57 protein-coding genes (2 of these 57 running past the window's edge) are annotated in these 56,451 nt (G+C 63.2%); 29 read left to right on the plus strand and 28 right to left on the minus strand.

The window, feature by feature from the left end; genetic code table 11:
- On the plus strand, nt 1-169 hold the 3' end of the coding sequence (locus OEZ49_RS14165; RefSeq protein WP_263388920.1) for a DUF5928 domain-containing protein. 1,409 nt of this gene lie to the left of the window's left edge; the window shows 169 of its 1,578 coding nt (coding positions 1,410-1,578); the start codon falls outside the window, past its left edge; it ends in the stop codon at nt 167-169.
- Between the two features lie 8 nt (nt 170-177).
- Here the strand turns inward: OEZ49_RS14165 and OEZ49_RS14170 are convergent, their stop codons facing one another.
- From OEZ49_RS14170 to OEZ49_RS14205, 8 genes are all read right to left on the minus strand, one after another.
- On the minus strand, nt 178-606 hold the full coding sequence (locus OEZ49_RS14170) for a c-type cytochrome (protein WP_397545668.1): 429 nt from the start codon (nt 604-606) through the stop codon (nt 178-180).
- A gap of 70 nt (nt 607-676) precedes the next feature.
- Nucleotides 677-1,321 (minus strand): DUF1523 family protein, encoded by a 645-nt coding sequence (locus OEZ49_RS14175; protein WP_263388921.1) that lies wholly within the window; start codon nt 1,319-1,321, stop codon nt 677-679.
- Between the two features lie 10 nt (nt 1,322-1,331).
- On the minus strand, nt 1,332-1,598 hold the full coding sequence (locus OEZ49_RS14180; protein ID WP_263388922.1) for a hypothetical protein: 267 nt from the start codon (nt 1,596-1,598) through the stop codon (nt 1,332-1,334).
- A gap of 1 nt (nt 1,599) precedes the next feature.
- A complete protein-coding gene (locus OEZ49_RS14185; RefSeq protein WP_263388923.1) occupies nt 1,600-2,949 on the minus strand; it encodes a DUF6638 family protein in 1,350 nt (449 codons plus the stop codon).
- Nucleotides 2,946-3,656 (minus strand): DUF2971 domain-containing protein, encoded by a 711-nt coding sequence (locus OEZ49_RS14190; RefSeq protein WP_263388924.1) that lies wholly within the window; start codon nt 3,654-3,656, stop codon nt 2,946-2,948. Before OEZ49_RS14190 ends, OEZ49_RS14185 begins: the two co-directional genes overlap by 4 nt.
- Nucleotides 3,653-5,590 (minus strand): AAA family ATPase, encoded by a 1,938-nt coding sequence (locus OEZ49_RS14195; protein WP_263388925.1) that lies wholly within the window; start codon nt 5,588-5,590, stop codon nt 3,653-3,655. The genes OEZ49_RS14190 and OEZ49_RS14195 overlap by 4 nt, the downstream gene beginning before the upstream one ends.
- Nucleotides 5,591-5,657: 67 nt before the next feature.
- Nucleotides 5,658-6,776: a hypothetical protein gene (locus OEZ49_RS14200; RefSeq protein WP_263388926.1), complete on the minus strand. Its 1,119-nt coding sequence runs from the start codon at nt 6,774-6,776 to the stop codon at nt 5,658-5,660.
- Between the two features lie 3 nt (nt 6,777-6,779).
- Nucleotides 6,780-7,859 carry a coiled-coil domain-containing protein gene (locus tag OEZ49_RS14205; RefSeq protein ID WP_263388927.1) on the minus strand — a complete coding sequence of 360 codons (1,080 nt, stop codon included), beginning with the start codon at nt 7,857-7,859 and terminating at the stop codon, nt 6,780-6,782.
- Between the two features lie 191 nt (nt 7,860-8,050).
- Between OEZ49_RS14205 and OEZ49_RS14210 the strand changes: the two genes are divergently transcribed.
- Entirely contained in the window at nt 8,051-8,392 is a 342-nt protein-coding gene (locus OEZ49_RS14210; protein WP_263388928.1) for a cupin domain-containing protein, read from the plus strand.
- A 57-nt stretch (nt 8,393-8,449) separates the two neighbouring features.
- Here OEZ49_RS14210 and OEZ49_RS14215 read toward each other — a convergent pair whose 3' ends face one another.
- Nucleotides 8,450-9,667, minus strand: a complete 1,218-nt coding sequence (locus OEZ49_RS14215) for an aminopeptidase P family protein (RefSeq protein ID WP_263388929.1) — start codon at nt 9,665-9,667, stop codon at nt 8,450-8,452.
- 257 nt (nt 9,668-9,924) lie between these two features.
- Here OEZ49_RS14215 and OEZ49_RS14220 point away from each other — a divergent pair, with 257 nt between their 5' ends.
- Nucleotides 9,925-11,400 (plus strand): NAD-dependent succinate-semialdehyde dehydrogenase, encoded by a 1,476-nt coding sequence (locus OEZ49_RS14220; RefSeq protein WP_263388930.1) that lies wholly within the window; start codon nt 9,925-9,927, stop codon nt 11,398-11,400.
- A 6-nt stretch (nt 11,401-11,406) separates the two neighbouring features.
- Here OEZ49_RS14220 and OEZ49_RS14225 read toward each other — a convergent pair whose 3' ends face one another.
- The 4 genes from OEZ49_RS14225 to dapE form a co-directional block, all read right to left on the minus strand.
- Nucleotides 11,407-11,808, minus strand: coding sequence for a globin domain-containing protein (locus OEZ49_RS14225; RefSeq protein WP_263388931.1), 402 nt, complete (start codon nt 11,806-11,808; stop codon nt 11,407-11,409).
- Between the two features lie 127 nt (nt 11,809-11,935).
- Nucleotides 11,936-14,194 carry a ribonuclease R gene (rnr, locus tag OEZ49_RS14230; protein WP_263388932.1) on the minus strand — a complete coding sequence of 753 codons (2,259 nt, stop codon included), beginning with the start codon at nt 14,192-14,194 and terminating at the stop codon, nt 11,936-11,938.
- Nucleotides 14,195-14,225: 31 nt separating this feature from the next.
- Complete coding sequence (locus OEZ49_RS14235) at nt 14,226-14,825, minus strand: TIGR04282 family arsenosugar biosynthesis glycosyltransferase (RefSeq protein WP_263388933.1); 600 nt, start codon at nt 14,823-14,825, stop codon at nt 14,226-14,228.
- A 9-nt stretch (nt 14,826-14,834) separates the two neighbouring features.
- Nucleotides 14,835-15,977 (minus strand): succinyl-diaminopimelate desuccinylase, encoded by a 1,143-nt coding sequence (dapE, locus tag OEZ49_RS14240; RefSeq protein WP_263388934.1) that lies wholly within the window; start codon nt 15,975-15,977, stop codon nt 14,835-14,837.
- Between the two features lie 283 nt (nt 15,978-16,260).
- Between dapE and OEZ49_RS14245 the strand changes: the two genes are divergently transcribed.
- On the plus strand, nt 16,261-17,835 hold the full coding sequence (locus tag OEZ49_RS14245; RefSeq protein WP_263388935.1) for a Hint domain-containing protein: 1,575 nt from the start codon (nt 16,261-16,263) through the stop codon (nt 17,833-17,835).
- 1 nt (nt 17,836) lies between these two features.
- The gene (locus OEZ49_RS14250) at nt 17,837-18,931 is read left to right on the plus strand and encodes a Hint domain-containing protein (protein WP_263388936.1); all 1,095 of its coding nucleotides are present in this window, start codon (nt 17,837-17,839) and stop codon (nt 18,929-18,931) included.
- Between the two features lie 15 nt (nt 18,932-18,946).
- On the opposite strand, the gene OEZ49_RS14255 is transcribed toward OEZ49_RS14250, so the two are convergent.
- Nucleotides 18,947-20,605, minus strand: a complete 1,659-nt coding sequence (locus OEZ49_RS14255; protein WP_263388937.1) for an amidohydrolase — start codon at nt 20,603-20,605, stop codon at nt 18,947-18,949.
- A 139-nt stretch (nt 20,606-20,744) separates the two neighbouring features.
- On the opposite strand from OEZ49_RS14255, the gene OEZ49_RS14260 reads away from it, so the two are divergent.
- Nucleotides 20,745-21,800: a transporter substrate-binding domain-containing protein gene (locus OEZ49_RS14260; RefSeq protein ID WP_263388938.1), complete on the plus strand. Its 1,056-nt coding sequence runs from the start codon at nt 20,745-20,747 to the stop codon at nt 21,798-21,800.
- 6 nt (nt 21,801-21,806) lie between these two features.
- Here the strand turns inward: OEZ49_RS14260 and OEZ49_RS14265 are convergent, their stop codons facing one another.
- Nucleotides 21,807-22,148 carry a hypothetical protein gene (locus tag OEZ49_RS14265; RefSeq protein ID WP_263388939.1) on the minus strand — a complete coding sequence of 114 codons (342 nt, stop codon included), beginning with the start codon at nt 22,146-22,148 and terminating at the stop codon, nt 21,807-21,809.
- A gap of 156 nt (nt 22,149-22,304) precedes the next feature.
- On the opposite strand from OEZ49_RS14265, the gene OEZ49_RS23000 reads away from it, so the two are divergent.
- Together OEZ49_RS23000 and OEZ49_RS23005 are read left to right on the plus strand one after the other, a co-directional pair.
- Nucleotides 22,305-22,937: a choice-of-anchor L domain-containing protein gene (locus tag OEZ49_RS23000; protein ID WP_317853173.1), complete on the plus strand. Its 633-nt coding sequence runs from the start codon at nt 22,305-22,307 to the stop codon at nt 22,935-22,937.
- 47 nt (nt 22,938-22,984) lie between these two features.
- Complete coding sequence (locus tag OEZ49_RS23005) at nt 22,985-23,875, plus strand: Hint domain-containing protein (RefSeq protein WP_317853174.1); 891 nt, start codon at nt 22,985-22,987, stop codon at nt 23,873-23,875.
- A gap of 61 nt (nt 23,876-23,936) precedes the next feature.
- Here the strand turns inward: OEZ49_RS23005 and dapD are convergent, their stop codons facing one another.
- Both dapD and OEZ49_RS14280 read right to left on the minus strand, forming a co-directional pair.
- Entirely contained in the window at nt 23,937-24,764 is an 828-nt protein-coding gene (gene dapD / locus OEZ49_RS14275; protein ID WP_263388940.1) for a 2,3,4,5-tetrahydropyridine-2,6-dicarboxylate N-succinyltransferase, read from the minus strand.
- A 120-nt stretch (nt 24,765-24,884) separates the two neighbouring features.
- Entirely contained in the window at nt 24,885-25,805 is a 921-nt protein-coding gene (locus tag OEZ49_RS14280; RefSeq protein WP_263388941.1) for a threonine/serine dehydratase, read from the minus strand.
- Nucleotides 25,806-25,894: 89 nt separating this feature from the next.
- Between OEZ49_RS14280 and OEZ49_RS14285 the strand changes: the two genes are divergently transcribed.
- Nucleotides 25,895-26,737 carry an LOG family protein gene (locus OEZ49_RS14285; protein WP_263388942.1) on the plus strand — a complete coding sequence of 281 codons (843 nt, stop codon included), beginning with the start codon at nt 25,895-25,897 and terminating at the stop codon, nt 26,735-26,737.
- Nucleotides 26,738-26,785: 48 nt separating this feature from the next.
- Nucleotides 26,786-27,073, plus strand: a complete 288-nt coding sequence (locus OEZ49_RS14290) for a hypothetical protein (RefSeq protein WP_263388943.1) — start codon at nt 26,786-26,788, stop codon at nt 27,071-27,073.
- A 16-nt stretch (nt 27,074-27,089) separates the two neighbouring features.
- Here OEZ49_RS14290 and OEZ49_RS14295 read toward each other — a convergent pair whose 3' ends face one another.
- Complete coding sequence (locus OEZ49_RS14295) at nt 27,090-27,299, minus strand: hypothetical protein (protein ID WP_164131001.1); 210 nt, start codon at nt 27,297-27,299, stop codon at nt 27,090-27,092.
- A 235-nt stretch (nt 27,300-27,534) separates the two neighbouring features.
- Here OEZ49_RS14295 and OEZ49_RS14300 point away from each other — a divergent pair, with 235 nt between their 5' ends.
- On the plus strand, nt 27,535-28,653 hold the full coding sequence (locus OEZ49_RS14300) for a cystathionine gamma-lyase (RefSeq protein WP_263388944.1): 1,119 nt from the start codon (nt 27,535-27,537) through the stop codon (nt 28,651-28,653).
- 3 nt (nt 28,654-28,656) lie between these two features.
- Here the strand turns inward: OEZ49_RS14300 and OEZ49_RS14305 are convergent, their stop codons facing one another.
- A complete protein-coding gene (locus OEZ49_RS14305) occupies nt 28,657-29,043 on the minus strand; it encodes a hypothetical protein (protein WP_263388945.1) in 387 nt (128 codons plus the stop codon).
- A 168-nt stretch (nt 29,044-29,211) separates the two neighbouring features.
- Between OEZ49_RS14305 and OEZ49_RS14310 the strand changes: the two genes are divergently transcribed.
- Both OEZ49_RS14310 and OEZ49_RS14315 read left to right on the plus strand, forming a co-directional pair.
- Nucleotides 29,212-30,132, plus strand: coding sequence for a DnaJ C-terminal domain-containing protein (locus tag OEZ49_RS14310; RefSeq protein WP_263388946.1), 921 nt, complete (start codon nt 29,212-29,214; stop codon nt 30,130-30,132).
- Complete coding sequence (locus OEZ49_RS14315) at nt 30,129-30,470, plus strand: hypothetical protein (protein WP_263388947.1); 342 nt, start codon at nt 30,129-30,131, stop codon at nt 30,468-30,470. Before OEZ49_RS14310 ends, OEZ49_RS14315 begins: the two co-directional genes overlap by 4 nt.
- A gap of 3 nt (nt 30,471-30,473) precedes the next feature.
- Here the strand turns inward: OEZ49_RS14315 and rlmN are convergent, their stop codons facing one another.
- Both rlmN and pdxR read right to left on the minus strand, forming a co-directional pair.
- Nucleotides 30,474-31,661: a 23S rRNA (adenine(2503)-C(2))-methyltransferase RlmN gene (gene rlmN, locus OEZ49_RS14320; RefSeq protein ID WP_263388948.1), complete on the minus strand. Its 1,188-nt coding sequence runs from the start codon at nt 31,659-31,661 to the stop codon at nt 30,474-30,476.
- Between the two features lie 90 nt (nt 31,662-31,751).
- Nucleotides 31,752-33,236 (minus strand): MocR-like pyridoxine biosynthesis transcription factor PdxR, encoded by a 1,485-nt coding sequence (gene pdxR / locus OEZ49_RS14325; RefSeq protein ID WP_263388949.1) that lies wholly within the window; start codon nt 33,234-33,236, stop codon nt 31,752-31,754.
- A 161-nt stretch (nt 33,237-33,397) separates the two neighbouring features.
- Between pdxR and OEZ49_RS14330 the strand changes: the two genes are divergently transcribed.
- The 10 genes from OEZ49_RS14330 (at nt 33,398) to polA (ending at nt 45,058) form a co-directional block, all read left to right on the plus strand.
- Nucleotides 33,398-34,414, plus strand: a complete 1,017-nt coding sequence (locus OEZ49_RS14330) for a TRAP transporter substrate-binding protein (protein ID WP_263388950.1) — start codon at nt 33,398-33,400, stop codon at nt 34,412-34,414.
- A 58-nt stretch (nt 34,415-34,472) separates the two neighbouring features.
- Entirely contained in the window at nt 34,473-35,012 is a 540-nt protein-coding gene (locus OEZ49_RS14335) for a TRAP transporter small permease (protein ID WP_164130989.1), read from the plus strand.
- Nucleotides 35,013-35,024: 12 nt separating this feature from the next.
- A complete protein-coding gene (locus tag OEZ49_RS14340) occupies nt 35,025-36,365 on the plus strand; it encodes a TRAP transporter large permease (RefSeq protein ID WP_263388951.1) in 1,341 nt (446 codons plus the stop codon).
- 25 nt (nt 36,366-36,390) lie between these two features.
- Nucleotides 36,391-36,900 carry a universal stress protein gene (locus tag OEZ49_RS14345; RefSeq protein ID WP_263388953.1) on the plus strand — a complete coding sequence of 170 codons (510 nt, stop codon included), beginning with the start codon at nt 36,391-36,393 and terminating at the stop codon, nt 36,898-36,900.
- 24 nt (nt 36,901-36,924) lie between these two features.
- Nucleotides 36,925-37,311 (plus strand): nuclear transport factor 2 family protein, encoded by a 387-nt coding sequence (locus tag OEZ49_RS14350; protein WP_164130983.1) that lies wholly within the window; start codon nt 36,925-36,927, stop codon nt 37,309-37,311.
- 33 nt (nt 37,312-37,344) lie between these two features.
- Nucleotides 37,345-38,745: an NAD(P)/FAD-dependent oxidoreductase gene (locus OEZ49_RS14355; protein ID WP_263388955.1), complete on the plus strand. Its 1,401-nt coding sequence runs from the start codon at nt 37,345-37,347 to the stop codon at nt 38,743-38,745.
- A gap of 33 nt (nt 38,746-38,778) precedes the next feature.
- The gene (xsc, locus tag OEZ49_RS14360) at nt 38,779-40,560 is read left to right on the plus strand and encodes a sulfoacetaldehyde acetyltransferase (protein WP_263388956.1); all 1,782 of its coding nucleotides are present in this window, start codon (nt 38,779-38,781) and stop codon (nt 40,558-40,560) included.
- A gap of 123 nt (nt 40,561-40,683) precedes the next feature.
- Complete coding sequence (locus OEZ49_RS14365; RefSeq protein WP_263388957.1) at nt 40,684-41,724, plus strand: YeiH family protein; 1,041 nt, start codon at nt 40,684-40,686, stop codon at nt 41,722-41,724.
- A gap of 12 nt (nt 41,725-41,736) precedes the next feature.
- Nucleotides 41,737-42,105 carry a cupin domain-containing protein gene (locus tag OEZ49_RS14370; protein WP_263388958.1) on the plus strand — a complete coding sequence of 123 codons (369 nt, stop codon included), beginning with the start codon at nt 41,737-41,739 and terminating at the stop codon, nt 42,103-42,105.
- Between the two features lie 151 nt (nt 42,106-42,256).
- Entirely contained in the window at nt 42,257-45,058 is a 2,802-nt protein-coding gene (polA, locus tag OEZ49_RS14375) for a DNA polymerase I (protein WP_263388959.1), read from the plus strand.
- Nucleotides 45,059-45,065: 7 nt separating this feature from the next.
- Here polA and OEZ49_RS14380 read toward each other — a convergent pair whose 3' ends face one another.
- Complete coding sequence (locus tag OEZ49_RS14380; RefSeq protein ID WP_263388960.1) at nt 45,066-45,296, minus strand: DUF2798 domain-containing protein; 231 nt, start codon at nt 45,294-45,296, stop codon at nt 45,066-45,068.
- A gap of 155 nt (nt 45,297-45,451) precedes the next feature.
- Between OEZ49_RS14380 and OEZ49_RS14385 the strand changes: the two genes are divergently transcribed.
- Together OEZ49_RS14385 and OEZ49_RS14390 are read left to right on the plus strand one after the other, a co-directional pair.
- Nucleotides 45,452-45,961 carry an RrF2 family transcriptional regulator gene (locus tag OEZ49_RS14385; protein WP_263388961.1) on the plus strand — a complete coding sequence of 170 codons (510 nt, stop codon included), beginning with the start codon at nt 45,452-45,454 and terminating at the stop codon, nt 45,959-45,961.
- 99 nt (nt 45,962-46,060) lie between these two features.
- Nucleotides 46,061-46,609 carry a hypothetical protein gene (locus OEZ49_RS14390; RefSeq protein ID WP_263388962.1) on the plus strand — a complete coding sequence of 183 codons (549 nt, stop codon included), beginning with the start codon at nt 46,061-46,063 and terminating at the stop codon, nt 46,607-46,609.
- A 51-nt stretch (nt 46,610-46,660) separates the two neighbouring features.
- Here OEZ49_RS14390 and OEZ49_RS14395 read toward each other — a convergent pair whose 3' ends face one another.
- From OEZ49_RS14395 to OEZ49_RS14415, 5 genes are all read right to left on the minus strand, one after another.
- Nucleotides 46,661-47,845, minus strand: a complete 1,185-nt coding sequence (locus OEZ49_RS14395; RefSeq protein WP_263388963.1) for an amino acid aminotransferase — start codon at nt 47,843-47,845, stop codon at nt 46,661-46,663.
- The gene (gene sseA / locus OEZ49_RS14400) at nt 47,845-48,699 is read right to left on the minus strand and encodes a 3-mercaptopyruvate sulfurtransferase (protein WP_263388964.1); all 855 of its coding nucleotides are present in this window, start codon (nt 48,697-48,699) and stop codon (nt 47,845-47,847) included. The genes OEZ49_RS14395 and sseA overlap by 1 nt, the downstream gene beginning before the upstream one ends.
- Nucleotides 48,700-48,752: 53 nt before the next feature.
- On the minus strand, nt 48,753-49,502 hold the full coding sequence (locus tag OEZ49_RS14405) for a C40 family peptidase (RefSeq protein ID WP_263388965.1): 750 nt from the start codon (nt 49,500-49,502) through the stop codon (nt 48,753-48,755).
- Nucleotides 49,499-50,878: a leucyl aminopeptidase family protein gene (locus OEZ49_RS14410; RefSeq protein WP_263388966.1), complete on the minus strand. Its 1,380-nt coding sequence runs from the start codon at nt 50,876-50,878 to the stop codon at nt 49,499-49,501. The genes OEZ49_RS14405 and OEZ49_RS14410 overlap by 4 nt, the downstream gene beginning before the upstream one ends.
- Nucleotides 50,879-50,960: 82 nt before the next feature.
- Entirely contained in the window at nt 50,961-51,332 is a 372-nt protein-coding gene (locus tag OEZ49_RS14415) for a hypothetical protein (protein ID WP_370462798.1), read from the minus strand.
- 168 nt (nt 51,333-51,500) lie between these two features.
- Here OEZ49_RS14415 and OEZ49_RS14420 point away from each other — a divergent pair, with 168 nt between their 5' ends.
- Nucleotides 51,501-52,151, plus strand: coding sequence for a carbonic anhydrase (locus OEZ49_RS14420; RefSeq protein ID WP_263388968.1), 651 nt, complete (start codon nt 51,501-51,503; stop codon nt 52,149-52,151).
- Nucleotides 52,152-52,449: 298 nt separating this feature from the next.
- Here OEZ49_RS14420 and OEZ49_RS14425 read toward each other — a convergent pair whose 3' ends face one another.
- Complete coding sequence (locus OEZ49_RS14425; protein ID WP_263388969.1) at nt 52,450-53,235, minus strand: DeoR/GlpR family DNA-binding transcription regulator; 786 nt, start codon at nt 53,233-53,235, stop codon at nt 52,450-52,452.
- Nucleotides 53,236-53,452: 217 nt separating this feature from the next.
- Here OEZ49_RS14425 and OEZ49_RS14430 point away from each other — a divergent pair, with 217 nt between their 5' ends.
- From OEZ49_RS14430 to OEZ49_RS14440, 3 genes are all read left to right on the plus strand, one after another.
- On the plus strand, nt 53,453-54,400 hold the full coding sequence (locus OEZ49_RS14430) for an ABC transporter substrate-binding protein (protein ID WP_263388970.1): 948 nt from the start codon (nt 53,453-53,455) through the stop codon (nt 54,398-54,400).
- 106 nt (nt 54,401-54,506) lie between these two features.
- Nucleotides 54,507-55,529 (plus strand): quaternary amine ABC transporter ATP-binding protein, encoded by a 1,023-nt coding sequence (locus tag OEZ49_RS14435; protein ID WP_263388971.1) that lies wholly within the window; start codon nt 54,507-54,509, stop codon nt 55,527-55,529.
- Nucleotides 55,526-56,451, plus strand: partial view of an ABC transporter permease gene (locus OEZ49_RS14440; protein ID WP_263388972.1) — the 5' portion only. Its footprint extends 1,069 nt past the window's final position; 926 of the gene's 1,995 nt are visible here — the first part of the coding sequence; its start codon is at nt 55,526-55,528; the stop codon falls past the right edge of the window. Before OEZ49_RS14435 ends, OEZ49_RS14440 begins: the two co-directional genes overlap by 4 nt.

Genomic DNA, 56,451 nt, shown 5'->3' on the forward strand with positions numbered 1-56,451 from the left:
GATGACTTACGAGGCTGACCGGATCCGCGACGCGGGGTTTGCCCGCTATGGCCGCATCCATCAGACCTCGACCCCCGAGGAAAACGCCGACAAGCTGTCCGAGTTTCTGTCGATCCCCTGGGATCAGGCGCTGCGCATCATGCAGAACGACCACATGTTCGCCGATTGACCCGGCCTTCAACGGATGTTGTTAGCCGTCTGAAGTTCCCGGATATAGGCCACGATCATCGTCACATCGCCCCGGCTCAGCCCCTCGACGGGCGGCATGTCGCCAAATGGCCAGTGATGCCCGCGCACGCCCAGTGTGACCGCACGATGAAACGACTCGTCGCCATGGTGAGACGGTTCATAGATCTTGTGGATCAGTGGCGGCGCAACGCCCTGCTGGCCGACCGCATTCTCGCCATGGCAGGTAAGACATTTGGCCTGGAACAGGCGCTCTCCGATCCGGCCGTTCTCGGACAGGCTGTCCGGCAGGTTTATGGCCGCCAATGCAGCGCCCGCCGCCGGAGCGGCGGCATCATTCTGCCCCTGCAGGCGGAACCAGAACACATAGGCGCCGGCCAGAACGGCCAGCGCCACAAAGAAAAGAGCTGCGCGTTTCAACTGTCGCTCCTGTGCTGACATCGTACCCGGTTCTGGAGGTTCCAGCAGGTGTAAGGTCAAGGGCGAAAATCTATTTCGACTTCCAGCTGTCGAGCCAGCGCCGGACCCGGCCGCGCCGTTCCTCGATTGCCTCGCCGGCGGCATAGAGGCTGTCTTCGACATCCTCGATCACCGGGTCGATGCGCGCCTCGCGGAACCGGCGCCAGCGCACCCAAATGGCCCAGAACAGCGCCGCCAGCAGGGTCAGAACAATGATGTTGAACCAGGGGATCAAGCGCACGTCCGGCCCCGCCACCGGCTTGATCGCCACCGCGTTGGGAAAGATCGACAGGAACTCGTTGCGCCAGCCATAATGGGTCACCGCCACCCATTCGGGTTTGTCCTTGGACGAGATCGCGTCATTCGCCTCGGTATAGAGATTGGCGGTGTCGAACTTGAAGTAGGGCGGCCAGCTCCAGCTGGTATCCTCATTGCGATAGACACGCGGGCGGCCTTCGGGCGTCACGCCCTGAATGAATTGCACATCGCGGTTGATGATGTTCACCGACTGATCGTCGGGCCGCGACCAGAAGATGCGGGTCCAGTCGTTCAGCTCCTGCCGTTCCTCATAGGTATTGACGATGCGCACGATGTCGCGCTGCGGCAGGGTATAGTGCAGGAAGGCGACGACGCTGAGCCAGAACAGCCCGATGATCACCCATTTGACATAGCGCATGGCCAGGTCCTCACTTGAAATTCACGATATAGATCAGCGCCGCGATCAGCACCCAGGGTACAAAGTACACCCCCAGGATCAGCTTGCGCCGGAACGATCCGTCATAGGCCCGCAGACCGCGTTCCACAAACGCCTCCTTGTCGCCTGTCTTGCCCTTTTCCTCCCACCAGCGCTCCAGCTTGCCGCGCCGCACCGCGCGGGAGTAGAACGACAGCCCGAAATAGGCCACCGTCTGCACCACCAGCAGGACAACGACAAGCCTGAGAAGTCCGATCACCCTATCGCCTCCTTATTGCGCCCCAGGGGCCGACCCGTTCGATCAGGCGTTCATCCGCCTGCGCGGGGCTTTGCGCTCCGCTCATGTCCGGCTCGTGCCCGAACAATGCCGCCCGCGCGCCCGCCTTGTCCACCTGATACTCGCGTGCGAGGAAATCGGCAACAAAGGCTCGTTTGGCCTCGGGCCAGGTCGCATAGAGGCGATAGAACAGCTCCTTATGACAAATGAAGAGTTGGCGGGCATCCAGCGGCGCCAGTTCCGCCAGCAACATGTTGACCAGGTCGCGGTCGGGCGTATCGGCGGCCCGCAAACCATAGAAATAGGCAGGATGATCCGCCGAGATGCGGGGCCAGTCGCCGCCGTTCTCGGCCCAGCGCGCCAGTTGCGCCAGCCCGTGATATTCCTCGGGCAGCCGGTCGGCATGCATCCGCGCCAGCCGCCGGATGTCGCCCCGGTCCAGCCCCGCCGGGTTCAGCCCGGTACCGGCGGCAGTGTCGATCACGATGAAATCCATCTTTTGCCGCAGCACCGCCGCCGCATCCATGCCGCGCGCCCGCACGATCGGTTCGGCCAGCTTGTTGTAATCGAGGAACTTGGCGATCCGGTTGCGTTCGGACAGGTCCAGCACGTATTTCACCGGCATCTCTTCGCGGGGCTTCTCGCCCACGCAGATCATCGCCGGGTGTTCCACATCGGGGAACAGGTAGAGCCCACCGAAATGCCCCGTCCAGAAATTGCGCTGCTCGTGCGCCTTGTGGCTCAGATGCACGGGATTGCGGCTGATATCGCCGGTCTGTTTCGAGATGCCGATCATCTCGGCAATCAGCACGTCGTCGAACCAGGCATCGTTTTCGGTCTTGAACCGTTCGATCATCGCGGCCAGCTTGTCGGCGTTCTTCAGCGTGCCGCCGACAGTGTCGGCCTCGATCTCGATTTTGCGCAGGGTGAAAAGGTCGGCGGGCGAGCGCAGCTTGAAGACCGAGTTCACCAATTCGCCCGCCACCGCGTCGGTGGCGGTCAGCGCAAACAGCTGCGCCTCGTTCGCCTCGATGAACTCGCGCAGGATCGGACGCGAGGTCGAGAATTTCACGTTCAAGAGCGGCGCGCGCTTCTGCTCGGGCGTCAGCAGGATGAACTGCCGGTTGACCCCGTTGGGGTTGAGGTAGAGCGGATCGCCCAACTCGTCGCCGATCTCGGGCGAATAACCCGAGATGTCGATATGGAAATCGGTGAGCGCCGTGGTCTTGCCCGCCAGATGCTGGAGCGCGCGATTATACCGCTCCACCAGCGCCGGGCTGGAGATATGGACGAGATTGCCGAACATCAGGCCGGATTGGATGAGGCGGATCATGTTACGCACCCTTTCCATAGACTCGTATCCTGTTGCACTACCATTCTAAAATCTCTGAAAGCAGCTCTACACTGAAAGTGTTTGAGGGGCCTCTTTCCACCGAAAGCACTCTTTATTTCGTCAGCGGAAAGTTCGGGCCGAGGTCCGTTAATAAACCCCACTAATTGAACTTCCCCACCCATCTTCAAAAATTTCTTACCATTATCTTGATGGATTACTTTGTTTGAATGAAGAGTAACAAAAAGGCGCTCCTCCTTTTCATATCTCCAATGATGTGATTTTTGGGCGCAAAATTTCTTGAACATTGGATCGCCTGATCTTGGGAAGCAAGAGGCGTCGCTTGTCGCTCTCTTCAGCAAGTACTCAACAGGTTGAAGCTGGCTAACTGCGACATCCAAAACAAGGCAAACACCTTCTCCACTTTTCGAGTAGTGTCCCCACATAAGTGGATTACGCCAGTCTTGAGAGAAGCATATTAGTCCAAGTTCGCTTGACAATTCTTCGATCCAAGCCCTATGGTTCTCGCGCATTTTCTTATCTTTCAATGCAAACGATGCCAGCTCGAATACATCGTTGCACTTCTTGAAATCGGATAGCTTTATCTGGTTCTCTGTTAGATTCTCCAACAGATGATTTGGCGAGGTAAAATAGAACAATCGACGCCGATCTCTACTACCTGTTTTCAACCAACTAATCTTTGAGCTCACCCCTTCCCCTCCAGATACCGCCTCTTTGCCTCTTCCATCCGCCCCATCTCGCGCACCATGCCGTCGATGGCCACCTCGTCGGACTTGTCGGCATAGCGGAACTCGCTGTCCGCATAGCGGTTGATCTCCTGCACCACCATGTCCACCGTGATGGGCTGGCGCAGCTCTTCGATCATCGCCAGCTTCGTATCATAGTCGCGGAACAGGAACAGGTCAGGATTCTCCATCCATTCATCGGGCAATTCGAAATCCATCGCCCTTACCTTGACCGCGTCGGTGATGTTCTTGATCGCGCGGCCGGTAAAACGCTCGTCGGCCTCCTGTATCCCTTTCAGATAGGTCCCCAGCTTGGCAATGGTGTCGAGCGGGCCGACCTGCGCCCCCACCCTCTCCCACACCTGCGCCAGCCCGGCCTCTTGCGGGCGGCCATGGGCGGCGAAACTGGCGGCCACCGCGCGCTTGATCTCTTGCGCGGCATAGAGGTCATGCGCCCCCAGCGGGATGTCGTGGCGCTTGCCCAGCAGCAGGGCCAGGATGTCGATGTAATCCTCGCGCGTCTGCGGCCCGTCGACCAGAAACCGCGCGCCCGCCCGCTGGCGCAGGGCGTCGTCGACATTCTCGGGATAGTTCGAGAACATGCCGAAGGTGCAATTGCCCCGCACCACGGTATTGGCACCGGCAAAAGCCTCCATGAATACCGCCGTCACCTCTTGCTGGCCCGCGCTCGACTGGCGGTCGCCGCGCTTGCCCGCAATCTGGTCGATATCGTCGATGGTGCCAAAACCGATGACGCCGGGGTCGAGTACGTTCTGGACAAAGGCCTTGGCATTCTGGCCCGACTTGCCCTGATAGCTGTCGATATTGTCGATGCCAAAGTTCTGATAGCGGAAGGGATAGCCCGCGTTGCGGCAGTATTCGTCGATCAGCCCCGCCATCATCTGGATCAGCGTCGTCTTGCCGGTGCCCGGTTTTCCGTCACCCATGAAGGTGAAGATGAAGCCGCCCAGTTCCGCGAACGGGTTCAGGCGACGCTCGAAATCATAGGCCATCAGCATCTTGGCCAGCTTCATCGCCTGGTATTTGGCGATGTGGTTGCCGACCACCTCGTTCGGTTTCTTGAACCTCATGGTCAGCTTGGTCGAGCGCGCCTTGGCCGCTGGTGTGAACCCGCGAAGGGTCAGGTCATCGGCCTTGACGTGCCATGCGGCCCCTGTGAACGGCGCCAGATGTACGGCGCCCTGCGCGCGCGCGCTGGCCTTGGCCATCAGCTGTTCGGCAAAACCGGCAGCGGTGGCGATCAGTTGCGCGTCGTCGCCCGCGAAGCTCTCCAATTTTTGGTCCAGATCCCACAGCGCCCCATGCAGCGCCACTTGCGCGTTGTCGGTCAGAAACTCCTCGACCTCGCCCACCTCGACCGAGGTGGCACCCAGATGCGGCGACAACAGATAGGCCAGTGCGTTGCCGAACACATGGGTGACAACCAGCGCCTCGGCGGTCAGCAGTTCGGAGAACTCGCCCTTGCGCGCCGCCGGCAGGTCGCCCGCCAGATTGGCGCGTTTCAGATCGCCCAGCGGCGTGCGCTCGCCATAGCCCTCGCCCATGGCCAATGCGACCGCCAGCGCCCGGCGGATCGCCTGCGCCACCGTGGCCTGTAGCGGCGAGACCAGCGTGTCGCCATCATCGGCCGCCTCGATCCGCTCACGCAGATGCACCCCGTCGGGCCGGGCGGTGCGCCGCGTCACCAGACCGGGCGTGGTCGAGCGGAACCGTCGCGCCGCAGGGATGCCCGGCGAGCGCTCCTCCGCCCTGGCGGGCGTCTTCGCCTGCGCCACCCGCGGCGCATGGTCGAACCCGTCCAGCAGCGCGGTGGCCGCCGGGTAATGCGCGCGGATCGCCTCTTCGCGCAGTTCCATCTGGTCCGATGTCAGGCTCATGTCACAACGCCCCTGTCTTCACTTTGCTCAAAATACTCCCGCCGGAGGCTTGGCCCGGCAGGGCCAATCAATACCGCAGCACCTGCCCGCCCTCGCTGACCACAAATGTGCGCACATCGGCGAAACCGGCCGGGTTGCGTTCCGCCAGCACCTGGAACGGGCGCTGCGGCAAGATGATCGAGCGGCTGGTACGGGTGGCCCCCGTCTCGGCCCCCTGCCCGCCAAACGGGTCGAGGGCAAAGACCTCGCGCTCGACCGTGCCGAACCAGCCCGAGCGTTCCGCGCGCACGTCCTCGCTTTCCAGTTCCTCGCTGGTCCAGGCGAGCGCCCAATCCTGCCCGGCAGGCGCCTGCGCATCCTCGAGCACCGCCCGCAGCGGGCCGGACTGTTCGGTGAAGGCCGAGGAATACATCGGCCCGACATGGATACGGCGCAGATGCTTGGGGTGCAGTTCGTCGAAATCCTCGTCAAACCCCTTGGCGATGGTCAACAGCTTCAGACCCGCAAGCGATTGCGCCATCAGATGCGTCTGCACCTCGGGCCAGCGGCGGCTGTCCTTGGGCAACGCCTGTTTGCCGGTATCCTCCAGCCGCATCAGATAGATCACCGGCAGGTTGATCTGGCTGTCATAGACCGCCCAATGCAGCAGGAACCGGCGCCGGTCGCCCTCGGTCGAAATCCAGTGGCATTCGGGGTCGTTGCGCACCCAGAACAGTTGCCCCCGGGCCAGTTCCTCGTAATAGAGCCGCTGTGACAGGGCGAATTGCAGTTTGGTCGGGATCTCGCGACTGCCGAGGATGGTCTGCACCATCTCGTCCTTCAGCGCCGCCTCGGACGGCATGTTGGCCAGATGGCTGGCCGCCTGCTGGGCGTCGTTGGCCATGGTCATCAGCTCGGCCGCCACCGGAAAGCCGCTGTCGCGCTTGTCCATGTTGAGCGAGCCAAAGAACCGACCCGTGTCGCGCCCGACCAGCAGGTATTTCATGCTGAGCGCGCGAAAGGTGAACAGCAGCCCCGATATATAGCGCGAGACGATCCGCACCTCATCGCGGCTGATCGTGCCCTCGGCCTCCATGTTGGCTGCCACCCGAAGCAGATGGGTGGTGATCGTCTCGAACTTGCGGAAATACCGGCGCGAGGCGAATGTGTCAGTCAGGCCGACATGGTCGTGGGCGGGTTCGGCCAAGGATCAGCCCCCGTAGAGGTTCTTGTCGTGTTTTTCGACGATCGCGGCGAACCGGCGGGCAAAGCGTTCGTCGGCCTTGGCCTTTTTCTCCAGCACGTCGCGGGCAAAGACCATGTGATCCTCGTGCGCCTCGAGCATATCGGCCATCTTCTGATTGGTCGCGGTGCCGATGGCGGCCATGGCGGTCTGAGCCTCCTGGTCGGTCTGCACGCCAATCTCGTTGATGCGGTGGGCCACATCCTGCTGCTGCGCGGTTTTCAGCGATTTGGTCAGCGCATCATACAGCACCACGCGCTGTTGCGTGTCCGTTTGCAGCTTGTTGATCAGCACCATCTGGGTCGCTGCCTGGTTTTGCAGACTGTCCACCCAGGTCTTGCCCTTTTCGATGTAGCGCTCCAGCGTCTGGCTCTTGGCCAGTTTCACCTGCTCGTCGCGTACCTTGGCGTTATAGGCCTTGTTCAGCTCGGCCAGTTCGGTTTCCAGCTTGGTGCGCGCGGCAGCATCCTGTTCGACGCTGATCTTGTTTTCCAGCGCAATGATCTGCGGATCCATGGCAAGGATCTCGGCCCGCACCTCCTCCAACGCGGCAACCGTCGCCTCGCGGTCGTCCAATGTGCCCGTCAGGTTGGATTCCACCTTCTCGCGCTGCTCTTCGAGCACCGCCAACTGCCCTTCGAGCAGCTTGACTATCACATCGGATTTGGCGATCAGGTCCTGCAACTTGTCGTCGATATTGGCAGTGCGCATCCGTTCCTGCCGCATCGATTCCGATTTGCCCTGGGAGAAGATGCCGACAAAGCTTTCCCAGCCGGTTTTCGAGCGCATCTCGTCGAAATCCTTGGAAAAGGCCGAGGTCACATCGTCAAGCCCCATGATCAGCTCGGCGATATTGGCGTTCATCACCTCGGTATGGGCATGCACGTCTTCCAGCGTGGCGTTCTCGATGTCGATATCGGCCTCGCCGGTTTCGATCTTGGCCCGCGCCGCCTCGATCCGGCTGGTCACGCCCTCGATCTGGGCCTGGCTCTCGCGCACCTTGCGCTGGGTTTCCAGGATCATTGCCTCGAACGCTGTATCAGACATGGCTTTATCCTTTTGGGTCAGATGCATGCCCTAGATATGGCATGTAACAAGGATTTACATCCCCCTAGGGCGCCGGGACTGGAAAAACTGTGGCAAACTCGGGCGCAAAAGGAAAGGCGGTTGAATCGACCTTGCAGATCGCCGCCCCTCTCGCGATGCTGCGCCCCGAACCATTCAGAACGAGGCAGGCGATGAGCAGCTTTTACCAACCGGTGACCCCCGAGGGAGCGGGCGAGACGGAACGCCCCGCACCCGAGAAGGTGCTATCGGGTGATCCGGTCTTTACCACCTGGAACCTTGAGGAGCGCGATGGGCTTTATTGCGGCATCTGGCGGTCGACGCCGGGAAAGTGGCGCATCTCTTATGACGAATGGGAATACTGCCGCATCCTGTCGGGCCATTCGGTGCTGACCGATGCCGATGGCACCGAGATCACGCTGCGCGCCGGGGACAGTTTCATGCTGCGGCCGGGGTTTTCCGGCACATGGGAAGTGATCGAGACCACGACCAAGGACTACGTGATCCGGTTATGACGCGGTACTTCGCCCCCGTGCGGGGGCGAAGGTTTTCGGCAATGAAACGCAACCGTCTCAGCCGACGACGTTGAATTCCGGCCCGTAGGGATAGCCGGTGATGTTCTCGTTACCGTCCCCGGTGATCACAAGGATATCGTGTTCACGATATCCGCCCGCGCCGGGCTGGTCATTGGCGATGGTCAGCATCGGTTCCATCGAGATCACCATGCCCGGCTCCAGCACAGTGTCGATATCCTCGCGCAGCTCCAGACCCGCCTCGCGCCCATAGTAATGGCTGAGCACGCCAAAGCTATGACCATAGCCAAAAGTGCGGTATTGCAGCAGGTCACGCGCGGCAAAGAAATCGTTGATCTTGTGGGTGACCTCGGCGCAGCTCGCCCCCGGTTTCAGCAGCGACATGCCGTATTCATGGGCTGCGACGTTGGCCTCCCAGATCTTGAGGCTGGCGGAATCCACTTCCTGCACGAACATCGTGCGTTCCAGCGCCGTGTAATAGCCTGAGATCATCGGGAAGGTGTTGAGCGACAGGATATCGCCCCGCTCCAGCACCCGGCCCGTCACCGGATTATGCGCACCATCGGTGTTGAGCCCCGACTGGAACCACACCCAAGTGTCGCGGTATTCAGCATCGGGGAACCGCTTGGCAATCTCCAGTTCCATCGCGTCGCGCCCGGCCATGGCCACGTCGATCTCGCGAACCCCGGCCTTGACCGCCTCGCGAATCGCATAGCCGCCCACATCGGCCACCTGCGCGCCCTGCCGGATCAGGGCGATCTCGGCCGGCGATTTCATCATCCGCTGGCGCATGGTGGTGTCGAACAGGTCGACGGTTTTCGACGGCGCCAGGAAGCTGTCGAGCTTGCCCTTCTGCAACAGGCTCAGGTGGTCGCTTTCATAGCCGATCACCCGCCCCTCGCCGGTGACCGAGCGGATCGCGCGCCAGTAATTGTCGCGCTGCCAGTCGGTATAGGTGATGTTGTCGCCATGGCAGCGCCGCCAGGGCTGGCCCGCGTCGATACCGGCACTGATCGTCACGCTTTCGGTCGGGGTGACCACCAGCGCATAGGGCCGCCCGAAAGAGCAATAGAGAAAGCCCGAGTAATAGGCGATGTTATGCATTGAGGTGAACACGGCGGCCTCAGCGCCCAGCGCCTCCATCCGGGTGCGCAACCCGGCGAGACGAGCCTCGTATTCTGCGGCCTCGAAAGGCAGCCTGGCTTCGGTTCCGTTGTGATAGCGATAGAATTCCGGACGCGACAATTCAGCGGTCATGGTTGACCCTCCTTTGCAGAAAGGTCCCGGCGTTCAGGACGGGGAGTGGGCGCATGCCGCGCGGCATGAGGCGACGCCATCGCCAGAGCCCGCGCGGACATTGGCGCAAGCCCCTGAGTCGATCAAGTGGGAGTTTTCAGAGGCCCAGGTCGATAATTTGATCAAATCTGGATTGATTCCCACCCACGAGTGGACATAGACAAGAGGCGACACACCTGTTTGGGTGCACCCGAGACATTCTAGGCGGAGACTCAGCCATGCTGGACGCAATGACCGATCTGAAATCGCTCCTCAAGAACCCGGAGCTGCTGGCGACCAAGGCCTATATCGGCGGCCAATGGGTAGACGGCGACAACGGCACCTTTGCCGTGACCAACCCCGCGCGCGGCGACGTGATCGCCGAGGTCGCGGATCTGAGCCGCGCTCAGGTGGCGGGCGCCATCGCCCAGGCCGAGGCCGCGCAAAAGGAATGGGCGCAGTACACCGGCAAGGAGCGCGCCGCGATCATGCGCCGCTGGTACGACCTGATGATGGTCAACGCCGAGGATCTGGGTCGCATTCTGACCGCCGAACAGGGCAAGCCCCTGGCCGAGGCAGTGGGCGAGGTCGCCTATGGCGCGTCCTTTATCGAGTTCTTTGCCGAAGAGGCCAAGCGCATCTATGGCGAGACCATTCCCGGCCACCAGCGCGACAAGCGGATCATGGTGCTGAAACAGCCCATCGGGGTGGCCGCCTCGATCACACCGTGGAACTTCCCCAACGCGATGATCACCCGCAAGGCCGGCCCCGCGCTGGCGGCGGGCTGCGCCTTTGTTGCGCGGCCTGCGGCGGAAACTCCATTGTCGGCGCTGGTTCTGGCGGTGCTGGCCGAACAGGCAGGCATCCCGGCGGGCGTGTTCAACGTGGTGCCCTCGTCGCGCGCCAGCGAGATCGGCAAGGAGTTCTGCGAGAACCCCGGCGTGCGCAAGCTGACCTTTACCGGCTCGACCGAGGTGGGTCGCATCCTGCTGAAACAGGCCGCCGACCAGGTGATGAAATGCTCGATGGAACTGGGTGGCAACGCGCCCTTCATCGTGTTCGACGATGCCGATCTGGATGCTGCTGTCGAAGGCGCGATGATGTGCAAGTTCCGCAACAACGGCCAGACCTGTGTCTGCGCCAACCGGATCTATGTGCAGGCGGGCGTCTATGACGCCTTTGCCGCCAAGCTGAAAGTGGCGGTTGAAAACCTCAAGGTGGGCGATGGCCTCACCGCCGGAACCACCACCGGGCCGCTGATCAATGCCGATGCGGTCGAGAAGGTGAAAGAACATATCGAAGACGTCGCCACCAAGGGCGGCGCCATCCTGACCGGTGGTCTGCCGCACGATCTGGGCGGTACCTTCTTCCAGCCCACGGTGATGACTGGCGTCACCCAAGACATGAAGGTGGCACAGGAAGAGACCTTTGGCCCCCTCGCCCCGCTGTTCAAGTTCGACACGGTGGACGAGGTGATCCATATGGCGAATGACACCATCTTTGGCCTTGCCGCCTATTTCTATGCCAAGGATCTGAGCCGGGTCTACAAGGTGGCCGAGGCGCTGGAATATGGCATCATCGGCGTTAATACAGGCATCATCTCGACCGAGGTCGCGCCCTTTGGCGGCATCAAGCAATCGGGCCTGGGCCGCGAAGGCAGCCATCACGGGATCGAGGACTATCTGGAGATGAAATACATCTGCATGTCGGTCTGACCGGGGTCAGGCGGGCGCGGCCAGCATCTCCATCGGCTGCGCCACCGCCTCGTTCCAGGCGGTTGTTTCCTCGGGCGACAACCCGTCACCCATCACATCGGACAAGGCGGTCTGCAAAGCGCGGGCCGCCTTTTTCAGGTCGTCGCGGTTCAGGTTGAACCGCGCATGGGACCGGGCAAGGCTCCGCCCCAGAGTCCGGAAGTTCTTTGCGTCGCTCATGCCGCGGACGGTAGCGGCCAGCATCGAGGCGAACATTTCCTTTTGCGCCGGAAAATCGCCTTTGAACAGCCGCCGGGAGTCAGGCAGCTCCTGAAAGAGGTGGAGGTAAAACCGTTCGGTCAGATCCGCCTTGCGCGCAAACACTCGGGCGAAACTGGACTGCACCAGCCGAATCTGATCGTCGGTCATGCCACCTCGCTCAACTGCAACACCCCCGGCCGTCCCGGATCATGGGTGAGTATGGGGACCACCGGTTAACGGCAGGTTTCGGCAGTGCAGAAAACCAGGGGGCGATCAGCCCTGGTCAGCCCTGATATCACCGCCGTTTGCGTGCCAGCTTGCGGTTCAGCTTATCCGCCTTGTGCTTGGCCTTGGCCGCCTTGCGTCGCACCACACGCTTGCCCTTGGAGGGGGTGCCACCGCGTGGCATCTCGCTGTCCTCCAGGCTCAGCATCTCGAACTCAAGCCCACCGGTCACCGGCGAGGCCTGCGCCAGCCGCACCGTCACCCGCTGCCCGATGGAGATGAGCAGCCCGGTTTCCGACCCCATCAGCGTCCCCGCCTCGCGGTCGAAATGAAAGAACTCACGCCCCAGCGAGCGCACCGGCACAAGCCCGTCGGCCCCGGTCTCGTCCAGTTTCACAAAGGCGCCGAATCGCGCGATGCCACTGATTCGCCCGGTGAACTCATTACCCACCCGTTCCGACAGATAGGCCGCCAGATAGCGGTCGGTGGTGTCGCGCTCGGCCATCATCGAGCGGCGCTCGGTGTCCGAGATATAGGTGGCGATGCGGTCCAGTTGCTCGATCTCGTCCGCCGTCAGCCCGTCATCGCCCCAGCCATGCGCCTTGATCAGGCCGCGATGCACGATCAGGTCGGAATAACGCCGGATAGGCGAGGTGAAATGCGCATAATTCCTCAGAGCCAGACCGAAATGGCCAAAGTTCTCGGGGTGGTAATAAGCCTGCGCCATTGACCGCAGGGTCGACATGTTGATCAGCTCCGCCTCGTCCGTCCCCGCCGCCTGATGCAGCAACGCGTTCAGATGGCGGGTTTGCAGCACCTGCCCCTTGGCCAGCGTCAGCCCGGATGCCTGCGCCGTCTCGCGCAGCGCCTCCAGCTTTTCGGGCGCGGGTTCCTCGTGGACCCGAAACAAGAGCGGCACGCGTTTCGCGATCAGCGTCTCGGCGGCGGCCACATTGGCGAGGATCATGAACTCTTCGATCAGCTTGTGCGCGTCCAGCCGATCGCGAAAGGCCACGCTCTCCACATGACCCTTGTCATTCAGCACGATCTTGCGTTCCGGCAGGTCAAGGTCGAGCGGCTGGCGCCGCTCACGCGCCGCATTCAGCGCCTTGTAGGCGGCATAAAGCGGCGTCAGAACCTCATCCAACAGCGGGCCGGTCTTGTCGTTGGGGGCGCCGTCGATGGCCTCCTGCACCTCTTGATAGTTCAGCGAGGCGACCGAGCGCATCATCCCGCGCACAAACCGGTGACCGATCTTGTTGCCCTGCGCGTCGATCTGCATCCGCACCGCGATACAGGCGCGCGGCACCCCTTCGTGCAACGAGCACAGATCGCCCGACAGCCGGTCGGGCAGCATCGGCACCACCCGGTCGGGGAAATAGGTCGAGTTGCCGCGCTTGCGCGCCTCGCGGTTCAGTGCGCTGCCCGCACGGACATAGGCCGCCACATCGGCAATCGCGACCCAGACAACATGGCCACCGGGGTTCTTGGGGTCGTCATCGGCATGGGCGAAACAGGCATCATCGTGGTCGCGCGCGTCCGACGGGTCGATGGTAATCAGCGGCATGTCACGCAGATCTTGCCGCCCGGACAGGCCCAGCGGTTTGGCCCGGTCGGCCTCCTCGATCACCTTGTCGGGGAAATCGTCGGGGATACCGTGCTGGTGAATGGCGATAAGCGACACCGCCTTGGGCGCGGATGGATCGCCCAGCCGCTCGATGATGCGGGCGCGCGGCAGGCCCATGCGGCCCTTGGGCCCGGCCTGTTCGGCCTCGACCAGCTCGCCGTCCTTGGCGCCATGCACCGCGCCCTCGGCCACCAGCCATTCGTTCTGTCCCGCCTTGTCGATGGGCACGATGCGCCCGCCTTCGGCCCCCTTGCGAAAGATGCCCAGGATCTTGTGCGGGTTGGTGCCGATCCGGCGGATCAGCCGCGCCTCGTAATTGTGATCCTCTTCATGCACCACGGTGAGCCGTGCAAGGATACGATCCCCCGCCCCCAACGCCGGATCGCTGGCGCGCGGCAGGACCAGCACGATGGGTTCCACCCCTTCGCCATGCCATTCCAGCGGGCGCGCGAACAGATCGCCGTTCTCATCGGGTTCCTTGACCTGCAACACGCTGACCGGCGGCAGCCGGTCCGGGTCGGCATAGCTGCGCTTGCGCTTCTCCAGATGGCCCTCGGCCTCCAGCTCCTTGAGGATGCGTTTCAGGTCGATCCGGTCCGAGCCCTTGATACCAAAGGCCTTGGCGATATCGCGTTTCGAGGTGAGCGTGGGATGCGCGGAAATCCACTCGAGAATTTCCTGCTTGGTAGGGATGCGAGTCATAATTCCGCCGTAGCACGCGGCGCGGGGCGCGTCACCGCAAAAGCGACGGCATAGGGGCATCGAGCAGGTCGGCGGCGGTATCAACATCTTGCAGCATGTCGACCAAAGCAACCCGATGTCCCGACAGCCCTGCCAGCGTGTCGCCCAGCGCGTGCTCGCTGGACCAGCGCACATCTCCGAACAGGCCCGGCGGCAAGGCACAACGCCGCGCCGCGCCCACCAACCAATAGCCCCCATCGGGTGCCGGTCCGAACACGAAATCAGCCGCGCCCAGCGCCGAAAAGGCGCGGGCGACATGGGCGCGGGTGACGCCGGGAATATCGGCACCGATCAGGCAGACCGGCCCACGGGGCGCACCCCGCAACAGCCGCCCCATGCGCTGACCCAGATCGCCGTGCCCCTGCGGGCGGCGCGCCAGATCGGCGGGCCAGACCCGGCTGGCCAGCCCCTCGGTATCGGGCGACACCGCCAGCACGATCTGCCAGCGCGGATCGCGCAGGCGCCGGATCAGCGCGCTTGTCTGGTGGCGGAACCACCAGGCCGCGCCCACCATGCCGATATCGCGCCCCAGACGGGTTTTCACCCGGCCCGGGCGCGGTTCCTTGACCATGATGACCAGCGTTCGCCGCATCGCTCTGGCTCAGGCGAAATAGTCCCGCAGGATCCGGCCATAGATGGCCTTGAGCTGATGGATCTGGGCGATCTCCACCCGTTCGTCCACCTGATGCATGGTGCGGCCCACCAGCCCGAATTCCACCACCGGGCAGTGATCCTTGACAAAGCGCGCGTCCGAGGTCCCGCCCGAGGTCGACAGCACTGGTGCCACGCCGGTTTCCGCCTCGACCGCGGCCGCCACCAGATCGGACAGCGCACCGGGCGGGGTGAGGAAGCTGTCGCCCGAAATCTTCACCTTCATCTCGACCGCGACGCCGAATTCCTCGGCCACCCGGTCGGCCTCGCCCTGCATCCAGGCGGTCAGGCTGGCACCCGAGTGCAGGTCGTTGAACCGGATATTGACCGCCGCGCGACTCTGCGCCGGGATCACGTTGGTCGCGGGATTACCGGTGTCGATGGTGACCACCGCCAATGTGGACGCGTCGAAATGGTCGGTGCCCTCGTCCAGGGTGTGGCTGGCCAAACGATCCATCAGCCGCGCCATTGCCGGCAGCGGGTTTTTCGCCCGGTGCGGATAGGCCGAATGCCCCTGCACCCCGGTCACCGTGAACCAGGCCGACATCGACCCGCGCCGCCCGATCTTCATCATCTCGCCCATCCGGTCGGGACAGGTCGGCTCTCCCACCAGGCAGGCCGACATCCGCTCGCCCGCCTTTACCATATAGTCAAGGAGCGCCGTGGTGCCGTCGATGGACTCGCCTTCCTCATCCCCGGTGATGGTCAGGATCACCGCCCCGTCGGGCGGTGTCTGCGTCACGAAATCCACCGCCGCGGCGGCAAAGGCCGCAACGCCCGATTTCATGTCCGTCGCGCCGCGGCCATAAAGAAACCCGTCTTTCTCCTGCGCCCCAAAAGGCGGCATCGTCCAGGCCGCCGCATCGCCCACCGGCACCACATCCGTATGCCCGTTGAACCCGAAGGTGCGCGGATGCGCCTTGTCGCCCCAGCGGGCAAACAGGTTGCGCACCCCGCCGCGATCGACCCGGACACAGGAGAACCCGGCCTGCGCGAGCACGCTTTCCACGACATCCAGCGCGCCGTCATCCTCGGGCGTGACCGAAGCGCAACGGATCAGATCGGCGGTCAACCGGGCGGCATCTGTGGTCATGGGCGGGCTCCTTGAGCAGCTACGCATCGTCTGGGCGCCACATTTGTGACGAAAACGCTGCATTGCCAAGCCTTTTGCGCAGATATCCGCTTAACAACGCAAATTTGTTCGTGCTAAGGTTGATAAACAAAAAAACAAGACCCGAGGCAGGGTTTCGAGCATATCGCCTTGAACAGGCTGAACCGAACACAACCGCGCATCAGACGCGGCCGGTTCACTGTATCGGACCGGGATCAATACGGTCTGCTTGCTCTGCCTTGACGGAACCAGGTTGGGGCAGAAAATGGCCACGGGCGCCGAACTGACATACAATACCAGCGCGTCTGCGATGCAGATGGCGCAGACCATATTCGGTGACGGGGTGACCGTTGTCAGTGCCTCCTATTCGGGTTGGGGCCGGTCCTCGGCGATCTACTCCAACGGCGATGCGCTGGCGCCCGGCGCGACACCGGGCGATACCGGGATCATCCTGTCCACCGGCCGGGCCACGGATTTCACCCGCTCGGGCGGCGATCCGAACCGGTCGGCCAACACCTCGACCAATACCTCGGGCCAGAACAACAACCCCGATTTCAACGCCGCCGCAGGCACAAACACCTATGACGCCTCTTATCTGGACGTCAGCTTCATCCCCGATGCGAACGTGATGACGATGCAATTCGTCTTCTCTTCCGAGGAATATCCCGAGTTCGAGAACTCCATCTATCAGGACTTTGTCGGCGTCTGGGTCAATGGCGTCCAGGCCAACCTCGAGATTGGCAATGGCGACACGGATCCCGGCAACATCAACGCGACAAGCAACCAGAACCTGTTTCTGGACAACACCAACGACGCCTATAACACGGAAATGGATGGCCTGACGGTCACCATGACCCTGACGATGAACGTGATCCCCGGCGTTGTGAACACCATTCGTCTCGGGGTCGCGGATGTCTCGGACAGCAGTTATGACTCCAACCTCCTGATCGCCGCCAACAGCCTTCAGACCCGTCTGATCGCGGTCGCCGATCACAGCACCATGTATCCGGATGGTCAAGTGACGCTCGATATCCTGGACAACGACATCAACCCGTCCGGTGCGACGCTGACCATCACGCATTTAAACGGCATTCCCGTCACCGCTGGCAGCATCATCACCCTGCAAACGGGGCAGAGCGTTCAGTTGAACGCCGACGGCACCATCACTGTCATTGGTGACAGCGATGTCGAGCATTTCAACTTCACCTATACGGTTACCAACGGCACCAATACCGATACCGGTTTGGTCAATATCAACTCGATCCCCTGTTTCGTGGCCGGGACGCTGATCGACACCCCCGATGGCGAACGCCAGGTCGAACGGCTGACACCGGGCGATATGGTGCTGACGCGCGACCATGGCCCGCAAGAGGTGCGCTGGGTTGGCGAACGTACCGTCGATGCCGAGGGTCCTCTCGCGCCCATTCTCATCAAGGCAGGGGCCTTTGGCCGGCATCGCGACCTGATGGTCTCGCCACAGCACCGGATCCTGGTGCGCGATGTTCTCAGCGAATTGTGGTTCGGCGAACCTGAGGTGCTGATCACTGCCGCCGACCTGGTCAACGGGCGCACCGTTCTGCAAGTTCCCGGCGGGCGCGTCACCTATGTCCACGTCATGTTCGACCGGCACGAGGTGATCTATTCCGAGGGGCTGGCCAGCGAGAGCTTTTTGCCCGGACCACAGATCGGGACCCTGTTCGACGACGCGATTCTCGCTGAAATCTGCGATCTGTTTCCGGAACTCGATCCGCGAACCGGCGAGGGGTACGGTCCGGCGGCCAGACGGATCCTGCGCCAATACGAGGCGCTATTGCTGGCGACGCCAAGAAAGGTGGCCTAAGATGAGCTGGATCGCCGTTTCCGCCCCCGGCATCGACAAGTTCTCGCCCGACGGGCTGACGCCCCGGCAGCGCCCGGCAGAGCAGGGCAACATCGCCGAAGAAGATCTGATGGTGCGCGGCACCCTGGTTTTCGAAACCCGTCTGCCAAACGCGAACCGGCCAAGGTTCTTGCTTCAATACGAACGGCAGGGCACCTGGCCGTTCCACCTGTCCCTTCAGGCAATTCCCGGTGGCGGACTGATCCTGATCGTTAACCAGGGCGGGTCGGTCCTGCATCAGGTGCTGAACGTCGCCGACAGCGGGCGGCTTGAAACGCTCCGGCTCAGCTACGCCTGGGACGCACCGGCGCGGGCGGGCTGGATTGCGCTGGAACACGAGGAACGGGAGTTTCCGCTGCTGGTCCAGATCGACTCTCCTCCCCCCCTCAGGACCGACGATCTCAAGGCGCTGTTTACCGAGGGCGGCCACAGGTTCGTGTCTCAGGATATGGTCTATTTCGCCCTGTCAAACCGGATCGAGCCGGTCGGCCCAATGCCGTCGCTGCTGCCGGACACGCCCATCGCAACCCCGGCGGGGTACCGCGAACTGAGAGAGATCCAGCGGGGCGACACAGTGATTTCTGCCAACGGCGACGCGGTTCCTGTCCTGCACAAGGTCAGCCGCACGGTTCCTGCCTTCGGCAGTACTGCGCCGCTAACAATCCGAAGACCTTATTTTGGGCTCAGGCAAAACATCGTGGTTGCGCCGTCACAGCGGCTGCTGCTCTCAGGAACCGAGGTTGAATACCTGTTCGGGCGCGAGGCGGTTCTGGTCTCGGCGCGCCACCTGGTCGGTGGCCACTCCGTCATGCCCGCGCGTGCCGGGCTGACGATCACCTATTCGCAGCTGCTGCTGCCCTCGGGCGAAGCGATTGTCACCGCAGGAACGCTGGCCGAAAGCCTCTATATAGGCAGGTTGCATCGTCGCCCCCTGCACCTTGCCGCCAGCATCTTTGCCGGATGCGAGCGCAGCCGGCTGCCGGACCACGGCCGGCCCTCGCATATTGTCCTGCGCTCGTTCGACGCCCGCATTCTGGCAGAAGCCCGCGCCGCCTGAGCGGCGCGCGGCGCATCAATCCTGCTGATAGACCGTGCGCCCGCCACAGATCGTGCGACGCACCGCTACCCGTTCCAGATCGACAGGCTCGACAGCCTCCAGGTCAGTGTCCAGAATGATCACATCGGCCAGCTTGCCGGGGGTCAGGCTGCCCTTGATCGCCTCGGTCCTCTCGGCAAAGGCGCCGCCCAGCGTATAGCCCTCCAGCGTCTCGGCGAGCGTCAGGCGCGGATCTCCCTGTTCGGCGCACCAGCTTTGCCGGGACACGGCGGCATGAATGCCCCGCATCACCGAAATGTCGGTCACCGGCCAGTCCGACGCCAGTGCGACGGCAATACCGGCATCCTTGATCCGACGCACCGGATAGCTGTCCGGCCAGCGTGCGCGCCCGATGGCGCTCTGCGCCGGTTCCAGCGGGAACCCTGTCCCCGGCACATGCATCGGCTGCATCGAGGCGATCACACCAAGTTCGGCCAGTCGCGGAATATCGGCCGGGTCTATCACCTCGATATGCTCGATCCGGTGCCGCAGACCGCTGTCGCCGTTGGCCGCGCGCGCCGCCGCATAGCCATCGAGCACGCGCGAGGTCGCTGCATCGCCGATGGAATGCACCGCGATCTGCAAGCCCCGCCGGTCGATATCAGTCGCAAGTCTGGCAAACCGCTCCGCCGAAAACCGGCCATGGGCGCGCCATCCGGGACGGCCCGGATAATCCGCCTTCATGAAGGCGGTGTTGCTTTCGATCACCCCGTCCATGAACAGTTTGACAAAACCCGAGGCCAGCCACTCGTCATTCCAGCGCGCGTGCATCTCGCTGGCGCGTTCCAGTTCGGCATCGTCCATCTCGGGCAGGAAATGGAACGGCACTCGCACCCGCGCCGTCAGCCGCCCCTCGGCACGCAACTGGTCGAGCAGGTCGAGCGTGTATAGGTTGCCGTCCATGTTGACGATCGAGGTCACCCCATGCGCATTGGCATGCGCCAGACCACGCGCCAGTGCCTCCAGATCCCCGGCACGCTGCGCGGCATCCGGTGCCGGGTCTGGCTCGGTGCCCACCGCCAGACCCTGCATCGCGCGGTAATAGCCGCTCAGGCTCAGCACCGGTGCATAGGCCTCGGGCTCCAGCAGCATGCCGTTGGCCAGCCCGTCTTCGCCCATCACCACCTCGTGCCCGTCCGGGGTTTCACGCCCGTGCAGCACACCCGCCAGCTCCAGCGCTCGTGTGTTGGCCCAGACCGTGTGGTGGTCATCGGCCACCAGCGCCAGCGGGCGATCCGGCATGAGATCGTCCAGCAGCAGACGCGGCACCCACCCGTCAAACAGCGCATATCCCGGCCCCTGCGCCACCAGCAGTCCTGAACCGGGGCTGCGCGCCGCCCCTTCGGCCAGCTTGCGCCGGGCGGTTTCCGGGTCGGCGGTGCCGTGCAGATGCACCTGGTCCAGCTCGGCTCCGCCGATGAACAGATGCAGGTGGCTTTCGACAAACCCGGGCAGCACCGTCGCGCCACCGGCCTCGATCACCTCGGTCTCGGGCCCCGCCAGCGCGCGCATCTCGGCATCCGATCCAACGGCCAGAATCCGCCCGCCCGCGATCGCCAGCGCTTCGGCTCTCGGCATGTGTTGGTCCTGTGTCAGGACCCGCCCGCCCAGAATAATGCTGTCGGCTTTCTGCATTCCACATGCTCCCCAATCTCGAATACCGGTTGCAAGCCCGGCACATTGCCCTTGTTTGACGGCAGAGTGACCTCAGGGCCGGGTTGCCTGCAAGAGGAGACCCGCTTAAAGGGTCTAAAAACCGGACGTGACCAAAACAATGCGCAAATTGTTTCTTATCCTGACAACTCTGGCCGTACTCTGGAGCCAGGGCCTTCTGGCACAAACGCTTACGGTCGCCACGGTCGAGCGACCGCCCTTTTCCTTTGCCGACAAGGGCGGCGAGGCCGGGTTTTCGATGGACCTTCTGGCGGCGCTGTCCGAAACGCTGGGCTGGCAGTACAGCATTGAGCAGAAGGACAGATTCGCCGACATGCTCAACACCGTCCAGACGGGTGAGGCCGATTTGGCCATCGCCAATATCTCGATCACCGCGGCGCGGGAAACGCGAATGGATTTCAGCCAGCCTATCTTTGAATCCGGCTTGCAGATTCTTGTGCCCGAAGAACAATCGGCTGTTCCGGCGCTGCTGCGCGCGTTGATGTCGCGCGATTTGTTTCTGGCCATCGGCATCGCCTTTGTCATCCTGCTGACCGGCGGCATGGTCATGTGGTATTTCGAACGCCGCGCCCAGCCCTATTTCGACCGGTCGCTGGACGAGGCCTGGTTCCCCTCGTTCTGGTGGGCGCTGAACCTGGTGGTCAATGGCGGGTTCGAGGAGCGCGTGCCGCGCACCGCCTTCGGGCGCATGTTCGGGGTTCTGCTGGTGGTGTCGTCGCTGTTCATCGTGTCGGTGTTCACCGCCCGCATCACATCGGTGATGACGGTCGAGGCGATCAGCGGTTCGGTCAATTCGGTCAATGATCTCTACGGCCGCAGCGTAGGAACGGTCGAAGGTTCGACCGCCGCCGCCTTCCTGTCGCGCCGCGAAATCGACTTTGCCGCCTACGACGGGCTGGAGGCCATGCTGACGGCCTTCGAGGCTGGCGACGTCGACGCGCTGGTGTTCGACGCACCGATCCTAGCCTATTACGCAACCCATCGCGGCCGGGGCAAGGCCGCGACCACCGGGTCGGTGTTCCTGCGGGAAAACTATGGCATCGCCTTCCCCACCGGCTCGGCACGGGTGGAAGAGGTCAACCAGGCCCTGCTCGCCCTGCGCGAGGACGGCACATATGACCAGATCTATCGCAAGTGGTTCGGCGCGCGAAACTGACCCTGCTCAGTCCATCTCGTCGCCGAAAAACGGCGTCATCTGCGCCACGATCACCGCGTTCTCGTCCAGCGCCCGCTGCATCAGTGCGCGCTCTTCGGCGTCGATCTCGTGGCCCTGCGCCTCGCGCTCTTCCAGCGTGCCATAGCCGGTGACATCCAGCGGCGCGGTATCGGCCTGTTTCAGGATCGCAACCGTTTCGCGGACCGCCTCGGCCTCGTCCACGCCGCTGGCATAACACATCAGGGCGGCGCCGGTGGCACCGTCAGGCAGGCCATCGCCTGCCTTGCGCCCTATCTGGACGACAAGCGTGAACACCTGCTGGCGGGATTCTTTGCGGGGCTTTTCCATGGCGCCGCCTTAGCGCGCGCCCTGCAAGACGTCAACTTGATACAAACTGTCCGGAAATCGCGGGCGCCGATACGCTGCTGCACAGCCCGGGATAAAGGTCTTAGAAAGCTGGGCGGATTATCCCGGAACGGACGCAACTGACCGGATTCCAGCCCGATGCCTACCGCCAGCGAATTGTCCATCGACACGTCAGCCTCGGCCATGGACATGGCCAACGCCATGTTCGGCAACGGCATTCAGATCGTGTCAGCCGATTACACCGGCGCCGCCTCGGCCTCGGGCATCTATTCCGATGGTGATACCGTCGCACCCGATATCACGCCATCGGACACCGGCGTGATCCTGTCCACCGGTAAGGCGACCTCGATCACTAACAGTTCCGGCGACGCCAATACCTCTGCCGGAACCAGCACAAATCATCACCTCACGGGCGACTCGCAACTGACCGAGATGGCAGGCGCCCAAACCTATGACGCCTCGGTTTTCGAGGCCAGTTTCATCCCCGAAGGCTCCACCCTGACCATGCAGGTGGTGTTTTCATCAGAGGAGTATCTGGAATATGTCGGGTCCGGCTTCAACGACGCGGTGGGCATCTGGGTGAACGGTGTTCAGGCGGAACTGTCCATCGGTGGCGGCGACATCACGATCGACAATATCGATGACGAAACCAATTCCAGCCTCTATGTCGACAATCCGGCCAACGCCGAGATCGCCAATACCGAGATGGATGGATTCACTGTCACGCTGACGCTCAAGGCGCCGGTCAATCCCGGTGAGATTAACACGTAAAGATCGCCATCGCCGATGCCGGGGACGGGGTTTACGATTCCAACCTCTTGATTGCAGGGGATTCAATCCAGACCGCCCTGATCGCCGAAGACGACACGGTCGAGGTGACGGGTGAAAACGCGGAAACGGTCGATGTGCTGGGGAATGACAGTTCGGCGGCGGGCGGAACGCTCACCATCACCATGATCAACGGACAACCGGTCTCGGCTGGGGATACCGTGACGCTGTCCACCGGCGAAACCATCACCCTGAACGCCGATGGCACCTTTACCATCGATTCCGATGGCTCCGAGGCAAGCTCGAACGCGCTTTCCTATCAGGTGACGGATGCGGTGGGAAACACCGACACTGCCTTTGTCACCATCAACACGACCCCCTGTTTCGTCGCGGGCACCCTGATCGACACGCCGCAAGGCAAGATCGCCGTCGAAACCCTCAGGCCCGGCGACAAGGTGTTCACCAAGGACCACGGGCCGCAGCCGGTGCGCTGGGTCGGATACACCCGGCGCATCGCCGAGGGGCCCGACGCGCCCATTCTGATCTCGCGGGGCGCCTTGGGGCGGCATGGCGCCGTGGCGGTTTCCCCCAACCACCGGATACTGCTCGAACTGCCGCAATCCGAACTGCTGTTCGGCGCGGCCGAGGTTCTGGTCAAGGCGAAGGACCTGGAAAACGGGCGCACAATCCGCCGCTGCGCCGATGGACGGCCGGTCACCTATGTCCATATCCTGTTCGACCGGCATCAGGTGATTTGCGCGGACGGGCTGGAAAGCGAAAGCTATCACCCGGGCGACCTGTCGCTCAGCGCCTTTGATCGCGAAACCCGCGATGAGGTCCTGCGCCTGATGCCGGATCTCTCGGCGCCGGGCTATGGCTATGGCCCATCGGTGCGCCCGGCACTGCGCGGATACGAGGCGCGGGCACTGTTGCGCGCCTGACGGACATGGAAAAGCCGCGGCAAACCCTGCCGCGGCCTGGTTCGAAATCGGTGTTGCCGGATCAGTCGCGCAGCAACTCGTTGATGCCGGTCTTGGACCGGGTCTTCTCGTCAACGCGCTTGACGATCACCGCGCAATAGAGACTGATGCCGCCGGTTGTCGGCATCGACCCCGAGACCACCACCGAATAGGGCGGCACTTCGCCATACATGACTTCGCCGGTCTCGCGATCGACGATCTTGGTCGACTTGCCGATATAGACCCCCATGCCCAGCACCGAACCCTCGCGAATGATGCAGCCCTCGACCACCTCGGAGCGCGCGCCAATAAAACAATTGTCCTCGATGATGGTGGGCCCGGCCTGCATCGGCTCCAGCACGCCGCCAATACCGACACCACCCGACAGGTGCACGTTCTTGCCGATCTGGGCGCAGGAACCCACCGTTGCCCAGGTATCGACCATGGTGCCGCTGTCGACATAGGCGCCGAGGTTGATGAAGGACGGCATCAGCACCACGCCCGGCGCGATATAGGCCGATTTGCGCACCACGCAGTTGGGCACCGCGCGAAAGCCCGCGGCCTTCCACTGGTTCTCGCCCCAGCCGGCGAACTTGCTGTCCACCTTGTCCCACCAGCCGCCGCCCTGCGGGCCACCCGACTGGATTTCCATATCCTTGATGCGGAAGCCCAGCAGCACCGCCTTCTTGGCCCACTGGTTCACGTGCCAGCTGCCATCGGCCTGTTTCTCGGCCACGCGAAGTTTGCCACCATCCAGCGCGTTCAGGGTTTCCTCGATGGCCTCGCGAGCCTCGCCTGTGGTTGCGGGGGTGATTGTGTCGCGGGCCTCCCAGGCGGCCTCGATGGCGGCTTCCAGCTGTGCGTTGGACATGAGGTCTTGCTCCCTGATCAATGCGTGATGTTGGTGTCGCCTATACGCAAGCGCGGGCCTTGGCGCAATGCGACATGGCTTGAGCAGTTTGCGCCAAGCCTCCCAGCAGGCGCCGTCTTTTTAGCCCGCGAAGGGATCGGGCGCGATATTGCCGCCACAGACCAGCACCGCGACCCGTTCGCCCGGCTCCGACCGATAGGCGCCACACATCAGCGCCGCCAGCGCCGTGGCGCCCGCAGGCTCCACCAGGATCCGCCGTTCCGACCAGAGCGCGTGCTGCGCCTGGGCGATGGCGGCATCGGGCACCAGAACCGAGGTCACCGCCCCCTGCGAAAGCCCGAAACAGATCTCGCCGATCCGCCGCGCGCCCAGCGCATTTGCGGCAATACCCGACACATCGACATCGACCGGCCCATTCGCCGCCAGCGCAGCATGCAGGGCACAGGAGGTCTCCGGCTCGACCGCGACCACCTTACGCGCGCCCTGCCACCAGGTCAGTGCGCCTGCGATCAGGCCTCCGCCACCGACCGCGATCAGCACTGTATCGGCCTCCAGCCCCTGCGCGTCCCATTCGGCAAAACATGTCCCCTGCCCCGCCACCGTCAGCGGCGCATCATAGGCATGAATCTGCATCGCGCCGGTATCAGCCTCGTGCTGGCGCGCTAGCGTCAGTGCATTGGCATATTCACCCGGCACCACCGCGAGATCGGCACCAATGCCCCGGATCAGCGCGATCTTGGATGGGCCCGCAATCTCAGGCACGAATATCTTGGCCGGATGACCCAGCGCGCGCGCCGCATAGGCCGCCGCCGCCCCGTGATTTCCTCCCGAGGCGGCCACAACGCCAGCGGCGGGCACTTCGCTGGCCAGCAAGGTGTTGAATGCTCCGCGTGCCTTGAAACTGCCGGTATGCTGCATGTGCTCCAGCTTCATCTCGACCGGGTGGGACAGGCCGAACCCCTTCGTTGACATCACCGGCGTCACCTGCACATGCCCCGCGATACGCTCCGCCGCCGCCGAAATCTCTGCCGTCCAGTCCATCTCTCGCCCTCTTTGCCGCTCTGCCTCTGGCACTTGCCCCGCGAACCCTATAGCTCAGAGAGAAAGACGCAAGCAGGGAAGCCCGCGCCATGAGAGACGACCGCCAAAGCCCGTTCCGCGACGCCCATACCGACCGATCGACGGCACGCCACGTGCCGGATACGCCGCAGACCCGCTCGGCAGCCTACCGGCTCGCCTTTGCCGACGAAGATTTCCTGTGCCGCGACGAGCTGCGCCCGGTGCGGCTGCAACTGGAACTGCTCAAGCCGGAAATGATGATGGCCGAGCGCAACATCACCTCGACCGTGGTCCTGTTCGGCGGCGCCCGCATTCCCGCGCCCGCCAACAAGGACAAGGCGCGCACCCAGACGCTGGCGGAACTGTCGAAATACTATGACGAGGCGCGCGAATTCGCCCGCCTGATCACCGAGAAGTCGAAACTCAGCGGGTGCCAGGAAATGGTGATCTGCACCGGCGGCGGCCCCGGCGTGATGGAGGCGGGCAACCGGGGCGCGCAAGAGGCGGGCGGCTGTTCCATCGGGCTCAACATCGTGCTGCCGCACGAACAGGCGCCGAACGCCTATGTGACGCCGGAACTGAGCTTCAACTTCCACTATTTCGCGATCCGCAAGATGCATTTTCTGATGCGCGCGCGGGCGATTACCATCTTTCCCGGCGGGTTCGGCACGCTGGACGAGCTGTTCGAATCCCTGACCCTGATCCAGACCGGCCGTATGGAGCGGGTGCCCTTCCTGCTCTTCGGGCGTGAGTTCTGGGAGCGGGTGATCAACTGGAAAGCGCTGGCCGATGCCGGCACGATCTCGGCCGAGGATCTGGACCTGTTCCGCTTTGTCGAAACCGCGCAAGAGGCGGTGGAGATCATCGAAAACTGGGAACCGGCGCCCCCACGCGACAGTATTCCCGGCCGCTGAGGCGATTCGTGCTAGACTGTCCTCGCTGAGCCAAGGCGGGAGGACGTGATGGCCTATGTGACGGTATCCAGCTGGACCTATGATGCGTCGTTGAACGAGACGGCGCTGATCGCCAGCGCGCGGGACAAACTGAACCAGATCAAGGCGATGGGCGCAGTGGGCGGCCATCTTGTACGGATAAGCCCGACCGAGGGGCTGATCGTGATGATCTATCCCGACGAAGGCACCTGGAACCGCGTGCGGGACACGGTCCTGCACATGCGCAAGGATACCGACCCGGCCGAAGGCGGTACCATGACCCGGGCCATGGGCGGACCTGCGGCAGTTTCGGTCTGACCGGAGCGGGCCCCGGTCAGTTCATATGTGTGGGCAGAATACCCAGTTCGATGCCCTGCGGCAGTTTGGTCACCACCTGGGCGCCCTTGACGTCCTTGATGGCATAGCCGTAGCCCATCAACCGGAATTTCCACTCGCGCGCGCTCAGCGCCTTGGCCCGTTCGCGTTGCAGCAGGTCCAGAACGCCTGCCTCAATCATTGCGCCACCGATATCTGCCTGTGCCATTTCCTGTCCTCCATGGCGTTGTTGCCAATTTCGAAACTGACTGTTGATCAGGGCGGAAATTGAACACGAATGAGGAAAAACAAGGGCGGGCAAAAAAGGGGGCTCTGCCCCCGCCGCAGCAGAGCCGCGGCTCCCCCGGAGTATTTCAGACCAGAAAGAAGCGCAAACGCGCGCGCCTCTTTCAGCCCTGCGGACAGGGTGCTAGACCTGCGTCGAAGATCATTGGAGACCTTGAATGGACGACACCGAACGCCAAGGCCCCGACATGGGCGCCTTTCTGCATCTGCGTGGCAATGCCTTGTCCAAAGGCGATCCTGTGGCCCTGCCGCTGGTACAGTCCAGCATGTATCACCTGCCCGGCGAGCCGGGGAGTTTCTCCAACTACGGCCGCGTGCACAACGCGACCTGGGTGGCGCTGGAACATGCGCTGGAGCATCTCGAAGCGGCGCCCTGCCGCGTCTTTCCGTCCGGCATGGGGGCGATCTCGGCGGCGCTGTTTGCAACGCTGAAGGCGGGCCAGCGGCTCTTGATCCCCGGCGATGGCTATTACGTGACGCGGCTGTTGTCCGACCGCTACTTGCGCCAGCTCGGGGTCGAGGTGGTGGAGCGTCCGACTGCGGAATTCGCCGCCGGAGGGTTTGCCGGGTTTGACGTAGTGTTCCTGGAAACGCCGTCGAACCCTGGCCTGGACCTGATCGACCTCGCGGCCGTCGCGGGTGCGGTGCGCGCTGCGGGCGGGATCACGATCTGCGACAACACCACGATGACGCCGCTGGGGCAGCGGCCGCTCGACCTGGGCATCGACATGGTGGTCGCCTCGGACACCAAGGCGATGGGCGGCCATTCCGACCTGCTGATGGGTCATGTCGCCACCCGCGACAGTGACCTGTTGCAGGCGGTGGACGATTGGCGCCGCATTTCCGGCGCCATCCCCGGCCCACACGAGGCCTGGCTCTTGCATCGCGGGCTGGAGACGCTGGAAGTGCGGTACGACCGGATGTGCTCCTCGGCCGAGGTTCTGGCCCCGCGCCTGGCCCAACATCCCGTGGTCAGGGCGGTCCGGTACCCGGGCCTGCCGACCGACCCGGCGCATAATCTGGCGCGCGGCCAGATGCAGCGGTTTGGTTTCCTGATGTCGCTGACGCTGGAAAATGCCGTCAAGGCCGAGCGGTTCATCAACACATGCCCGCTGCTGCGACCGGCCACCTCGTTCGGCGGTGTGCACAGCTCGGCCGAGCGCCGCATCCGCTGGGGCGATGCGGTCGATCCCGGCTTTGTCCGCCTCTCGATCGGCTGCGAGCCGGTTGAAGAACTGTGGCAGGCGTTGAAAACGTCGCTCGACGGGGTGGTCTGAGCGCTATTTCGCCTTGTTTTCCCGCAGTTCCTTGAACACGTAGATCGGCAGGACGATCCCGGCGATCAGCGCCCCGATCCAGACCAAGAGCGTGGCGAGCAACAGGTTCGTCACGCCGCCGATCACCAGGCCGGATGTCAGCATCTCGGTCACGAGCAGGCCCACAAAGATGACGACCAGAGCCACCCCGCCCTGGAGCGCGGGCAGGTTCTTTTCGCTGAGCTTGTTGATCAGCGGCCCCGCCACCACCTGAATCAGCGAAAAGATTGCCACGACAAAAATGAACGACAGGGGCGCGATGGAAAACCCGTCGAGCAAGAGCGCGGCCAGCAAAAGGCCTATGGCGTTGCCGGCCAGAATGGCCGCAATTGACAGCATGGTGCGATACACGTCCGATACTCCCCGTTAATCTTTATCGGATGTTATACTTCCGAGGCGGAAAAACCAGAAAAACCGCCACTTGGGTCGCTGCGCCAAGACGCCTCTTTGCGGCATCGCTTACCCCGTGCTCTAATCCCCGGCGCAGGAAACGCGCCAGACACGGATGACGAGCCAGACATGAGCACCGACCCCTATGCGGCCCTTGGCCTGTCCAAGACAGCGTCGCAGGATGAAATCAAGAAAGCGTATCGCAAGATCGCCAAGGAGTGTCACCCGGACCTGAAACCGGGGGATACCGCCGCCGAAGCGCGGTTCAAGGCGGCCGCTGCGGCCTATGACCTGCTGAAAGATCCCGAAACCCGCGCCCGGTTCGACCGGGGCGAGGTCGACGCCTCGGGCCAGGAGAAACCGCAGCAACAGTATTACCGCAGCTATTCCGAGGCCGCCGGCAACCCCTATCGCCGCGCCCAGGCACAGGGCGAGTACGAGGACATGTCCGATATCTTTGCCGAGTTCATGCGCAGGCAGGGCGGTGCGGGACGTTCCCAAGAATTTCGCGCGCCGGGGCAGGATCGCCGCTATGCGATGCAGATCTCGTTTCTCGATGCGGTGTTTGGCGCGACCAAACCGATCACTTTACCCAATGGCGACCGGCTCGAGGTCAGCATCCCGGTTGGCGTCGCCGATGGCCAGACGATCCGGCTGCGCGGCAAGGGGGATCCGGGCTTTGGCGGCGGGCCTGCGGGCGATGCGCTGGTCACGATCTCGGTGGCGCCACACCCCGTTTTCCGGCGCGAGGGCGACGATATTCACCTGACCCTGCCGATCACACTGGACGAGGCGGTTCTGGGCGGCAAGGTGGCGACGCCGACCATCGACGGGCCGGTCGCCGTAACCATCCCGCCCGGCACCAGCACCGGCAAGACACTGCGGCTCAAGGGCAAGGGCGTGCGCCAGCGCGGCGGAACCGGGCGGGGCGACCAACTGGTTGAGATTACGATCGTCATGCCCGACCGCGTCGACGACGGGTTGCGCGATTTCATGGAAAACTGGCGCAAATCCCATTCCTACAACCCAAGAAAGGGGATGCCGACATGACCCCGTTCTTCAGCGAGAGCGAAGTCATCGCCCGTGTGTCACGCCTGACCGAGGGGCGTCTGGTCGAATATTGCGCGGCCCATATCGTGATCCCGGCCCAGACCGAGACCGGCCCGATGTATCAGGAGATCGATATCGCGCGGCTGGAACTGGCCTGTGACCTGCACGACCAGTACGAAGCCGAGCCCGAGACCATCGGCCTGATGATCTCGCTGATCGACCAGTTGCACGGGCTTCGCGCCGAGATGCGCGGGTTGGTGCAGGCGCTCAACGCGCAGCCCGACGAGGTCCGGCGCGACATTGCCAACCGGCTCATCAGCCATCGGTTCGGCGACTGAGCGTCAGTCGCCCAGACCGGCCTCGGCCTCAATCTGCTTTCTGGATTTGCGCGCCCGTTCGGTGGCCGATTTCAACTGCCCGCAGGCGGCCATGATATCGTCGCCGCGCGTCTTGCGGATCGGCGCGGCATAGCCCGCCTGATAGATGATGTTGGCGAATGCGCGGATACGGTTGTTCGACGACCGCTTATAAGGCGCGCCGGGCCATTCGTTGAACGGGATCAGGTTGATCTTGGCCGGGATCTTGTGGCGCTTGATATGGTCCAGCAGGCGATAGGCATCGGCGTCGCTGTCGTTCACCCCGTCCAGCATCACGTATTCAAAGGTAATCCGCTCGGAGTTCGACGCATTGGGATAGGCCGCCAGCGCGGTCAGCAGCTCTTCGATGTTCCAGCGCTTGTTGATCGGCACCAGCACGTCGCGCACCTCGTCCGTCGTGGCATGGAACGAGATCGCGAGAAGGCACCCGATCTCTTCCGCCGTCCGCGCGATCTCGGGCACTACACCGCTGGTCGACAGGGTGATGCGCCGACGCGACAGCTGGATGCCTTCGGGGTCCATGGCGATCTTCATCGCGTCGCGCACGTTCTCGAAATTATAGAGCGGCTCGCCCATGCCCATCAGCACGATGTTGGACAACAGGCGGGTTTCATCCTTGGGCGCACCGGGAACGGGCCATTCGCCCAGATCATCGCGCGCCATCATGATCTGGCCCACGATCTCGGCGGCGGTCAGATTGCGCACCAGCTTCTGGGTACCGGTATGGCAAAAAGAACAGGTCAGCGTGCAGCCCACCTGCGACGAGATACACAGCGTGCCGCGATCCTCTTCAGGGATATAGACCACCTCCACCTCGTGCCCGCCCGCGATGCGGACCAGGTATTTGCGGGTGCCGTCCTCGGACACCTGCCGGGTCACGACTTCGGGGATTTCGATGGTGAAATGCTCGGCCAGTTGCGCGCGATACGCCTTGGCCAGGTTGGTCATCGCATCAAAATCGCGCACGCCCCATTGATAGATCCATTGCCAGATCTGGCCCACCCGCATCTTGGCCTGTTTCTCGGGCGTGCCATGTACGATCAGCACCTCGCGCATCCGGTCGCGGGTCAGCCCGACAAGGTTGATCTTTCCCTCAGGCAGCTTGCGGGGAAGGGTCAGGACATCCTGGGTGATCGGGGCTTTGACGGACATGGACAGACTCGGGTCTCGGAAGTGAATGTGCCTCTATATAGGAAACCCGGCGAAGATCAAAAGATTTCGCCTTGGCGCCGGGCAGGTCGCTCAGCGCGACAGCAGCCGGCCCGAATGTTCCGCGATCAGCGCGATGCCCCGTTCGATGCGATCCACCGGGATCGAAGAAAACCCCAGCCGAAAGAACGGGCACGGCCCATCCAGACGATCAAAGAACGGAGCGCCGGGCTCGATCAGCACCCCGTCCTGCAAGAGGCTGTGCGCAAGCTCGGTTGAATCGAGTCCATCCGGCCCCTTGACCCAAAGGCTGGATCCGCCAAATCGCGCCGCACCCGCGATCTCGAAATTGTGCGCCTCCAACGCGGCCTGCATCGCCTCGCGGCGGCGCGCGTACTGCTGCCGCATATCGCGGATCTGCATGTCGAAATGGCCCTGCGCCATGAAATATGCCGCCGTCCGCTGCTGGTGCCCGGCCGGATGGCGCAGCATCAGCGACCGCAATTCGCGCGCCTCGGCGATCACACTGCGCGGACCGACCAGATACCCCAGCCTGAGGCCCGGAAACAGCGATTTCGAGAAACTGCCGACATACAGCACCCGGCCCGTCCGGTCAAAGGCCTTCAGCGCCGGGCTGGGCGGTTCGAGATAGCTCATCTCGAACTCGTAATCATCCTCCACCACGATGAAATCATGGGTTTCGGCATAGGCCAGCAATTGTAGCCGCCGCGCCTTGGGCATGGTGATACTGGTGGGCGCGTGGTGGCTGGGCGTGACAAAGACCGCATCCGTGCCCGGCGGAATCCGGTTGGGCGGCAACCCGTGCTCGTCGATGTCGATCGTCTCCACCTCTGCCCCGTGCCACCGCAGGGCAGCCACGGTATCGGGGTATCCCGGGTTTTCGCACACCGCGCGCAGCCCCCGGCGCGCCAAGAGCGCGATGATCAACCAAAGGGCGTTCTGCGCGCCCACGGTCACAAGGATCTGGTCCGGGTCGGCCGAGATACCGCGCCGGGGTAGGGTCCGCGCCCGGATATAGTTGACAAGCAACGGATCATCCGCCGTGACCATATCCCCCGCCATCGCATCGAAATCGCGGGTGCCCAGCGCTTGCCGCGCACAGTTGCGCCACGCGGTATGGTTGAACAGCGCCGTATCCATCTGCCCGTAAACAAAGGAAAACGGCAAGCTGCGCCAGTCCACCGGCTTCAGCACCCGCCGCCGGGTCGCCAGCGTATCGGACAGGAATCGCTCCCAGCGCCCCGAGGATCCATCGGACCAGTCCGGGTCGCTGACAGCGATCCGGTGCGCCGCGCCCGACTCGGCAACGCGGTATCCGGCACGGCTGATCGATTCGACATATCCCTGCGCGACCAGTTCCTGATAGGCCAGCGTCACCGTCATTCTTGCAATCCCAAGATGAGACGCCAGCTGGCGCGAAGACGGCAGAGCAGTCCCGGGCGGAGCTTGCTGGGACAGGATCGCCGCAATCACCGTTTCCCGGATTTGCCCCTGCAAGGGGCGTTTCGACTGTTTGTCAAGAAAGAATATGTCCGGAGGAACACGTGTTTTGATCATATGCTAAATTTTGACTTCTTTCTGGTCTAAGTCAAATACAAAACTGGCCCTAACGTGTTTTTGGGTCGGCCGATAGGTAGCGCCATCCCCGCCGCGGTCGGGAGGAATATGGCAGCGGCGGGTCATTCGCGTTTTGCGCGAACGTCAACCTGGAGGATTTCATGACATTCCTATCCCACTTCAAACCCGCAGCCGCCGTTGCCATCGCCGCCCTGATGATCGGCGCCGGTGCCGCTGACGCGAAGAACTTCAAGATCGCCGTCGGCGACAGCGCAGGCAGCGCTCAGGAAGCCACCGGCAAGGCCTTTGTCGCCGCGCTCGAAGAGAAATCCGGCGGCAAGCACACCGCCACACTTTTCCTCAACGGCCAGCTCGGCTCCGAAGAAGTGACCGTCAACGATGCCGCGATGGGCACGCTCGACATGTCGCTCCTGGCGATCAACAACATCACGCCCTATTCGCCCACCGTTGGCGTGTTCTCGCTGCCCTACGTCATCCTCAGCCTTGAAGAGGCCGAAAAGCTGACCCAGGGCCCGATCGGCGAGGAACTGACCCAGAACACCATCAACGACGCCGGCGTTCGCATCATCGCCTGGACCTATACCGGCTTCCGCGTGCTGACCAACTCCAAGAAGCCGGTGAAATCGGTGGCCGATCTTCAGGGCCTGGTCGTGCGCGTCCCCAAGAACGAGATCATGATCGACACCTACAAGGCCTGGGGCATCAACCCGACGCCGATGGCCTGGTCCGAAACCTTCACCGCGCTGCAACAGCAGGTCGTTGACGGGCAGGACAACCCGTATCTGACCGTGAACGCGATGAAGTTCTACGAAGTCCAGAAATACATCACCAACATCCGCTACATCTTCTCGATCGAACCGCTGATCATTTCCGAAAGCCTGTTCCAGGGCCTATCGGCTGACGAGCAGCAGATGATCCTCGACGCTGGCCAGGCCGCAACCCAGGCCAGCGCCCAGTTCCTGCGCGACTCCGAGGCCGCGATCAAGCAGGACCTGCTCGCCAAGGGCATGGAGATCTCCGATCCGGAAAACGGCGAGGAAGAGTTCATCAAGCTGGCGACCGAAGCCGTCTGGCCCAAGTTCTACGACTCGATCGGCGGCGTGGAAAAGCTCAACGCCGTTCTGGAAACGCTCGGCCGCGCGCCGGTTCAGCAGTGACGCTTTGAACGAACGGCGCGCGCCCGCCCGGCGCGCGCCACCTCAGGGAGGAGGCGCAATGAGCAAGTTCTGGTACGTCGTCAACAATATCGAAAGCTATATCTGCCGGATTCTTCTGGTGCTGTTCGTGGGGCTTCTGTTCACACAGATCCTGTCGCGGCAATTCTTCGACTACTCGTTCTCGTGGATCGAGGAACTGTCGGTCTACATGTTCGTCTGGTTCGTTTTCTTCGGCGCCAGCTATGCCGCCAAGATGAGCGCCCATAACCGCGTCACCTTTCAGTTCAAGCTCTTCCCGGCCTCGTGGGCGAAGTATTTCGAAGGGTTTGCCGACCTCTTCTGGCTGTTCTTCAACGTCTACTTCATCTACCTGACGATCGACTTCATCTTCTTCAAGATGAACAAGTTTCAGTCTTCCCAGACACTTGGAATCCATCTGAGCTGGGTCTACATCGCCCTGCCCATCGCCTTCACGCTGATGACGATCCGCATCCTCCAGGTGAACTGGCGCCGCCTCGTCAAGGGCGAAGAGATCGCCGATCCCGACAAGATCGACCTCGACGACCTGAAGTCCCAACAGCAATCCGACGTCAAGTAAGGGGCATTCGCCATGGAAAACGAAATCGTCACCATCCTGTTCGGCTCGTTCCTGGTCCTGCTGCTGATCGGCGCGCCGATCACCGTGGCCCTGGGTGTCGCGTCGCTGATCTCCTTCCTCTATCTCGATGAAAACCCGATCAAGTTCGTGCAGATCGCCTTTACCTCGGTGGGCTCCTTCCCGCTGATGGCCCTGCCCGCCTTTATCCTGGCCGGCGCCCTGATGGAGGCCGCAGGCATTTCCAAGCGGCTGATCAACATCGCCGAGAGCCTCGCCGGTCCCTTCACCGGCGGCATGGGCGCCGCCACGGTGGTGGGCTGCCTGTTCTTCGGCGCGATCTCGGGATCTGGTCCGGCCACCACGGCAGCCGTCGGCATGCTGATGATCCCGGCGATGATCCAGCGCGGCTACGACCGTGGCTATGCCTCGGCGGTCACCGCCTCGGCCGGGGGTCTTGGCATCGTCATCCCGCCCTCGATCCCGCTGGTGATCTTCGGCATCGCGGCGCTAGGCATGGTGCCCCCGCCCGAAGCGGTCGAGAAATTCGGCACCTTCCAGTCGGTCTCGATCCCGGTCCTGTTCATCGCGGGCTTCGTCCCGGCCTTTGTCATCGCCGGAAGCCTCCTGATCATGAACTACATCCTGAGCCGCAAACATGGCTACACAGGCATGACCGAGGGCTGGTCTGCCCGCAACATCCTGTGCGAGCTTTACCGGGGCTTCTGGTCGCTGATGGCGCCGGTCGTGATCCTCGGCGGTATCTACACCGGCTGGTTCACCCCGACCGAGGCCGCCATCGTCGCGATCTTCTACACGCTCTTCGTCGGTGTGTTCATCTACCGCGAACTGAATTTCGACTCGATCAACCGTTCGCTCGAAACCACGACCTGGCTCACCGGCCGCGTGCTGCTGATCCTGTTCACCGCCACCGTCTTTGGCCGGCTTCTGGTCGAAAACCAGATCCCCGCGATCATCGCCAACGGCATGCTGTCGCTGACCGACAACCTCTACATCATCTGGACACTGATCATCTTCTTCCTGCTGTTCGTTGGCATGTTCATGGAAACGCTGGCGGCGATCCTGATCCTGGCGCCGGTGATGCTGCCGGTGGCCTATTCCATGGGGATCGACCCGGTCCATTTCGGGGTGGTGATGATCTGTACGCTTGGCATCGGTTTCCAGACCCCGCCGCTGGGTGAAAACCTGTTCATCGCATCGGGCATCTCGAACATCTCGATTGAGACGATCTCGCTGCGCGCGCTGCCTTTCGCTGCGGTCAACACGATCGCGATCTTCATCATCGCCCTCTTCCCGCAGCTCTCGCTCTGGTTGCCGCGTATGATGGGCTACTGACGTCATTCCCGACAGGAAAACACCGATGAAACCGACGATCACCAATATCCTCTTTGCCACCAGCCTGTCGCAGAACTCCACCTATGCGCTGCGCCATGCCGCCAGCCTGGCCGAGGTCACAGGGGCGCAGATCCACGTCCTGCATGTCAACGAACCCCTGTCCGATGACGCCAGGGTGACGCTTGAGATGTTCATCCTCAACACCGAGACCCGCGAAAAGGCGGTCCAGCGCCGCCACGAGATGGTCAAGCAGATACTGGCAGAACGTCAGCAGCGATTCTGGGCGGCGCTGGATGCCGAAGGCACCCGTATCCGCGACCAGGTGACCTCGATCGAGGTGGTCGATGGCCACCCGGCCGACGCGATCCTGCGTCGGGCCAAGGAACTCGGCTGCGACCTGATCGTGCTGGGCGCGCATGATCACGGGTTCACCCACACCTTCCTCGGCACGGTCGCCACCCGCGTCCTGCGCCGCGCCGACATCCCGACGCTGGTCGTTCCCTATCGGGAACACAGCCAGCTGATCCAGAAATAACACCCAAATACCGGAGATATTCCCATGACCAAGACCCTCACCGCCCAGGACCTCGCCGATACGTTCGACGCCTTCAACCGTCACGACGTCGATGCCGTGATGACCCATTTCGCCGATGACTGCGTGTTCTACACCGTCGGCGGCGATCATGCCTATGGCAACAAGGTCGAAGGCGCCGAGGCCATCGCCAACGCTTTCTCCGCCGTCTGGGCCGGGATGAAGGATGCGCATTGGGACCACCACAGCCACTTTGTCCATGGTGACCGCGCCGTGTCGGAATGGACCTTCTCCGGCACCGACGCCAACGGCATGCGGATCGAGGCGCAGGGCGCCGATCTCTTTACCCTGCGCGACGGCATGATCGTGGTGAAGCAGGCCCTGCGCAAATCGCGTCCCGCCTTCAAAGCCTGACCAACCCGCCGCCCTTCATACAGGAACACTTTCATGGCTCAAGATCTGCGGCCACGTCACTGGCCCAAGGCCACCTACGATCCGAAATACGATCCGATCATCGATGCGGGCCCCGGCCATAACCGGGACCATGCGCCGACCTACTGGATCGGCACCGCCGGCACTCCGCCCGAGGATGACGGCCCGGTGTCGCACGACATGGATGTCGATGTCGTCATCATCGGCTCGGGCTATACCGGGCTGTCCACCGCGATCCACCTGGCAAAGGAACACGGCATCAAGGCCACCGTGCTCGAGGCCAATACCGTCGCCTGGGGTTGTTCCACCCGCAACGGCGGGCAGGCGCAGATCTCGTCCGGCCGTCTCAAGCGGTCGCAATGGATCGAACGCTGGGGCGTCGATACCGCCAAAATGATGCATGCCGAGGTCTGCGAAGCGTTCGAGCTGTTCAACGACCTGATCGGCTCGGACGATATCGACTGCGATCCGCAGACGGGCGGGCATTACTACATCGCCCACCGCGCCAAGGTGATGCCCAAGCTGGAAAAGGAAAGCAAACTCCTGAACGAGACCTTCGGCTATGGCTCGCGCATCCTCGGCCGCGAAGAGCTGCACGAGGAACACGTCAAGGATCAAGAGGCCCATGGCGCCATGTGGGAGCCGGACGGCACCTGCATTCACGCGGGCAAACTGGCCTTCAGCTATATCCGCCTGGCGCGCAAGCTGGGGGCCAAGATCCACACCGCCAGCCCGGTGATGGGCTGGGTGGTCAAGGACGGCGTGCATCACCTGACAACGCCGGGTGGCACGGTGCGCGCCCGCGCGGTTGCGCTGGCCACGGCCGGCTATACGCCGCCGGGCCTCAACCATCGCACCAAGCACCGGCTGATGCCGATCCTGTCCAACTCGATCGTCACACGCCCGCTGACGGACGAAGAGCTTGCCGAATGCGGGATAAAGACGCATTCGCCGCTTACCGACACCCGGACGCTGCGCCACTATTACCGGCTGCTGCCCGACGGGCGAATGCAGATCGGCAGCCGCAGCGCCATCACTGGGCGGGATGCGGAAAACCCCAAGCATCTCGCGCTGCTGCGCACAGGGCTGCACCGGAAATTCCCGGCGCTGACCGGAATTGATCTCGACTATTCCTGGTGGGGATGGGTGGATGTCAGCCACGACATGATGCCGCGCATCTTCCAGCCCGACCGTGACCGCACCGTCTATTACGCGATGGGCTATGGCGGCAACGGCGTGATGTACTCGGCCCAGGCCGGCAAACGCCTGGCCGAGCTGGTCTCGGGCAAGGGCATTCCGGTCGACCTGCCGATCTTCAACTCGCCCCTGCCCAGCCACGGCGTCCTGACCCCGTTCCGCAGGCTCGGCCAGCGCTTCATGTACCACTGGTACCACCTGAACGACGAAATTCTTTAACCCCTCCCCCTGTTTCCAAGATTGGAGCCCCATATGAAAATGACCACCGAAGAGGCCTTTGTTAAGGTCCTGCAAATGCACGGCATCGACAATGCTTTTGGCATTATCGGGTCCGCGATGATGCCGATCTCCGACCTGTTCCCGGCCGCCGGGATCAAGTTCTGGGATTGCGCGCATGAAACCTCGGGCGGGATGATCGCCGATGGTTACACCCGCTCGACCGGCAAGATGTCGATGATGATCGCGCAGAACGGCCCGGGCATCACCAACTTCGTCACCCCGGTGAAAACCGCCTACTGGAACCACACGCCGCTGCTGCTGGTGACACCGCAGGCGGCCAACCGCACCATCGGCCAGGGCGGTTTCCAGGAGATCGAGCAGATGAAACTGTTCGAGGACATGGTCTGCTATCAGGAAGAGGTTCGCGACCCCTCGCGCATGGCCGAAGTGCTGAACCGGGTGATCGAAAAGGCCTGGCGCGGCTCGGCGCCCGCGCAGATCAACATCCCGCGCGATTTCTGGACCCAAGTCATCGACATCGAACTGCCTCAGATCATCCGGCTGGAGCGCCCCGCAGGCGGTGCCGATGCGGTCAAGGCCGCGGCCAAGCTGCTGTCCGAGGCCGAATTCCCGGTCATCCTGAACGGCGCGGGCGTGGTTCTGTCGGGTGCCATCGACGCGTCGGCCCGTCTGGCCGAGGCGCTCGACGCGCCGGTCTGCTGCAACTACCAGCACAACGATGCCTTCCCGGGCAACCATCCGCTGTCGGTCGGCCCGCTGGGCTACAACGGGTCCAAAGCGGCGATGGAACTGATCCAGAAGGCCGATGTGGTACTGGCCCTGGGCAACCGCCTGAACCCTTTCTCGACCCTGCCGGGCTATGGCATCAACTACTGGCCGACCCAGGCCAAGATCATCCAGGTCGACATCAACTCGGACCGGATCGGCCTGACCAAAAAGGTCGACGTAGCGATCCAGGGCGACGCCCGCATGGTGGCCGAGCAATTGCTGGCGCAGCTTGCCGACGGTGCCGGCGACAAGGGCCGCGACGAACGCCGCGACCTGATCGCCACCACAAAGTCGCGCTGGGCGCAGGAACTCAGCTCGATGGATCACGAGGATGACACCGACGAGGGCATCACCTGGAACGCCCGCGCCCGCGCGGCCAAGCCCGACCACATGAGCCCGCGTCAGGCCTGGCGCGCGATCATGGCGGCGATGCCCGAAGACGCGATCATCTCGTCCGACATCGGCAACAACTGCGCCATCGGCAACGCCTATCCTTCCTTCAACAAGGGCCGGAAATACCTGGCGCCGGGCCTCTTCGGTCCCTGCGGCTATGGCCTGCCCGCGATCCTCGGCGCCAAGATCGGCTGCCCGGATACGCCGGTGATCGGCTTTGCCGGGGACGGCGCATTCGGCATCTCGATGAACGAGATGACCGCCTGCGGCCGCGGCGACTGGCCCGCAATCACCATGGTGGTTTTCCGCAACTACCAGTGGGGCGCGGAAAAGCGCAACACGACGCTGTGGTTCGACGACAACTTCGTCGGCACCGAACTGAACCTCGACGTCAACTATGCCAAGATCGCCGAGGGCTGCGGCCTCAAGGGCGTGCAGGTCACGACGATGGAACAGCTCACCGAGGTTTTGCGCACCGCCGTGCAGGAACAGATGAAGGAGGGGATCACCACCTTTATCGAGGTCGTGCTGAACCAGGAACTGGGCGAACCCTTCCGCCGCGACGCGATGAAGAGACCGGTCCAGGTCGCCGGGATCAACCGCGACGACATGCGCACCCAACAGGTCGCCTGATCGCCGAACCCTGATCCGAAAAGGGGGGCGGGCACGACCTGCCCCCCTCGTTCCCAGACATATCCACCGGCCCAAGGGGCCGCTCCCGCGTGCCACCGGTGACGCGGCAAAGGAGAATAGACAATGGCTGTTTCGTTGACCGCCGCGAAATCCGGACTGGCCGGGCTGCCCGCCACCCTGTCGGGCATCGGCCCGGGGCTGCTGGTTTCAACCGTGATCGCCGTGGCCGCGAAATTCCTCTCCGAACATTACGGCGCTCCGGCGATGCTGATGGCGCTGCTCCTGGGGATCGCCTTTCACTTTCTGGCCGAAGACGGCAAATGCGTTGCTGGCATCGCCTTTACCTCGCGCACGGTCCTGCGGGCCGGGGTCGCCCTCCTCGGCGCACGGATCAGTGTCGAGCTGCTGATCGGGCTCGGCCCGGAACTGATCGGGCTGGTCATCGCAGGTGTGATCCTGACCATCCTCTTCGGACTGCTGGGCTCGCGGCTGCTCGGTCGCGGCTGGCGCTTCGCGCTGCTCACCGGCGGCTCGGTCGCGATCTGCGGCGCATCGGCGGCGATGGCGATCGCCGCGGTCCTGCCCAAGAACGAGCAGTCCGAACGCAACCTCATCTTCACCGTCCTCGGCGTGACCGTCCTCAGCACCGTTGCGATGATCGCCTATCCGATCATCACCAAGACGCTGGGCCTTGATGATGTCGCCGCCGGCGTCTTTCTCGGCGGCACCATCCATGACGTCGCGCAGGTCGTTGGTGCCGGGTTCTCGGTCTCCGAGCAAACCGGCGAAACCGCGACCGTGGTCAAGCTGATCCGCGTGACGATGCTGGCCCCGGTGGTGCTGGTCTTTTCCCTGGCGATCCGCAGCTTTGCCGCCGCAGATCCCCAGGACGGCGGCAAGCGCCCGCCGCTGATGCCCTCCTTTGTGGTGATGTTCCTGATCCTCGCCGGGATCAACTCTTTCGGCCTTGTCCCGGACGTGGTGCGCACCGCGCTTGGCGATCTCTCCGCCTGGGCGCTGTTGATCTCCATCGCCGCCGTTGGCATGAAGACCTCGCTCAAGACCATCTTCGAAGTGGGCGGGCAGGCGATCATCCTGATTGTGGCCGAGACACTCTTCATCGCCGGGTTCATCCTCTACGGGATCACCCATTTCATCGGATAAGAAAGGGCGCGCATGGCCATTCATGTCATTGATTTCACCGCAGAGCCGCAGGAAACCAGCGAACGGCGCCTGGCCGATCTGCCGGGCCGGGTGGTTGCGGGCGACCCGCATCACGTCACCCGGATGCGCCACACCAGCCCCGACGGCACCTGCCTGGCAGGCACCTGGACCAGCACGCCGGGCAAGTGGCACGCCTTCACCGACCGGGATGAATTCTGCTTCATCGTTTCGGGCCATGTCAGGCTGATCGCCGAAGACGGCCATGAACAAGAGTTCCGCACCGGCGATTCCTTTCTGATCCCGAACGGCTTTCGCGGCTACTGGCAGGTGCTGGAAACCACGACCAAACATTTCCTGATCCGCGACTACGCCCCCGCCTGACCGGCGCATTTCCACCGCTCATGGGGTTTCAAGACCGGCCAACATGAACTCAGGGCGGCCGGTCTTTCCGTTTGCAGGTCCCCGGGTACTGGCATCGGGCTGCGGAACATGGCAGGACTGGCCCCCAGGAACACAGCGGGGAGCGAACGGCATGAGCACTTTCGGCAAGGGTTGCCATCTGCATCTGATCGACGGATCGGCCTTTATCTTTCGTGCCTATCACGCGCTGCCGCCGCTGACGCGCAAATCCGATGGCCTGCCCATCGGGGCCGTGTCGGGTTTCTGCAACATGCTGCAACGCTATGTCGATGGTGATCACGGTCCCGATGCACCAACCCATCTGGCGGTGATCTTCGACAAGGGCAGCCACACCTTCCGCAACGATCTCTACGATCTCTACAAGGCCAACCGCGAGGCGATGCCCGAGGATCTGCGCCCGCAGATCCCGCTGACCCGGGCCGCGACCGAGGCATTCAACATCCCCTGCAAGGAGCTTGAGGGATACGAGGCCGACGACATCATCGCCACCCTGTCGCACCAGGCCCGCGACGCGGGCGGGCGGGTCACCATCGTCAGCTCCGACAAGGACCTGATGCAGCTGGTGGGCGACGGGGTCGAGATGTTCGACGCCATGAAGAACAAGCGCATCGACCGCGACGGCGTGTTCGAGAAATTCGGCGTCTTCCCCGATCGCGTGGTCGATGTGCAGGCGCTGGCAGGCGACAGCGTCGACAACGTGCCCGGCGCGCCCGGCATCGGCGTCAAGACCGCAGCGCTCCTGATCAACGAATACGGCTCGCTCGAAGACCTCCTGGACCGCGCCGAAGAGATCAAGCAGCCCAAGCGCCGCCAGACCCTGATCGAGATGCGCGCCCAGATCGAGCTTTCGAAACGCCTGGTCGCGCTTGACGCCAACACCCCGCTCGATTTCACGCTGGACGATCTGGAACTGCGCGACCCGGACCCGGAAAAACTCCTGGGTTTTCTGGCCGAAATGGAGTTCCGCACCCTGACCAAGCGCATCGCCGACAAGCTTGGCGCCGAGGCGCCGGTCATCACCGAGGCCCCCGCCCCCGCGACAGAAGACGCACCCGCCCCCGAACAGCCGCCCTTTGACGCGTCCAGATACGAATGCGTACGTGACGCGGCGGCGCTGCAAAAATGGATCGCACAGGCACACGAACGCGGCTGGGTGGCGGTCGATACCGAAACCACCAGCCTTGACGAGATGCGCGCCGAACTGGTCGGTATCTCGCTTGCGGTCGAACCGGGCGCCGCCTGTTACATCCCGCTGGGCCACCGCGACGGCGACGCAAACGACCTTTTTGGCTCGGACAAGCTGGCCGAGGGGCAGATGCCGCTGCAAGAGGCGCTCGATCTCCTGAAACCGGTGCTCGAGGATGACGCGATCCTCAAGATCGGCCAGAACATGAAATACGACGCCAAGATCTTTGCCCGTCACGGCATCGACGTCGCGCCGATCGACGACACCATGCTGATGTCCTACGCGATGCATGGCGGCAAGCACGGCCACGGCATGGACGCGCTCAGCGAGATGTATCTCAGCCATGTGCCGATCCCGATCAAGCCGCTGCTGGGATCCGGCAAATCCGCGATCACCTTCGACAAGGTGGCGATTGACGATGCCACCGCCTATGCCGCCGAGGATGCAGACATCACCCTTCGCCTGTGGCAACTCTTCAAGCCGCAGCTGCACCGGGTTCAGGTCACCACCGTCTACGAAACGCTCGAACGCCCGCTGGTGCCGGTGCTGGCCGAGATGGAAATGCACGGCGTCAAGGTCGACCGCGACGTGCTCAGCCGGATGTCGAATGCCTTTGCCCAGAAAATGGCGGGCCTGGAGGCCGAGATTCACGAACTGGCGGGCGAGCCCTTCAACGTCGGCTCGCCCGCGCAGGTGGGCGAGATCCTGTTCGACAAGATGTCGCTGCCCGGCGGCACGCGCGGCAAGACCGGCAAGTATTCGACCCCGGCCGACGTGCTCGAGGATCTGGCGACAGAACATGAAATGCCCGCGCGTATCCTCGACTGGCGGCAGCTGCAAAAGTTGAAATCGACCTACACGGATGCGCTGCAAGGGCATATCAACCCCGATACCGGGCGGGTCCATACCTCGTATTCAATCACCGGCGCCAATACCGGACGGCTGGCCTCGACCGACCCGAACCTGCAAAACATCCCCGTCCGCACCGAAGAAGGCCGCCGCATCCGCGAGGCGTTCGTGGCCGAGCCGGGCAACGTGATGGTCAGTCTCGACTATTCTCAGATCGAGCTGCGCATCCTGGCCCATATCGCCGATATCCCGGCACTGAAACAGGCGTTTGCCGACGGGCTCGACATCCACGCAATGACCGCGTCCGAGATGTTCGACGTGCCGCTGGATCAGATGACGCCGGAAATCCGGCGCCGCGCCAAGGCGATCAACTTCGGCGTGATCTACGGCATTTCGGGCTTTGGCCTCGCCCGCAACCTGCGCATTCCGCGCGCCGAGGCGCAGGAATTCATCGACCGCTATTTCGAGCGTTTCCCCGGCATCCGCACCTACATGGATGACACCATAGCCTTCGCCAAGGAACACGGGTTTGTGCAGACCCTCTTTGGCCGCAAGATCCACACCCCCGAGATCAACGCTAAGGGGCCGCATGCGGGCTTTGCCCGCCGCGCCGCCATCAACGCCCCGATCCAGGGCACGGCAGCCGACGTGATCCGCCGCGCCATGGTGCGGATGCCGGACGCCATTCGCGATCTGCCCGCGAAAATGCTCCTCCAGGTGCATGACGAACTGCTGTTCGAAGTGGCCGAGGACGCGGTTGATGCCACCATCACCGCCGCCCGCGACGTGATGGAGGGCGCCGCCGATCCGGCGGTGCGGCTTGACGTGAAACTGGTGGTGGACGCGGGCCGCGGCGCCAACTGGGCCGAGGCGCACTAGGCTTCGCTCAGCCCTCGGCGCGCACCAGGGCCGCGACCATCCGGCGGGTCAGCGGCGCCACGAACAGCAGAACCACAAAGGCGGTGGGCCAGGCGATCCCCCAGGCCCCCATCCATTTGCCTGCCATGTCATCACTCATCCCCACCGCGCGCAGGGTCGCGATGCAGGTGACGATACAGGACATCAACCCAGACATGATCAGGGCAAACAGGATCGGGGCAAAACGGGCGGGGAACATCGGACAGCCTCACTTCATATTCCTGTAGCCGAATACAACTCCCGCCCGCAAAGCGCAACCTTCTCACGGCACACCTGACCCGCACAACACGGCCTCGTGAACCAAGGAGCGATCGGGGCTTGACGACTCAATTACGGACATATTTTATCCGCTTTATGAAACACACCGAAGGACTGGAATGGGCAGCGCATGCCTGTAGCCTGCTGGCCGCCCTGCCCCCCGACACCCCGCTACCCGCCCGGCTTCTGGCCGAGTTCTTTGACCTGCCCGAGCCCTATCTGGCCAAGCAGATGCAGAAACTCTCGGCCGCCGGCATCGTCGAAACTCGCCGGGGACCGCGCGGCGGCTATGCGCTGGCCCGCCCACCTGCGCAAATCACCTTGCTCGATATGGTTCAGGCCATCGACGGCCCCGAGCGGCAGTTCCGCTGCACCGAGCTACGCCGCTGCGGACCCAGCGGCGTGGCTGATGACAAATACCTGCGCCCCTGCGGCATCGCCCGATCCATGTGGCGGGCCGAGGCGGCGTGGCGGCGCGAACTGGCCAGCGTGACGCTGGCCGATATCCTGAAGATGGGGATGCAGGACACCCCGCCTGAACAGGCCGCCAAAGCGCTGGCCTGGTTCCACGACAAGCTCTCGCAAGACACGACCGCCAGGGAGTAGGCGCCATGATCGCCCGCAAGATTCACCGCTGGAACGGAGCGGTGTTTGCCGCTTTTCTGCTGCTGCATTTCATCACCCACTTGTCGGGGCTATGGGGGGGTGAACGCCTATAACGCCACCCAGGATCTATTGCGCCTGATCTATCGCAATCCGGTGGTCGAGCCGCTGGTTCTCGCCTCGGCACTGGTACAGATGGGTCTGGGCCTGAAACTGCTGATCGCCCGTATCTGGCGCGGGCTGCGCGAACCCTGGGCCCAGGCACAGGTGATCTCGGGCGGAGTGGTGCTCTACTTCATGACCGAGCACCTGATCGCGCTGGCGCTGGCACGCTGGGTCGACGGGCTGGACACCAATTTCTACTGGCCCGCCTCGGTGATGAGCGGCGCGCCCTTCACCTGGTATTTCATCCCCTATTACAGCCTGGGCGTGATTGCCCTGTTCGTGCATCTGGGCTGCGCCTTTCGGCTGATCCTGCTGCGCCGGGGCGCGCGTGCACAGGCCCGCGCGGCGTTCTGGGGCATGACACTTGCCGGGGGAACCATTGCCGCCCTGATCGTGGCGATGCTGCTGGGCGCGTTCTACGACATCGCGCTGCCACCCGACTGGCTGGCCTATCTGCGCCAGTTCGTGCCGGGCTTTGCACCCTGAAACGACAAAAGGCCGCCCGTTAGGGCGGCCTTTGCCATTAGACGTAGGGTCTCAGATCCCGGCGTCGACAATCGCCCTGGCCAGGATCGGTACCGTCTTGGCGTTCAGCCCGGCGATGTTCATCCGGCTGTCGCCCACCATGTAGATGCCGAACTCGGTCCGCAGCTTCTCGACCAGCTCGGGCGCCGCACCTATGCGCGAGAACATGCCCCGATGCTGCGCGATGAAGCCGAACCGGTCCGAGCCGGTCAGCCGCTGCAACTCGTCGGCCAGTTGTTGGCGCAGACCCAGCATCGACAGGCGGATTTCCTCCAGCTCGGCCATCCAGTCGGCGCGCAGCGCGTCATCGTTCAGGATCGTCGTCACCACCCGCGCCCCGTGATCGGGCGGGAAGGAGTAATTCTGACGGTTCAGAAACGCCAGGGTTGCCTGGTTCAGCGCGGTCTGGCCGCTGTCCTGGCTCACCGCCATCAACAGGCCGGTGCGCTCGCGGTAAACACCAAAGTTCTTGGAACAGGATGCCGCGATCAGGCATTCCTTGACCGACGCGGCCACCAGCCGGGTGCCCTGCGCATCTTCCTCCAGCCCGTCGCCAAAGCCCTGATAGGCGATGTCGATCATCGCAACCAGACCCTTGGCATTGATCAGCTTTACCACCTCCTGCCACTGCACCAGGTTCAGGTTGGCGCCGGTCGGGTTGTGGCAGCAGCCATGCAGCAGCACCACGTCGCCCGCGCGCGCCTGTTCCAGATCGGCCAGCATGCCCTCGAAATCGACGCCACGGGTTTCGGCATCGAAATAGCGATAGGGCACCATGGTCATGCCCAGGTAGTTCAGGATCGAGATATGGTTGGGCCAGGTCGGGTCCGACACGAAAACGCGCGCCTCGGGGCCGGCCATCTTGATCAGCTCGAACGCCTGACGACAGGCGCCGGTGCCCCCCGGCGTGGCCGCAGCGCCCACATTGGCGCGCGGCACCGCATCGCCCAGGATCAGCTTGATCATCGCATCCGAATAGGCCGGATCGCCGATCAGCCCGGTATAGGATTTGCTTTCCTGGCTCTCCCACACGATCTTTTCGGCGGCCTTGACGGCGCGCATCACCGGGGTCACGCCCTCGGCGTTCTTGTAGACGCCAACGCCCAGGTCGATCTTGTCGGTGCGCGGATCGTCCTTGTACATCTGCATCAATGCAAGGATCTTGTCCGCAGGCTGCGCCTTGAGGTTTTCGAACATCAGTTCTCTCCAGTTGCGACGGGCAGGGTCGGGAAGGCACCCCATTCAGCCCAGGAGCCGTCATAAAGCGAGTGATCGGTCTTGCCCATGCGCTGAAGCGCCAGGCTGAGAATGGCCGCCGTCACGCCCGAGCCGCAGGTGGTGATCACCGGCTTGGACAGATCGACGCCTGCGGCCTCGAACACGGCGCGGCAGTCGGTGGGCGATTTCATCGTACCGTTCTTGTTCAAAAGCGTGCCAAAGGGCACGTTCTTCGACCCCGGGATATGGCCACCACGCAGACCTGGGCGCGGTTCGGGATCGGTCCCGGCAAAGCGCCCGGCCGAGCGGGCATCGACGATCTCGTGATCGTGCAGCTTGGCCGCCGCCGACACTTGCGTCACATCGCGCACCAGATGGTTCTGTACCCGCACCGTCATGTGACGGTCGCGCACCACCGGCGGCAGATCCTCGGTCTCGCGCCCCTCGGCCTGCCATTTCGGCAGACCGCCATCCAGCACGGCGATATTGTCCTGCCCCATCAGCTTGAACAACCACCAGACGCGTGCCGCCGATTGCAGGCCCAGCGAGTCGTAAACCACCACCTGGTGGCCATCGCCAACGCCCATCGCCCGCAGCCGAGACATGAACTTCTCGACCGGCGGCACCATATGCGGCAGGTCCGACCGATGGTCCGAGATATCGTCGATGTCAAAAAACCGCGCGCCGGGGATATGGGCGGCGTCATATTCGGCCTTGGCGTCTCGGCCAAGATGCGGCAGGTGCCAGGACCCATCCAGAATCCGCAGATCGGGACCCTTCAGATGGGCGGCGAGCCAGTCGGTGGAAACCAGTGTTTTCGGATCGTCCTGCATAAGAGCCTCCCGATTGCGCGCTGTTTTGTCCCTATCGAACCCGTGGCGCGGGTTCAAGCGGGGATGGCGGGTCTGCGATGCGCGGTCACGGGGCCTTCGCCCTGTGCGGCGATGCGGTCTATGGCCTGTTCCAGCGGCTCATAGGCCACCGCCATGTCCTTGCCGTTCGCATGCAGGATCCGCCCGGCATCGGCCACCAGCGCCACATGGCCCATCCAGAACAACAGATCGCCGCGTACGGGCGGCGTACCGGCAGGCAACAGCGCCCCGACTGCGCGCGACTGCGGCCCGCTGTCGCCGGGGCAGTCGATCCCGCAGGCCAAGAGCGCCGCCTGCACCAGCCCGGAACAGTCGATCCCCCAGCGGCTGTCACCGCCCCACAGGTAAGGCGTGCCCAGAAACAGCGCAGCCACCGCGACCAGATCGGCCATCCTCTCGCCGACCGACATCAGGTGCTGCACCGGGATATGGCCATGCGCGGTCTCGGCAAACCGCCCCGTCACCGCGCGCACCGCAACCCGCGATCCAAAACTGATCGCCATCCGGTCCGGGCTCTTCAGGTCGGCCTGGGCATAGGCATGGGTCGAGGGCGCACTGACCCAATGGGTCGGCTCCGTATCTTCGCCCAGTGCCGCGGCAGGAACCCAGCCCTCATACCCATCCTTGTCGGCGCAGATACGCACCCAGCCGTCCAAGACCTCCAGAACCTCCATCCGCTCGCCCAGCAACACCTGCCGATCGCGCGGCCCGTCGGGCCGCCGCAGCAGATCGACGACCGGGCGGATGACAGCCCGACCGCTCACAGGTTCAGCATCCGGGGCAGCGCGCCCAACAGGGCGCGCGGTCCTTGCCCGAACCCGCCCTTGGTCCGACCCGGCGCATTGGCCTGCTGCCACGAGAAGATGTCGAAATGCATGTAACGCGCCGCGACGAACCGGCGCAGGAACAAAGCCGCCGTGATCGACCCGGCCATGCCGCCGCCCGGCGCATTGTCCAGATCGGCGATCCCCGGCTCGATCAGTTCCTCATAAGGCGTGTGAAACGGCATCCGCCAGACCGGATCGGCGGCGCCCGCCGCCGTCTCGGCCAGCGCCTGCGCGGCCGCGTCATCATCGGTATAGAACGGCGCTAGGTCCGGCCCCACGGCCACCCGCGCCGCGCCGGTCAGCGTCGCCATCGAGATCACCATGTCCGGCGCCCCCTCGTCGGCCAGCGCCAGCGCGTCGGCCAGCACCAGCCGCCCCTCGGCATCGGTATTGTTGATCTCGACCGTCAGCCCCTTGCGCGAAGTCAGGATATCGCCGGGCCGGAACGCATCGCCGGCCACCGCGTTCTCCACCGCCGGGATCAGCACCCGCAGCTGCACCTTCAGACCCAGCGCCATGATCATCCGCGCCAGCCCCAGCACATTGGCCGCGCCGCCCATGTCCTTTTTCATCAACAGCATGCTGGATGCCGGTTTCAGGTCCAGCCCGCCAGTGTCGAAACAGACCCCCTTGCCCACTAGCGTCAGCTTGGGCCCGACCTCGCCCCAGCACATCTCGATCAGGCGCGGCGCGCGCGCCGCGGCGCGGCCCACCGCATGGATCATCGGAAAGTTATGCGTCAACAGGTCGTCGCCCACGACCGAAGCGCAACTGGCCCCGAATTCCGCCGCCAGCGCCTCGGTCGCCGCCTGCAAGGTATCCGGTCCCATATCCTGCGCAGGCGTATTGACCAGATCGCGGATCAGCGCCTCGGACGCCGCCAGCACCTCGATACGCGCCGCATCGACCCCATCAGGCGCAACCAGCCGGGCCTTGGCCGGAGATTGCGACTTGTAACGATCAAAGGCGTAGCCGGTCATCAACCAGCCCAGCGCCTCTGTCGCCGCCGCCTCGGGCGGCAGGCCCGAGGCGATGCGCCACGCACCCTCGGGCAGCTTTTCGGCCGCGGCGGCCAGGACGAACCGCTTGCGCGCCCGGGTCTCGGGCTTGCCATATCCCGCCATCGCCGCCACCGGCGCGCCTGCCTCGTCCGGGATCAGCAGCACCTGGCCGATCGCCCCGGTAAAACCGCTGGCCCGCACCCAGGCCGCCACACGGTCGGGCTGCCCCTCCAGCCAGCTATCAAGCCCGGCCTGATCAATCACATGCAGGGGCCGCGCAGAGGCGTCAACAGGGGCGAATTCAAGCGGCATCGGTAGACCTCGGGTTTGGAACACGCGCCCAGACTAGCCACAGTTGGCCCGCCCGCAAGCCCCACCGAAGGCCCGGGACCGGTCAGATCGACATGTCCTGCAAATCCCAGACTTCGGTCAGCGACCGCTCACCGACCCGGATCAGCCGGAACAGCACCGCGCTGGTCGCGACCTGGTCGCCATTGTCCACCGCGTCGGTCACGCTGCGGGCCACCCGGGCCAGCGCCACCATGCCGATCTGTTCCGCAATCGCGATCAGCGAGCGCGCGCATTTGCGCAGGCTCCGCCAGTCGCCCTGACGCCAGTGCCGCTCGCAATGCGACAGGCGCACCGCCAGTTCCTCGATGGCACGACAGACCACATCCTCGGCCCCCGCGTCACCCAATTGCCGATAAAGCCCGCCCAGACGCTCCGGGTCCAGGCGAACGGATTCGCTCTGTACGAGCGTCACGATCTTTTCCACCACAAGTCTCACCCAATCTTTTGTGCCCCCACGACACGCCTGGCATCGTGGCGCAAAAGAGGTTTGCAAAAGGTTGCGGCTGCGACATGAAATATCTCGAATTTTCTGCCAAACTGGCCTAAAGCCACCTGCAGCCCAATACCAGACAGGAAGACCCTGATGAAACTCGCCCGCCCCCTGCCCAGTTACTTGGTACAGCGTTACCACGGCTGGAAAGCGACGACCTATGCCGAGAACCAGGTCTGGTACCGGAGGCTGGCGACCGAGGGACAGCGCCCGCGCGCCATGGTGATCTCGTGCTGCGACAGCCGGGTGCACGTGACTTCGATCTTCGGCGCCGATCAGGGTGAGTTCTTCATCCACCGCAACGTCGCCAACCTGGTGCCGCCCTACCTGCCCGATGGCGATCACCACGGCACCAGCGCGGCGGTGGAATACGCGGTCACCGTGCTGAAGGTCGCGCATCTGATCGTGCTCGGTCATTCGCAATGCGGCGGCGTCAAAGGATGCCTCGACATGTGCAAGGGCCATGCGCCGCAACTAGAGGTCAAGGAAAGCTTCGTCGGTCGCTGGATGGACATCCTAAAGCCGAAGTACGAACATGTGGCGGCGATCAGCGACGAAGACGAACAGGTGCGCCAGCTGGAGAAACACGCAGTCGTGGCCTCGCTGGAAAACCTGATGACTTTCCCTTTCGTCGCCTCGGCGATCGACGACGGAGCCCTCAGCCTGCATGGGCTCTGGACCGATATCGGCGAAGGTGGTCTGCAATGCTATGACCCGACTGCTGAAAGGTTCGTGCCGGTTTGAGCTTTCCCCAGGTAGTTGAGATTGTCAGGGATGAGCTTCAGAGATGCTTAACCCTGGTTCTGGAAAATAGAGCTGACATGCTCTGTCGGATCAGTGTTGCAGATTACAAACGCTGACAATGAAAAGCCAAAGCGGTGATGTTTGCTGTCATCCAAGTAAAAGTAAGCCATGTTGTCGAAATATGCGCCTAAAGGTTGAAGATATAGATTGTAGCACAAAGGGCTGACAGTTGTTCTGTGTGTGCGTCAGAAATGGTCACCAAAGGCCGCATGAGAGATACAGTTGCTAGCACACTTTGCTAATTGCCGTCAGTTTTGACAACGACGGTTTCGATCTCATGCTTATCCAGCATGGCCCTGATGCCGTCCGGCGGGGGGGCGTCGGTGAAGAAGACGTCGATCGCCGACATCTTGTCGAGAGAGACCGGAGCGCGTTTGTTGAACTTGCCGCTGTCCGCCACGACGATACAGACCTGCGCGTTCTCAGCTGCGATTCGCGCAATATTGGCTTCCTCAAGATCGTGCAGCATGAAGCCCAGTTCACTGTTCACAGCGCCAACCGAAAACACCGCCAATTGAACATTGAGGCGCCGCACCAGGTCCAGCGCCTCTGCGCCGAAAGCGCCACCGTCATGGGCGCGCAGTTCGCCGCCTGCCAGAAATACCCGGTTGTTGTTCCGCGTGGCCAGCGTCTGAGCCACAAAAACCGAGTTAGTAACCACAAACAGGTTGCTGTGATTTCTGAGCGCCAGCGCGACATAGGCCGTTGTCGATCCAATATCCAGAAACACTGAATCTCCGTCGCTTATTGTGTCCGCCACGGCTTGGGCCAGTACTGTTTTCACATCGGCATGTGCTCTGAGGCGGTTTTCGAATGGCGGCTCGATGACATCTTCATTCAGATGCACACCGCCATGCACTTTGCGCACTATTCTGCGCTCCTCAAGCGTCTTGACGTTGCGCCGGATGGTTTCATTGGAGACGTTCAGCTGCTCCGCAAGCACGCTCACGCGGCAGGATCCTCCTGCGCGATGAAGCTCGCGCAGTATCTCTTCTTCTCGCTGATTGGTGGTTTTCTGGTTCATTTCACAAGTAGGACGTTGTTCTTGGCGTTACCAAAGCCGTATTCAAAAAAACCACACAACACAACATATATCCTCGCATTTTGGCGTATAAATTGACGTACTTGATGGCATTTAGTTGCTTTTTGTGGTTTTTGTTGACAAAAACCCAAGCAAACTGCACAATAACCCTACGCGACGCCAAGAATCGCACACAACACCACACAACAGGGAAATCCACATGCGACAGAACCTCAGAATATTGGGAGCCGCTGCGCTGACAGCCGCCCTTTCCGCTTCTTCCGCCTGGTCTGCAGAATCTGCCGATCCGATCAAACTGACGCTGCACGACTGGTCCGGCCAGCTGATCAACACCAAGATCATGGGCAGCATCCTGCAGGAGGCAGGATATAACGTCGAATACGTACAGGCGGATTACATCGCGCAATTTGCCGGGCTGAAGACCGGGGACCTGCACCTGGCCATGGAGATCTGGGAAACCACCGGGCGTGAGGCGCTGGACGAGGCCACGGCTTCGGGCAAGGTGATCAACGCGGGCGAAACCGGCCTGATGGCCATCGAGGAATGGTGGTACCCGGCCTATATGAAGGAGCGCTGCCCGGGCCTTCCCGACTGGCAGGCTCTGAAGGACTGCGCCGAAGAATTTGCAACCGCTGAAACCTCACCTTCCGGCCGTTATGTCGGCGGCCCGGTAACCTGGGGCGGTTTTGACGAAGAGCGTGTAGAAGCGCTGGGGCTTGATTTTGAAGTGGTGCATGCCGGCACCGACGCGGCCCTATTTGCTGAACTTGAGTCCGCTTATCAACGCCAGGATCCGATTGTCTTGTGGGTCTATGCGCCGCACTGGGCTCCCTCGAAATACGACGGGGAGTTCGTCGAATTCCCGGTCTATTCGCCGGAATGCTATTCTGACCCATCTGTGGGAGTGAACCCGGACCTGGCTTATGACTGCGGCAAGCCGCGCGGCCCGATCTGGAAGGCGGCCTGGGCCGGCCTGCCGGACAAATGGCCGGGCGCCTATGAGATCATCCAGTCCTACAGCCTCAGCAACGACGAAATGAGCGCCATGGTCGGCAAGGCGGATCTCGAAGGCGTGGAGGTAGACACGGTGGTGTCCGACTGGATGGCCGAGAACAAGGATCTTTGGTCCAGCTGGATCGGTAACTGATCCGGAACAGCCGGGGCTGCTTCCCGCTCTCAGGTGGCCCCGGCTTCAATTCTGCCCTGCCACATGCCCGGCCGCCCTGTGCGGACCGCCGCCGGAGCCGACTTCAATGACACCCAACACCAAACTCTCCTGCCGCAATGTCTGGAAGCTCTATGGCGCCAATGCTCAAGAGTTCCTCAGCGGCAACCCGGCGCCCAGCGGAGACGACATCCGACAGGCCGACATCATCGGAGCGGTGCGCAACGCCAGCATCGACATCGCCGAAGGGGAAATCTTCATCATCATGGGGCTGTCCGGCTCCGGAAAATCCACCCTCGTACGCTGTTTGTCGCGGCTGATCGAACCCACCGGCGGCCAGGTTCTGTTCGACGGCGTTGATCTGCTGACTGCCAGCGAGCAGGAGCTGATCGAGATCCGCCGCCACAAGATGGGCATGGTGTTCCAGCATTTTGCACTGTTGCCGCATCTGACCGTGCTGCAGAACGTGATGTTCCCGCTGACCGTTCAGGCCGCGCCCAAGGCGGAAGCCGAGGAAAAGGCGCGCGAAGTTGTGGATCTTGTGGGTCTCAAAGGGCGCGAGGATTATTACCCGCGCGAGCTGTCCGGCGGTCAGCAGCAGCGCGTCGGTATCGCCCGCTCTCTGGTGACGGAACCGGACCTATGGTTTCTGGATGAACCCTTTTCGGCGCTTGATCCGCTGATCCGCCGTGAAATGCAGGACGAATTCATGCGCCTGCAGGCGCGCCTGCACAAAACCATCGTCTTTATCACCCACGACTTCGAGGAGGCCGTGCGCCTGGCCGACCGCATTGCCATCATGAAAGACGGCGAGATCATTCAGGTCGCCACTCCAGAGGAACTGGTGCTGAACCCGGCCACGGACTATGTCGCCGAATTCACCCGGCACATCCCGCGTTCCAAGGTGCTGACGGTGGGGGGCATCATGACCCCTGGCACGCAAGCCGAGGGCCTGCCCGTTCCGGCAGCCGCCCGGGTGTCGGAGGTCGCGGAACAGATCATCGCCGCGGATGCCCCGCGCCCGGTGTGCGACGCGAACGGCCGGATCGTTGGCAGCATTGGCCGCACGGCGGTGGCACGGGTGCTGTTCGGCACGGGAGAGGCGGCATGAAAGTGCATCTTACACGGCAGGCCGCGGCTGGCTGGGGGCTGGTGCTGGCCACGATCCTGCTGGGCTGGTTCGGCCGCGACCTGGCCAAGGCGCTGGATGCGCGCTGGCTGGTCAAGGTTCCGCCCTCCTGGGATATCCCGTTCAACACATACATCTCCGCTGCCATGGCCTGGCTGATGGAGGAGGCAGCCGTCGGCCCGGTCTCCTTCACCGATGCCACCCGCGCCATCGCCTGGTTGATCGAGCAGCCCTATGAATTGGCCTTGAACCTGCTGGCACGCGGCTTTCTGTTCGATCCCGGCCCGGAGCCGCAGGTTCTGCTCCCAGCCGCCAGCTGGATCGCCGTCACCGCTGCGGTGATCGCCCTGGGGCACTACTGCCGCAGTTGGGGTCTGGCCGCGCTTGTTGGAGCCTGCTTTGCCTATCTCGCAGTTTTCGGGCAATGGGACAGCGCCATGGTCACGCTGGCCTCAGTGCTCATCGCGGTGCCGATCGGCGCGGGCGGCGGGCTGCTGGCCGGCATCTGGGCCTACCGCCATCCCCTGGGCGAGCGCATCCTCTCCCCCGTTCTGGACCTGATGCAGACGATCCCGATCTTCGCTTACCTGGTGCCGATCCTGTTCATGTTCGGCTTTGGCCCGGTATCGGCGCTGGTCGCCACCATCATCTATGCCACCCCGCCGATGATCCGCATCACCATCATGGCTCTCAAGGCAGTGGATCCGGAAATCCTCGACTTCGGCCGGATGGCCGGCACCACCCGGCGGCAGCTGATGTGGCGGGTGCTTGTGCCCTCGGCCAGCCAAAGCCTGATGGTCGGCGTCAACCAGGTGATCATGCTGACGCTCAACATGGTGATCATCGCCTCGATGATCGGCGCGGGCGGTCTTGGCTTCGACGTTCTGGCCGCGCTGCGCCGCCT

This window comes from Ruegeria marisflavi (assembly GCF_025673445.1).
Lineage (GTDB): Bacteria > Pseudomonadota > Alphaproteobacteria > Rhodobacterales > Rhodobacteraceae > Ruegeria_B > Ruegeria_B marisflavi.

Bases quoted from the DNA above. Each gene is read 5' to 3' on its own strand.
- OEZ49_RS14295 (WP_164131001.1), bottom strand. From the start codon at position 27,299: ATGGCACAGGCAGATATCGGTGGCGCAATGATTGAGGCAGGCGTTCTG.
- OEZ49_RS14205 (WP_263388927.1), bottom strand. From the start codon at position 7,859: ATGTCTGATACAGCGTTCGAGGCAATGATCCTGGAAACCCAGCGCAAG.
- OEZ49_RS14285 (WP_263388942.1), top strand. From the start codon at position 25,895: ATGAGAGACGACCGCCAAAGCCCGTTCCGCGACGCCCATACCGACCGA.
- OEZ49_RS14195 (WP_263388925.1), bottom strand. From the start codon at position 5,590: ATGAGCCTGACATCGGACCAGATGGAACTGCGCGAAGAGGCGATCCGC.
- OEZ49_RS23000 (WP_317853173.1), top strand. From the start codon at position 22,305: ATGCCTACCGCCAGCGAATTGTCCATCGACACGTCAGCCTCGGCCATG.
- rlmN (WP_263388948.1), bottom strand. From the start codon at position 31,661: ATGTCCGTCAAAGCCCCGATCACCCAGGATGTCCTGACCCTTCCCCGC.
- OEZ49_RS14330 (WP_263388950.1), top strand. From the start codon at position 33,398: ATGACATTCCTATCCCACTTCAAACCCGCAGCCGCCGTTGCCATCGCC.
- OEZ49_RS14310 (WP_263388946.1), top strand. From the start codon at position 29,212: ATGAGCACCGACCCCTATGCGGCCCTTGGCCTGTCCAAGACAGCGTCG.
- OEZ49_RS14250 (WP_263388936.1), top strand. From the start codon at position 17,837: ATGAGCTGGATCGCCGTTTCCGCCCCCGGCATCGACAAGTTCTCGCCC.
- OEZ49_RS14425 (WP_263388969.1), bottom strand. From the start codon at position 53,235: ATGAACCAGAAAACCACCAATCAGCGAGAAGAAGAGATACTGCGCGAG.
- pdxR (WP_263388949.1), bottom strand. From the start codon at position 33,236: ATGATCAAAACACGTGTTCCTCCGGACATATTCTTTCTTGACAAACAG.
- dapE (WP_263388934.1), bottom strand. From the start codon at position 15,977: ATGACCACAGATGCCGCCCGGTTGACCGCCGATCTGATCCGTTGCGCT.
- OEZ49_RS14385 (WP_263388961.1), top strand. From the start codon at position 45,452: ATGAAACACACCGAAGGACTGGAATGGGCAGCGCATGCCTGTAGCCTG.
- OEZ49_RS14175 (WP_263388921.1), bottom strand. From the start codon at position 1,321: ATGCGCTATGTCAAATGGGTGATCATCGGGCTGTTCTGGCTCAGCGTC.
- polA (WP_263388959.1), top strand. From the start codon at position 42,257: ATGAGCACTTTCGGCAAGGGTTGCCATCTGCATCTGATCGACGGATCG.
- OEZ49_RS14395 (WP_263388963.1), bottom strand. From the start codon at position 47,845: ATGTTCGAAAACCTCAAGGCGCAGCCTGCGGACAAGATCCTTGCATTG.
- xsc (WP_263388956.1), top strand. From the start codon at position 38,779: ATGAAAATGACCACCGAAGAGGCCTTTGTTAAGGTCCTGCAAATGCAC.
- OEZ49_RS14280 (WP_263388941.1), bottom strand. From the start codon at position 25,805: ATGGACTGGACGGCAGAGATTTCGGCGGCGGCGGAGCGTATCGCGGGG.
- OEZ49_RS14260 (WP_263388938.1), top strand. From the start codon at position 20,745: ATGCGCAAATTGTTTCTTATCCTGACAACTCTGGCCGTACTCTGGAGC.
- OEZ49_RS14370 (WP_263388958.1), top strand. From the start codon at position 41,737: ATGGCCATTCATGTCATTGATTTCACCGCAGAGCCGCAGGAAACCAGC.
- OEZ49_RS14300 (WP_263388944.1), top strand. From the start codon at position 27,535: ATGGACGACACCGAACGCCAAGGCCCCGACATGGGCGCCTTTCTGCAT.
- OEZ49_RS14265 (WP_263388939.1), bottom strand. From the start codon at position 22,148: ATGGAAAAGCCCCGCAAAGAATCCCGCCAGCAGGTGTTCACGCTTGTC.
- OEZ49_RS14245 (WP_263388935.1), top strand. From the start codon at position 16,261: ATGGCCACGGGCGCCGAACTGACATACAATACCAGCGCGTCTGCGATG.
- dapD (WP_263388940.1), bottom strand. From the start codon at position 24,764: ATGTCCAACGCACAGCTGGAAGCCGCCATCGAGGCCGCCTGGGAGGCC.
- OEZ49_RS14225 (WP_263388931.1), bottom strand. From the start codon at position 11,808: ATGACCGACGATCAGATTCGGCTGGTGCAGTCCAGTTTCGCCCGAGTG.
- OEZ49_RS14220 (WP_263388930.1), top strand. From the start codon at position 9,925: ATGCTGGACGCAATGACCGATCTGAAATCGCTCCTCAAGAACCCGGAG.
- OEZ49_RS14435 (WP_263388971.1), top strand. From the start codon at position 54,507: ATGACACCCAACACCAAACTCTCCTGCCGCAATGTCTGGAAGCTCTAT.
- OEZ49_RS14290 (WP_263388943.1), top strand. From the start codon at position 26,786: ATGGCCTATGTGACGGTATCCAGCTGGACCTATGATGCGTCGTTGAAC.
- OEZ49_RS14215 (WP_263388929.1), bottom strand. From the start codon at position 9,667: ATGACCGCTGAATTGTCGCGTCCGGAATTCTATCGCTATCACAACGGA.
- OEZ49_RS14255 (WP_263388937.1), bottom strand. From the start codon at position 20,605: ATGCAGAAAGCCGACAGCATTATTCTGGGCGGGCGGGTCCTGACACAG.
- OEZ49_RS14345 (WP_263388953.1), top strand. From the start codon at position 36,391: ATGAAACCGACGATCACCAATATCCTCTTTGCCACCAGCCTGTCGCAG.
- rnr (WP_263388932.1), bottom strand. From the start codon at position 14,194: ATGACTCGCATCCCTACCAAGCAGGAAATTCTCGAGTGGATTTCCGCG.
- OEZ49_RS14430 (WP_263388970.1), top strand. From the start codon at position 53,453: ATGCGACAGAACCTCAGAATATTGGGAGCCGCTGCGCTGACAGCCGCC.
- OEZ49_RS14365 (WP_263388957.1), top strand. From the start codon at position 40,684: ATGGCTGTTTCGTTGACCGCCGCGAAATCCGGACTGGCCGGGCTGCCC.
- OEZ49_RS14410 (WP_263388966.1), bottom strand. From the start codon at position 50,878: ATGCCGCTTGAATTCGCCCCTGTTGACGCCTCTGCGCGGCCCCTGCAT.
- OEZ49_RS14235 (WP_263388933.1), bottom strand. From the start codon at position 14,825: ATGCGGCGAACGCTGGTCATCATGGTCAAGGAACCGCGCCCGGGCCGG.
- OEZ49_RS14315 (WP_263388947.1), top strand. From the start codon at position 30,129: ATGACCCCGTTCTTCAGCGAGAGCGAAGTCATCGCCCGTGTGTCACGC.
- OEZ49_RS14210 (WP_263388928.1), top strand. From the start codon at position 8,051: ATGAGCAGCTTTTACCAACCGGTGACCCCCGAGGGAGCGGGCGAGACG.
- OEZ49_RS14335 (WP_164130989.1), top strand. From the start codon at position 34,473: ATGAGCAAGTTCTGGTACGTCGTCAACAATATCGAAAGCTATATCTGC.
- OEZ49_RS14380 (WP_263388960.1), bottom strand. From the start codon at position 45,296: ATGTTCCCCGCCCGTTTTGCCCCGATCCTGTTTGCCCTGATCATGTCT.
- OEZ49_RS14355 (WP_263388955.1), top strand. From the start codon at position 37,345: ATGGCTCAAGATCTGCGGCCACGTCACTGGCCCAAGGCCACCTACGAT.
- sseA (WP_263388964.1), bottom strand. From the start codon at position 48,699: ATGCAGGACGATCCGAAAACACTGGTTTCCACCGACTGGCTCGCCGCC.
- OEZ49_RS14185 (WP_263388923.1), bottom strand. From the start codon at position 2,949: ATGATCCGCCTCATCCAATCCGGCCTGATGTTCGGCAATCTCGTCCAT.
- OEZ49_RS14340 (WP_263388951.1), top strand. From the start codon at position 35,025: ATGGAAAACGAAATCGTCACCATCCTGTTCGGCTCGTTCCTGGTCCTG.
- OEZ49_RS14420 (WP_263388968.1), top strand. From the start codon at position 51,501: ATGAAACTCGCCCGCCCCCTGCCCAGTTACTTGGTACAGCGTTACCAC.
- OEZ49_RS14350 (WP_164130983.1), top strand. From the start codon at position 36,925: ATGACCAAGACCCTCACCGCCCAGGACCTCGCCGATACGTTCGACGCC.